Origin of the sequence: Mitsuaria sp. 7, assembly GCF_001653795.1 — a bacterium.
Taxonomy (GTDB): domain Bacteria; phylum Pseudomonadota; class Gammaproteobacteria; order Burkholderiales; family Burkholderiaceae_C; genus Roseateles.
On sequence record NZ_CP011514.1, the window covers coordinates 4,541,666 to 4,597,556 of the forward strand.

Consider the following 55,891-nt stretch of genomic DNA (forward strand, 5'->3'; position numbering starts at 1 on the left):
CGCGCAGCGAGCAGTCCTACGACCACGGCACCGCCGTGCTGCGCACCCGGCTCTACGACACCCACGGCAACGCGATCGAAGTCACCGACTTCATGCCGCGCTTCTTCCTCAACGACCGCCCCTACCGCCCCATGATGCTGGTGCGCCGCATGCGCCCCATCCAGGGCCATCCGCGCATCCGGGTGATCCTGCGGCCCGTCATCCAATGGGGCTCCGCCCATCCGACCCGCACCCGCGGCAGCAACCACCTGCGCTTCGTCGGACCGGAAGGCACCATCCGGCTGACCACCAACGCGCCGCTGACCTACGTGCAGGAAGAGACGCCCTTCGCGCTCGACATGCCGATGAGCTTCATCTTCGGTCCCGATGAGACGCTGGACCGCGCCGTCGAGGACACCGCGCGGCTGCTCGAGGAGAAGACCATCAGCTACTGGCGCGACTGGACGCGCCGGCTCGCCATCCCGCTCGAGTGGCAGGAGGCGGTGATCCGCGCCGCCATCACGCTGAAGATGTGCCTGTTCGAGGAGACCGGCGCCATCGTCGCCGCGATGACCACCAGCGTGCCCGAGGCGCCGCACACGCAGCGCAACTGGGACTACCGCTACTGCTGGCTGCGCGACGCCTTCTTCGTGGTGCGCGCGCTCAACAGCCTGTCCGAGACCGGCACCATGGAGGACTACCTGCGCTGGATGCGCAACATCATCGGCCAGTCCAAGGACGGCCACGTGCAGCCGCTCTACGGCATCGGGCTGGAGGCCAAGCTGACCGAGTACATGGTCCCGCACCTGCGCGGCTACCGCGGCATGGGCCCGGTGCGCGCGGGCAACCAGGCCTACGAGCATTTCCAGCACGACGTCTACGGCAACATCGTGCTGGGCTCGGCGCAGTCCTTCTTCGACCACCGGCTGCACCAGCGCGCCGGCATCGATGAATTCGCGCTGCTGGAGCGCGCCGGCGAACAGGCCTTCGCCATCCATGACAAGCCCGACGCCGGCATGTGGGAGCTGCGCACGCGGGCGCGGGTCCACACCTCGTCGGTGCTGATGAACTGGGCCGCCTGCGACCGCCTGGGCAGGATCGCGAACGTGCTCGCGCTCCCGGAGCGCGCGGCCCTGTGGGCGGAACGCGCCGACCTCATCAAGCGGAAGATTCTCGACAACGCGTGGAGCGAGCAGCGCCAGGCCTTCGTGGAGAGCTTCGGCGGGAAGGACCTCGACGCCAGCGTGCTGCTGATGACCGAGGTCGGCTTCATCGATCCGATGGATCCCCGCTTCGTGAAGACCGTCGACGCGCTGGAGGCGTCGCTCTGCGACGGCCCCTACATGCGCCGCTACGAGGCGCCCGACGACTTCGGCAAGCCCGAGACCTCGTTCAACATCTGCGCGTTCTGGCGCATCGACGCGCTCGCGCGCATCGGCCGCGTCGAGCAGGCGCGGGAGCTGTTCGAATCGCTGCTCGCCTCGCGCAACCACGTGGGCCTGCTGTCCGAGGACACCCACCCGGTCACCGGCGAGCTCTGGGGCAACTTCCCGCAGACCTACTCGATGGTGGGCATCATCAATTGCGCGATGCGGCTGTCGAAGCCGTGGGACTCGGAGATCTGAGCGGGGGCCGCGCCTGCGGCCCCCGTTCGCTCAGGCCTGCACCATGCCGCCGTCGACGAACAGCTCGATGCCGGTGACGAAGGACGAGGCGTCCGAGGCCAGGTAGACCGCCGCCTTCGCGATGTCCTCCGGCTGGCCGATGCGGCCGATCGGCAGCTGCGAGGTCAGGTAGTCCAGCAGGCCTTGCTGGTTGGCCGGGTCGGGGCCGGCCAGTTCCACCAGGCCCGGCGTGTGGATCGGGCCGGGGGACAGCGTGTTGATGCGGATCGCGCGGCCCTTCAGGTCCAGGATCCAGCTGCGCGCCAGGTTGCGCACCGCCGCCTTCGTCGCGCTGTAGATGCTGAAGTTGGCCGTGCCCATCGAGCTCGTCGTCGAGCCGGCCAGGATCACCGAGGCGCCGCTGATCGCCTTGTCCAGCAGCGGCAGCGCCTTCTGCACGGTGAAGATCACGCCCTTGACGTTGCGCTCGAAGGTCTCGTCGACGTGCTGCTCGGTCAGCTCGCCCAGCGCGGCCATCGTGCCGCCGCCGGCATTGGCATAGAGCACGTCCAGATGGCCGTGGCGCTCGCCGACCTCGGCGTACAGGCGGTCGAGATCGGCCAGCTTCGTCGAGTCCGCCTGCACGCCGATCGCGTTCGGGCCGATCGCCGCCACGGCGGCGTCGAGTTCCGGCTTGCGACGGCCGGTGATGTACACGACCGCGCCTTCCGACGCGAAGGCCTTCGCCGCGGCGAGGCCGATGCCCGTGGTGCCGCCGGTGACGACGGCGACCTTGCCTTCAAGTTGCTTGCTCATGATTCGCTCCATTCAGGAAGTGGTGAAGAGGTGAGCGAAGCTTAAGAATTCGTCGAATCCGAATAAAGCCGTCGAACTCGACTTCTTTTTTCCCAATCCTGAATAATCAGGACCTCGACGCCGAGGAGCGTTGCCGACTCAAGGCGCGGGAGATCGATCAATGGACCAGCTGCTAGCCCTTCGCGTCTTCGTGCGCATCGCCGAATCAGGCGCGTTCTCGAAAGCCGCCGACGCGATGAACATCCCGCGCCCGACCGTGACCAAGCTGGTGCAAGACCTGGAGCGCCACCTCGGCACGCGGCTGCTGCAGCGCACGACGCGACGCGTGAGCGTCACGCCCGAAGGCGCCGCGTACTACGAGCGCGCGCGGCGTCTCATCGAGGATCTCGCGGAGATGGATGAACTCGCGGCGCAGACGCGTGCGCAGGCGCGCGGCCGGCTGCGCGTGGACGTCGGCTCGATCCTCGCGAACATGATCCTCATCCCCGCCCTGCCCGACTTCCGCGCGAGGCATCCCGAGTTGCACGTGGACCTGGGCGTCAGCGACCGCCACATCGATCTCATCAGCGAAGGCGTCGACTGCGTGATCCGCGGCGGCGAGCTGGCGGACAACACGCTGGTCGCGCGACGCATCGCGGACCTCGACTGGGTCACCTGCGCCAGCCCGGTCTATCTGAAGGCGCGCGGCGTCCCGAAGCATCCGTCCGAGTTGACCGCACGTGCGCATGGACCTGCTGACCGAGCACGCGTCCCGGGCCATGCAATCGCGGGCTACTTCTCGTCGCTGACGGGCCGGGCGTTTCCACTCGAGTTCCACCGCGGCGACGAGCGCCTCCAGATCGCCGGCGAAGCGGTGATGGCCGTCAACGAGAGCACCGCGCATCTCAGCACGCTGCTGTCCGGCGCGGGGCTGGGCCAGACCTTCCGCTTCGCGGCGACGCCGCATCTGCAGACCGGCGCGCTGCGCACCGTCCTCGACGACTGGACCCGGCCGCGTCATCCGCTGCACGTCGTCTACCCGGCGTCGCGGCACCTCAGCGCGAAGCTGCGGCTGTTCGTCGACTGGGTGGCGGAGGTGTTCGCGCCGTTCGACGACCGCCCGCCACGCTGAGGTCGCTCAACGCTGGGGCATCCCACAAATGTTTGCGTACCTACTTTTGTGAGCGCAAAAAGAAAGAGGCCCCGCACTGCGGGGCCTCTTGGAACTGGGGGCGTGAGCCAGTTGGATTGAGCAGTCAGACTGCGGCTTCCGCTTGGGTCGTGCCCCGCTAGAGGGTGGGTCAAACGTGTTGCCCGAAGAAGAATAATAAGTTGCATGCTTACCTCCGTCAATCCGCTGGAACGGGTCGCAGTGGGCCGCCTGTTGGAGTTCCTTTCTGACCGCATGCCCTGGCATCGATCACTGTGGGGCATCGGCATCGTGCTGGCGATGGATGAACTGTTCGAAGCATGCGAGGCCTTGCGACAGGGCCATCTCAGCGAAGCGTCCATCAAGCGCATTGCATCGTCGCTGCAGCGACGGGTAGGCGTTCACCCGGCGTTCTCCGAGTCGGAAAAAGTCTTTCTCCGCGAACAGGTCCGGCAAGTGCCTCGCGCAGATGGCGCCGCTCACTTTGGCATCCGCGAGCTTTCGTCCCGCGCTTCCAAGGACTATCTGCTGCGCTGGAGTCGAACGATCGCCAGCGGGAGCGGAAGGTTTACCGTTGAGCATTTCGCCCGAAGCGTGGCAGCCCATCTTCTCGATGCGGGATTTGCGGAGCAGTATCTGAACGACTTCATCCGCGCACGACTCGGCGCGGAGTCGCCAATCACACTGGCGCAGTTGTGTGAAGAACTCGCCGGAGAGATGGCCGCGAGCCCGCGACGTCCGTTCCAGGTGTTGCTCGCGTTCACCAGCATTCCAGAGCTGCGCAATGGCGTGCCAGCGAACTGGCTGCGCGGACCGGAGGTTCCTGCGTGGCTACAAGCCCATGACTTCGACACTGCGGACGTGCGAGCGCCCGTTGCGATGGTGCTGGATGTGATGGCCAGGGATGTCGTGGGGGCGGCGAAAGCCGCGCGTGATACTGTCGACCGATATGCCGCGCGGGCATTGATCGCGACCGGCAAGACACTGAACCGCTTTCCCCTGCTTTGGGTGGCCGGAAGCCCAACGCCGGCGCCCATGAGGTAGGCGTCGCGTGGGGTCGGCGTGAAAGAGCTGTTCCGCGAGGACCGGGTGTTCTCCTCGGAGGCGAATCAGAACGTCGATGCGGCACTCGAGTTGCTTGCACATCTTGAGGGGAGTTCACCGCCCGCAGCCGTCGCCGGCGGTTGGGCCGCCATCGAAGGATTGCTGGCGGATCCCAATGATCGGGCTCTCGCAGCGGACAACCTGGCGACGCTAGTCACCTGCTCTTTCCCGCGAGCTGAACTCACCGCCCTGTCGTATCGGGCACAACGCAAGCATCCGGACTCGACTCAAGAGCTGCAAGGGGTCAACGTCAATCGGGAGCGTTCCCGACTGGTCGCCAGGATGATCCTGGAAGGACGCATGCCGCAGTTGCCCTCGCTGGCAGATCAAGCGGCCGTTGCACGGCTCAGCAAGCTGCTCGGCAATCCAGGCCCTGAGCTCCAGACGATCAGGGACTCCATTGGCGATGCATTTCATCGCCTGTATCGCCAGCGCAACCTCATCCTCCATGGCGCGCGCTTGGATAGCGTGGCACTCACGGCAAGCCTGCGCACTGTCTCCAAGCTTGCCGGGGCGGGGATGGATCGGATCACCCATGGACACTACGTCAGCAGTTGAAACCGCTTGAGCTGGTAGCCAAGGCCAACCTGGCCATCGCGCTGGCGAGCCGGGAAGACCCGCTGGGATGCGTCGACTTGCTGGAAATCACCTAAGGGGACGCAAAGCTGTAAAGCCGGTCCATCACGGCGCCACGGGCGCCTTTTGTGCCAGCGCCTGAGTGACAGGCTTCGCCCGCAGCGCCCACACCACCGACGCGATCGACAAGCCGACGATGACCACGTTGCTCATCGCGAAGAGCACCGGCGCGAGCGTCGTGAACACCGGATCGTCGCCGCGTTCGGCGAAGCGCATCGTGCCGGTGGAGATCGCCGTCGCGCCGAAGGTGAAGGCCCAGTACGACAGCGTGAACGGCTGACGGATCCACGGCATCAGCCGCAGCACCATCAAGGCCTGCGCGATCGCGTAGCCCAGCAGCATGCGGGCGAACACGTCCGGCGGACCGACGGTGACCGCGGCGTAGGCCAGCAGCGAGACCGCCGGCGGCGCCATCTGGATGCCGATCGTCGGCCGCAGTGCCAGGGGCATGGGCTCGACGGTCAGCAGGCGGCCCAGGATGATGGACTCCTGGACGATCCAGGCCAGCACGCCGGCGCCGAAGAACAGCTGCCCCCAGCTCGGCCAGCCCAGCGCCGACAGGCCGATCGCGGACACGAGGTTGGTGCCGACCGTCGGCAGGTAGAGGACCGGCGTCGTGGTCTTCTCGTCGCGACCGCCCCGCCATTGGCCGCCGTGGCGCCACAGCCCGAAGAGCAGCGCGGTCACGGCGCCCGCGAGGATCAGCACCATGCCCACGCCGTGCGCATGCGGCAGAACGCCGATGCCCGCGAGCATCGTGGCCACCGGCACCAGGGCGATGAAGCAGCACAGGATGGGATGCGCGGCTTCGGCCTTGGCGGCCTCGCGGACCGCGATCCACTTGATCGCGAATCGGACCAGCAGCACCGCCCACACCGCCACGGCGACGGCCATCACGGACTCGCCGATCCAGGCCGGGAACCCCCACAGGCGCGCCGCCACGCGCCAGCCGTTGCCCAGGCCGGTGAGGCCCAGCACCATGCTGAAGTAGGAGGCGGGGACCGCCCATCGGGAAAGATTCATCGGGATGCTCCTGCGCGCGACCACCGGGCAGCGGTCGGACGAACGCACTGTAGAGTGAGAATCCCTGTCGCTGTGAAAAGGGCCGACGTCCTCTGACTGCGGAGGCTGCTGGCCCTCACCCCTGCCCTCTCCCGCAAGCGGGAGAGGGAGTCATCCGGTCAGCGCGGTGCACTCTCGCTCCCTCTCCCGCTTGCGGGAGAGGGTGGGGGTGAGGGCCAGAGGCGGTGGCAGTGCAACGGACTCCTTGCGCTCAGGTCAGCAGCACGCGCCGCCCGATCGCGGCGAGCGGACGCTCGACGACACGCTGCACGCCGGGGCGCAGCAGCAGCGGCTTCAGCGTCATGCGCACGGCCAGACCCATCGGCACGTTCGAACTGACGAGCTGGATGGCATCCTTCGTCAGCTGCTCGGCGTTGGCGATGGGCGCCGGGCCGCCGTCGACAGCGCCGGTGCGCAGACGCCCGTTCACCGCATGCCTCAACGCGATCGAGGCGTCCTCCTTGCGCAGCTCCAACGCGCGACGCACCAGGGCCGCCAGCACCTGGCCGCGATGCAGCCCTTCGATCTCGCGGTACTTGCGGAAGAAGGCGAAGAAGTTCTTGTAGTGCTGCACCTCGTCGCAGCGGATGCGCCAGAACAGGTCGCGCAGCACCGGCTCGTCCGTGGCCTCGTGCAGCGCCTGGTAGTAGGTCGTCGTGCCCATCTCGACGATGCAGCGCGCCACCATCTCCTGGCCGCGCGTGGGCTCCAGCTCGTCCATCGTGCACAGCCGCGCGTACTCCTCGAAGAAGCCGGCGTAGGCCGACTCCCAGTCGAAGCCCGGCCACACGTGACGCACATAGGCCTTCAACGCGGCGCCGTGCTGCAGCTCCTCCGGCTCCCAGTGATCGCGCAGCCAGGCGGCGACCTCGGGATCGTCGGCGAAGTGCTCGATGAGGTTGCGCGTGTACATGTCGCTGCCGCTCTCGATGAACGAGGCGCTGCACACGAGGAGGAAGAGCGCATCGTGCCCGCGCACGCGGTCGGGCTCGATGCGGGACAGGTCCAGGTCCTCGAGGGACCAGCGCAAAGGCGTAGGGAGAACAACGGTCATGACGCAAGGTCCGGCAATCCGTGTGCGTGTCATTCCAACAGGCCTCGGGTCCACACGGCGTTAAAGCCCCGTATCGTTGTGTCAAACGGTAGGGATCCCTGCGCCGACACGGTCAGGCCTCAGAATGGGGCGGTCCAACGATTTTCTCCATGGTCAGACGTTCGTCCACCGCCGCCCTCCGCAAGGCCTGGAACAAGGGCCTGCGCGCCGTGACGGGTCAGGTCGTGCGTGCCGCGACGAAGGCCGCCCGCGACGCGACGAAGGACGCCGTGCCCGGGCTGAAGAAAACGCCGCCGCATCCGTCGCCCAGCCTCGGGGACTGGCTGTCCGGACTGGCGACCGGGCGCGCGGGCATGCGGCGCTTCAAGCTCTTCCGGCCCACCGGGCTGACTGCGGGTGAGCGCCCGCCGCTGGTCGTGATGCTGCATGGCTGCGGGCAGGAGCCGGCCGGCTTCGCGCGCAGCACGCGGATGAACCGGCTCGCCGCGCGCGAGCGCTTCCTGGTGCTGTATCCGGAGCAGAGCCGGCTCGCCAATCCGCAGCGCTGCTGGAACTGGTTCGACACCGAGTCCGGCCGCGCGCAGGCCGAGGCCGCACTGATCCTCGCCGCGATCGATCAGGTCTGCCTGCTTCACGGCGCCGATCGCGAGCGCGTGGCGATCGTGGGGCTCTCCGCCGGTGCGGGCATGGCCGCGTTGCTCGCGACGATGCATCCGGAGCGCTTCAGCGCGGTCGCGATGCACTCGGGCGTGCCGCCGGGGCTGGCGAGTTCGGCGACGAACGCGCTGCGCGCGATGCGCGGGCGGGCGGAAGCCGCGACCGTGGAAGGCGGCACGGCATGGCCGCCGCTCCTCGTCATCCAGGGCAATCAGGATCGCGTCGTGGCGGCCGCCAATGCGTTCGAGGCGGCACGCCAATGGGCGCTCGCCGCCGGCGCCGCCACGGTCCACGACCGCCGGGTGCAGCGCGGCAAGCGGCTGCCGATGACGATCGTCGACTTCAAGCGGGGCAGCACGGTCGCGGTGTCGCTCGTCGAGATCGACGGCCTCGCGCATGCATGGAGCGGCGGCACCGCGAAGGAGCCGTTCAGCGATCCCACCGGGCCGGATGCGACGGCGATGATCTGGCGCTTCGTGGCGAAGCGCTTCTCGGCGAAGCGCTGAAGCCCTCTTGCTCCCTCTCCCGCTTGCGGGAGAGGGCAGGGGTGAGGGCCAGCGGCCGTGTCAGTACTGAAGCCTTCCCGCCCTCTCGCCGAGCGGTGACCTCAGGCCTGGAGCTCGCTTCCCGCGAGCAGATCGCGCCACTGCTGCTGCTGTTCGAAGAACTGCCGCCAGGCCTCGTCGGCCAGCGCCTGGTGGCGATCCGCATCGTCCGTCTCGCCGAGCATCAGGAAGGTCTGCGCCAGCCGGCTGTGCGTGATCGCGCGGTCATCGAGCTCGCACTCGGGATCGAGCTCGATCTCGGCCTCGCGCGCCTGATGCAGCGCGTGCTCGTGCTGCCCGAGGTTGGCCCGGCACCAGGCCAGGTCCGACAGCAGGCTGCTGCCCAGACGCTCCAGCCCCAGCGACATCGCCTGCGGCAGGTGTTCCTCGTACAGGCGTCTGGCTTCGTCGAAGCCGCCCTGCATCGTCAGCACCTGCGCGCGCAGCACCGGCGTCAGCTCGGTCATCATCTGCGCGCCGACGGCCTCGTCGAAGTGGTGCACGGAGTCCACCGAGAGCATCAGCTCGGACCCGCGCCACGACTGGCCCGACAGGCTCTCGCGCCGCAGCTGCGAGGCGCGCATGCCGGCCATGTTGAACATCAGCGCCGACAGCGAGGCATCGTCGCCTTCCACCGACGCGTGACGGCGCGCGCGGATGTACCAGCGCTGCGCGGACGCGGTGTCGCCGGCGTAATGCCAGGCCAGGCCCAGCGTGATCGCCACGCGCGCCAGCGCCACGTTGTGCTCGGGCGGCGCCTCGTCGAGGCAGCGTTTCGCGTGCTCGACCATCGCCACCGGGTCATGACGGATGAAGGCCAGTTGCGAGAGCCACGCCGATGCCAGCACGCGCACCTCGATGAGCGCCTCCGATGCGCCGGCGATCGCATGCGCGCGCAGGATGCGGTCCCAGGCCTGCTGCGCGACGAAGCCGTTGTAATAGCTCATCAGGCCTTCGGCCATGTGCAGCCAGGCCCCGATCTCCGGATGCGGATGCTGGAAGGACAGCTGATGCAGGGCGGTCAGCGCCTCGCGCGCCTCGGCCACCGCGCCGTGCCGGGCCAGCAGCATCGCGCGCTTGGCCCGCGCCGCCGCCGACGCTGTCGGCGAGGTCGCGGCGGCGATGTCCTTGTCCAGCTGCTTCATCAGCCGGGACTTGATCACCGGGGAAGCCGCGGCGGCGGACGGCGGGGCTGAGGCGTCTTGCATGCCGGCCTCAGCGTGTCAGCCGGTCCAGCGCTTCCTGGTACTTCGCGGACGTGTTGACGATCACGTCCTCGGGCAGCGCCGGCGGCGGCGCGACCTTGCCCCAGGGCTGGCCGTCCACGGTCGCCTGTTCCAGCCAGTCGCGCAGGAACTGCTTGTCGTAGCTCGGCGGGTTGCTGCCGACGGCGTAGCTTTCCGCCGGCCAGTAACGCGAGGAATCGGGCGTCAGCACCTCGTCCATCAGCGTCAGGGTGCCGTCGGCATCGAGGCCGAATTCGAACTTGGTGTCCGCGATGATGATGCCCTTGGTCAGCGCGATGTCCGCGGCGCGCTGGTAGAGCTGGATCGCGATGTCGCGCACGCGCTCGGCCAGCTCGCGGCCGATGATTTCGGCGCAGCGCTCGAAATCGATGTTCTCGTCGTGGTCGCCCATATCCGCCTTGGTCGCCGGCGTGAAGATCGGCTGCGGCAGCTTGCTCGCGTTCTGCAGGCCGGCGGGCAGCTCGACGCCGCAGACCTTGCCGCTGGCCTTGTATTCGGACCAGCCGCTGCCCGCCAGGTAACCGCGCACCACCGCCTCGATCGGCAGCGGCTTCAGGCGCTTGACCAGCATCGCGCGGTCACGGACCTGCGCCTTCTCCGCCTCGGTCACCACCGACAGCGGATCGTCGCCGGTCAGGTGGTTGGGAACGATGCCGTCCAGCTTGTCGAACCAGAACAGCGCCATCTTCGTCAGCAGCGCGCCCTTGCCCGGGATGGGCTCGCTCATGATGACGTCGAAGGCCGAGATGCGGTCCGACGCGATCATCAGGATGCGGTCGTCGCCGACCGCGTAGTTCTCGCGCACCTTGCCGCGTGCGATGAGGGGAAGGGAGGTGATCGACGAGGTATGCAGGGCGGCGGTCATGGGTGTGCGGTCGGACGGAACAGCAAAGCCGGGATTCTAGAGGCGGCTCAGGAAACCTCGCCGACGCCGGACGACCCGTCGATCCGCTTCAGGACGCCTCAGATCGACGTGAAGCCGACGTAGCGCGAGACGAAGCGCGCCTTGCCTTCCCGCTCGAAGCGCGCCTCGTCCCAATCGCCCTCGTCGAGCCGCGGCACAGCGTCCGGCTTGAAGAGATAGGTCCAGGCCCGCCGCCAGCTGCCGTCGGCCAGCGTCACCAGCACCTCGTGGCGCTCGTAGTCCTCGCCCTCGAAGCGGTCCAGCCGCGCCCACGCGGCCTCGGGCACGTCGAGATACAGGCGACCGACGACGTGATGCCCTGTCGCCGGGATCATCGCGGGGTAGTCGTGATCGCGCACCGGATGGCGCGCGTGGTCCGCCAGCGTGGCCGACACCGGCGCCGCGGCCGGTTCGGCGTCAGGCCCGCAGACGCGGGCCATGATGTCCGGCCACATCAGCGTGCCGTAGGTGAACGCATGTGCCATGAGCGGATTCCCAAAGACGAGTGCGGAATTAAGGCAAGCAGAAATGAAAAGACCGGCGCGAGGCCGGTCCGTTCGGGGACGTTCTGACGCGTCCGGAGCTTACTGGACGACTTGCGCCAGCTCGCCGCGCTCATAGGCGGCGGCCACGTCGACCAGGCTGCGCGGCTTGATCTTCGGGGCCTGGCCTTCGCAGCCGAATTCCAGGTAACGCGCCTTGCAGACCAGCTTCGCCGCTTCGCGCGCCGGCTTCAGCCATTCGCGGGCGTCGAACTTGTCCGGGTTCTCGAACAGGAACTTGCGCACCGCGCCGGTCATCGCCAGGCGGATGTCGGTGTCGATGTTGATCTTGCGCACGCCGTGCTTGATCGCTTCCTGGATCTCTTCCACCGGCACGCCGAAGGTCTCCTTCATCTGGCCGCCGTACTGGTTGATGATGGCCAGCAGTTCCTGCGGCACGCTCGACGAGCCGTGCATCACCAGATGCGTGTTGGGGATGCGCTTGTGGATCTCCTTGACCCGCGAGATCGCCAGGATGTCGCCGTCGGGCTTGCGCGAGAACTTGTAGGCGCCGTGGCTGGTGCCGATGGCGATGGCCAGCGCGTCCAGCTGCGTGGCCTTGACGAAGGTGGCGGCCTCTTCCGGATCGGTCAGCATCTGGCTGTGGTCCAGCTTGACGTCGGCGCCGATGCCGTCTTCCTCGCCCGCATCACCGGTTTCCAGGTTGCCCAGGCAGCCCAGTTCGCCCTCGACGGTGACGCCGACCTTGTGGGACATCTGGACGACGCGACGGGTCACGTCCACGTTGTAGTCGAAGCTGGCGGGCGTCTTGCCGTCGTCCATCAGCGAGCCGTCCATCATCACCGAGCCGAAGCCCAGGTTGATCGCGCCCTCGCAGACCTTGGGGCTGGTGCCGTGGTCCTGGTGCATCACCAGCGGGATGTGCGGGTAGGCCTCGACCGCGGCCTGGATCAGGTGCTTGATGAAGGCCTCGCCGGCGTACTTCCGGGCGCCGGCGCTGGCCTGCAGGATCACGGGCGCGCCGACCTCGTCGGCGGCGGCCATCACGGCCTGGACCTGCTCCAGGTTGTTGACGTTGAACGCCGGGATGCCGTAGCCCTGTTCAGCTGCGTGGTCCAGCAGCTGGCGCATCGAGACGAGTGCCATGAGAGTTCTCCGAGATAGTGAAAAATCCTGGGCCGCGGGGCGACGCCAAAGCCTCGCCGTAACCGCGCCGTAACTGTTCGGGATTCTAGCGAGCCGCCATGACGGGCCCTGTAACCAACCTGGGGCTCCCCCCGAACTGGTGCCATACCAATCCCCTGCGGCCCCCGTCCCTTCGGGGCCGCGCCACGTGGCCGGCCCCTCGGTGGAGGTTGTGCATGGGCGTGCACACGGGCGCAGACCGCATCCGCGCGCGCCGGCTCCCCCTGGACAGGGGTCTGTGCGCTTGCGCGGCGGCGGACGCGGCCGGTAGGCTCTCGCCCGGGCGTCCCGCCCCGTCGGAGCAAGCGCCGTGCCTTGTCCCGCCGCCGGTGGCGAGGAGCGCCCGCGCGACCGCCGCTTCCAGGAATTTCATGACCCGCCTCGCGATCGATCAGCTCACGCTCTGGATCACCGCCGCCGCCAACGAGCATTCGCTCGACCTGCCCGCCTTCGTCGAGGAACGCACCGGGGCCAGCCACCGCGCCACGCTGAACGCGCTGCGCCGCCTGGTCGACGCCCACTGGCTGACGCGCTCCGGGACCGCCCGCCGGCCGGTCTTCGGACCGGGCGCGCTGCGACAGGTGGCGCGCAGCTACACGCTGCACGGGCTGATGGAAGACGTGATCTGGCAACGCGACTACGCCCCGCACTTCGCGCTGCCGCGTCACGTCGCGCGGATGATCCAGCACGGCTTCACCGAGCTGGTGAACAACGCCATCGACCACAGCGGCGGCAGCAGCGTGACCGTGTCGCTGCGGCAGACGCCGACGCACGCGCAGCTGCTGGTGTCGGACGACGGCTGCGGCGTCTTCGAGAAGATCCGCGACACCTACGAGCTGACCGATGCGCGCCACGCGATGCTGGAGCTCAGCAAGGGCCGGCTGACCACGCAGCCGCAGGCGCACACCGGGCGCGGGCTGTTCTTCAGCTCGCAGCTGGCGGACGTCTTCGACATCCACGCCAACGGCAAGGCGTTCCAGCGCCGCGCCTGGGAAGGCAACGCGTGGAAGGACGGCAAGGGCCTGCCGCGCCAGGGCAGCTCGATCTACATGGCGATGTCGCTGGACAGCACCCGCACGCTGGAGCAGGTGCTGGAGCAGTGGAGCGTCGACGGCACCGGCATCGCCTTCGACCAGACGCGGGTGATGCTGAACCTGGTGGTGGTCGCGGGGCAGATGCTGGACTCGCGCGCGCAGGCGCGGCGGGTCGCGGTGCGGCTGCCGCAGTTCAAGCGGGCGGAGGTGGACTTCGACGGGGTCACCGATGTCGGCCACGCGTTCGCGGATGAACTGTTCCGTGTCTTCGCGCGGGCGCACCAGGAAGTGGAACTCGTGCCCCTGAACATGACGCCGCGCATCGCCGCGCTGGTGCAGGCCGCGCGCAACGCCTGAGGCAGACCGCTCGCCGCGTCCGCCGCTTGACGGCCACGGCGACGTCGAGTCCGCCGCTCAGGAACCACGGTCAGAGATCGCTGTCGACCAACGCCTGGATGGCGGCACGGCTGCGGGCGATCGCCTCGTCCAGCCGCGGCAGCAGCGAGGCGGGTTCGCTGCCCTTGGCGGCGCCGAACACGATGCCCTCTTCCACCACCGGCCTGGGCAGGACCTGGAACTGCCCGCTGCGCAGCGCGCGCAGGCGCCGCTCCAACGCGGCGGCGCTGCCGCGATGGGTCGCGACCATCGCGTCGCAGCGCCCCACCGCCAGCATGCGCGCGCGGGCGCCGAGGTCGTTGCCGCCGCTCTCGACACGGAACAGCTGCTGGTGCCTGGCCTCTTCGAAAGCGGCGCCGTAGGTCGACCCGCGCGACACGCACAGCGCGCGGCCGCGCAGGTCTTCGAGCTTGTCGAACCGGATCGGTTTCGCCTTGGGCACGACCAGCCAGCCGCGGCTCACGAAGGCCGGGTGGCTGTACGCGAAGAGCTTGTCCCGCGCGGGGCTGCGCGAGAGTCCGAAGACCAGGTGCTGGCCGAGCTGCGCGCCCAGCAGCGCGCGCGGCCAGGGCAGCAGCAGCAGTTCCCACTGCAGGTCGGCCGCTTCGGCGATGCGCTTGAGCAGCGGCAGGACGAAGGGTTTGTGGGTCTGCTCGCTGATCGCGAGCCGGACCGGCTCCCGATCGTCCGCGGCCATGCCCGGGGCGGTGTCGACGCCGACCTCGCCTTGTGCGAGCACGGTCCCGACGGTCATCGCCGCGCCCGCGCCGCCGATCAGCAGATCGCGGCGGCGCAGTGGCTTCACGGAGCAGCTCCGGATGTCGGCCGACCCGTCAACCGACGCGGCAGACCTTCAGCATGTTGGTGCCGCCGGGGTAGCCCATCGGCTCGCCGCAGGTGATCGCGTAGGTGTCGCCCGGCATCAGCACACCGCGTTCGATCAGCAGGTCTTCCGCGGCCTTGAGCGCCTCGTCGCGGTCGTTGAAGTTGGGCATCAGCAGCGGCGTCACGTTGCGGTACAGCGCCATCTTGCGATGCGTCAGCACCTGCGAGGTCAGCGCGTAGATCGGCACGTGGATGCGGTGGCGGCTCATCCACAGCGCGGTGGAGCCGGACTCCGTCAGCGCGACGATCGCCTTGCAGCCCAGGTGGTGCGCGGTGAACAGCGCGCCCATCGCGATCGACTGGTCGATGCGGCCGAACTGGCGGTTGGCGAAGTCGGTGTCCAGCGTCACGAACTCGGCGTTCTCCGCCTCCAGCGCGATGGCGGCCATCTGCTGGATGGTCTCGACCGGGAAGCGGCCGGCCGCGGTCTCGGCGCTCAGCATCACGGCGTCGGTGCCGTCGAGCACGGCGTTGGCGACGTCGGACACCTCGGCGCGGGTCGGCACCGGGTTCACGATCATCGACTCCATCATCTGCGTCGCGGTGATGCAGACCTTGTCGAGCTCCAGCGCCATCTTGATCATGCGCTTCTGCAGCGCGGGCACGGCGGCGTTGCCGACTTCCACGGCCAGGTCGCCGCGGGCGACCATGATGCCGTCGGAGGCCTTCAGGATCGCCTCCAGGTGCGGGATCGCCTCATAGCGCTCGATCTTGGCGATCATCCCCGGCTTGTGGCGGAAGGGCTCGCCGGCGACGTTGGCCAACTGGCGCGCCATCTCCATGTCGGTGGCGTTCTTGGGGAAGCTCACCGCCAGGTACTCGCACTGGAAGGACATCGCGGTCTTGATGTCCTCCATGTCCTTGCCGGTCAGCGCGGGCGCGGTCAGCCCGCCGCCCTGCTTGTTGATGCCCTTGTTGTTGGACAGCTCGCCGCCCTGCTTGACGATGGTGTGCACCTGCGAGCCGCGCACCGACTCCACCGTCAGCACCAGCAGGCCGTCGTTGAGCAGCAGCGTGTCGCCAGGCTTCACGTCGCGCGGCAGTTCCTTGTAGTCCAGGCCCACGACCAGCTCGTTGCCAGGTTCGGTGCGGTCGGCATCGAGCACGAAGGGCGTACCGTTCACCAGCTCGATCTTGCCGTTCTCGAACTTGCCGACACGGATCTTCGGCCCCTGCAGGTCCGCCATGATCGCGACCTGGCGGCCGGCGCGGGCAGCCACCTCGCGCACCATGCGGGCACGGTCGATGTGATCCTGCGCCTTGCCGTGCGAGAAGTTCAGCCGCACCACATCGACGCCGGCCTGGATCATCTTTTCCAGGATCTCGGGGGACGACGACGCGGGACCGAGAGTGGCAACGATCTTGGTGGCACGGGACATGTCTTGTCTCTGTCTGAAATTTAGTTACAGCGGTCGATTATGAGCCGCCAAAACGACATCGGAACAGTTTCCGCGAGTTACGGCGGAGTTTCCAACGGCAACGGTCGATGGGACCGAGCACCGGTGGCATGACCACCCCCGGCGACTCGGCCTTCGCGAGGGGCGCCCAACTCGGTCCGCTCACCTCCGGCTCGCTACCCTCAGACAGTCTGCGCCCAGTCAGTGATGGAAGCGCGCTCCGCGCGCCTCGCGCCGGCCTCCTCGCCGGGGGCGGCCATGCCACCTCCCCGCAAGGATCAGGCCTTCGCCGCCTTGACGTCCGCCACCGCCAGGGCCGTCATGTTCACGATGCGGCGCACCGTCGCCGACGGGGTCAGGATGTGCACCGGGCGCTTGGCGCCCAGCAGGATCGGACCCACCGTCACACCCTGACCACCCACCACTTTCAGCACGTTGAACAGGATGTTCGCGGCATCCAGCGTCGGCAGCACCAGCAGGTTGGCCGAGCCCGACAGCGTCGACTCCGGCAGGAAGTTGTTGCGCACGTCCTCGGACAGCGCCGCGTCACCGTGCATCTCACCGTCGCATTCAATGGTCGGGTAAGCCGCGGCGAAGAGGTCGCGGGCGCGCCGCATCTTGACCGCCGACGCACGCTTGCTGCTGCCGAACATCGAGTGCGACAGGAAGGCCACCTTGGGCGGCAGGCCGAAGCGCTGCAGCTCCTCGGCCGCCTGCCAGGCGATGTCGGCGAGCTGCTCGGCGGTCGGGTCTTCATTGACGAAGGTATCGGCGATGAAGAGCGTACGTTGCTCCAGCATCAACGCGTTCATCGTCGCGAAGTTGGAAACCTCCGGCTTCAGGCCGATCAGGTTCTGGATGTGCTCCAGGTGCGAGTCGAAACGCCCCACCGTGCCGCAGATCATCGCGTCGGCATCGCCGAGCTGGATCGCGAGCGCACCGATCGTGGTGTTGGAGCGGCGCACGGCCGACTTGGCCATCTCCGGCGTGAAGCCGTTGCGGCCCATGACCTGGTGGTAGGCCTCCCAATACTGGCGGAAGCGGTGGTCGTTCTCGGGGTCGATGACGGCGACGTCCTCGCCCAGCTTGATGCGCAGGCCGGCGCGCTTGAGGCGCATCGCGATGACCTCGGGGCGGCCGATCAGCGTGGGCTTGGCCAGGCCTTCGTCGAGCGCCACCTGCACGGCGCGCAGCACGCGCTCATCCTCGCCCTCGGCGTAGATGACGCGGGCCGGATGGGCCTTCGCCTCGGCGAAGACCGGGCGCATGAACATGCCGGTCTGGTAGACGAAGCGCGACAGCTGCTCGCGGTAGGCCGCCATGTCCTGGATCGGACGGGTGGCGACGCCGGACTCCTCGGCGGCCTTGGCCACGGCCGGCGCGATGCGCAGGATCAGGCGGCTGTCGAAGGGCTTGGGGATGATGTAGTCGGGACCGAAGGCCAGGTCTTGCCCGGCATAGGCCGCGGCGACTTCCGGCGGGGTCTCGGCCTTGGCCAGATCGGCGATCTCGCGCACGCAGGCGAGCTTCATCGCCTCGGTGATCTTGGTCGCGCCGCAGTCCAGCGCGCCGCGGAAGATGTACGGGAAGCACAGGACGTTGTTGACCTGGTTCGGATAGTCCGAGCGGCCCGTCGCGACGATGCAGTCGGGGCGCGCTTCCTTCGCGAGCTCCGGGCGGATCTCCGGCTCCGGATTGGCCAGCGCCAGGATGATGGGCTGGCGCGCCATCGTCTTGACCATCTCGGCGGTCAGGACGCCGGCCGCCGAGCAGCCCAGGAACACGTCCGCGTCCTTGACGACGTCGGCCAGCGTGCGCGCCGAGGTGATCTGGCAGTAGCGACGCTTGGACTCGTCGAGCTTGCCGGCATCGGCGCGTTCGCTCTGGATCACGCCCTTGGAGTCGACGGCGAAGACGTTCTCACGCTTCACGCCCAGGCCGACCATCACGTCCAGGCAGGCGATGGCCGCGGCGCCGGCGCCCGACACCGCCACCTTCACCGTGCCGATGTCCTTGCCGACGAGCTCCAGGCCGTTCAGCAGCGCGGCGCTCGAGATGATCGCGGTGCCGTGCTGGTCGTCGTGGAAGACGGGGATGTTCATGCGAGCGCTGAGCTGCTTCTCGATGTAGAAGCACTCGGGGGCCTTGATGTCCTCGAGGTTGACGCCGCCCAGCGTGGGCTCCATCGCCGCGATGATCTCGACGAGCTTGTCGGGATCGCGCTCGGCCAGCTCGATGTCGAAGACGTCGATGCCGGCGAATTTCTTGAACAGGCAGCCCTTGCCTTCCATCACCGGCTTGGCGGCCAGCGGGCCGATGTCGCCCAGGCCCAGCACCGCGGTGCCGTTGGTGATGACGCCCACCAGGTTGCCGCGCGAGGTGTAGTCCGCGGCCAGCGACGGGTCGCGCTCGATGTCCAGGCAGGGATAGGCGACGCCCGGCGAGTAGGCCAGCGACAGGTCGCGCTGGTTGGCGAGCGGCTTGGTCGGCGTGACGGCGATCTTGCCGCGCGTCGGGAAGCGGTGGTAGTCCCGCGCCGCCTCGCGCAGTGCGGCCTCGGCCGGGCTCAGGTCGAGGTCGTCGTTCTTGTCGGTCATGCAAATCTCCGTCGGGGGCGCAAAGCTTAATCCTCCGGCTCCGGCGGCGCGATGAATTCAGCTTTAACTCCCATGCAAAGATGGCAATCGCCGATGCGCGCGATGGAATCCGCATCGGGATTTGCCCGCAAGTTAGAGCAACCTCCCGAGATCCGCCGGCAAGTCCCCCCACACGGGCGTCCATCACGGCGTGCGAAGAACGCGCTCACTAGAATGCGCCCCGCTGTCGTCTACCTCTTCCGAGTCCCGCCGTGCCCACCTCCCCGCCCGCTCCCCTGACTTCGCAGCGCCGTGCGCTGCTTCGCCTGACCGCGGCCCTCCCGGTCACCCTCGCCTTCGGCGCACCTGGCGCCCTCTTCGCGCAGACCGCCGCATTGGCCGGGGCCGGCGCCTCGTTCCCTTCGCTGGTCTACGGTCGCTGGGCCACGGCCTACGAGAAGACCAAGGGTCAGGTCGTGCGCTACAAGCCGACCGGCTCGGGCGACGGCGTCAAGCAGATCACCGCGCGCGACGTGGCCTTCGGCGGCAGCGACTCGCCGCTCGCCGCGGAGGAGCTCACCAAGCGCAAGCTCGTGCAGATCCCGATGCTGGTCGGCGGCATCGTGCCGGTGGTCAACCTGCCGGGCGTGCCGGAAGGCCGTCTGCAACTCACCGGCGACCTGCTCGCCGAGCTGATGATGGGCCGCGTCGCGAAGTGGAACGACGGCCGCATCGCCGCGCTGAACCCGGGCGTCGCGCTGCCGGCGCTGCCGGTGAAGCGCATCGTGCGCGCGGACAAGTCCGGCACGACCGAGGGCTACACGAAGTACCTGAGCGCGGTGTCGCCGTCTTTCGCGAAGGACGTGGGTGCGAACGCGCAGCCGAAGTGGCCCGGCGAGGTCGAGGCGGCCGAAGGCAACGACGGCATGGCCAAGGCGCTGAAGGCGGCGCCGGGCACCATCGCGTACGTCAGCTACGACCGCGTGCAGCGCGACAAGCTCAACGGCGTGCGCCTGCGCAATGCCGCCGGCCAATGGGTGGCGGCGGGCGAGACCGGCTTCAAGTCCGCGATCGCCAACAGCGACCTCTCGCGCAAGGGCGACGACCTGGCCTCGCTGATGGACCGCGACGGCGCGGAGAGCTGGCCCATCACGATGACCAGCTTCATCCTGATCGACGCGACGCCCGCGACCAGCGTCGGCGCCGCGCCGGTGATGAGCTTCCTGTACTGGTGCTTCATGCACGGCGACGACCTGACGCGCGGCACGGGCTTCGCGCCGCTGCCGGTGGCGCTGCAGTCCAAGCTGGCCGCGCGCTTCGCGGCGGTCAAGCCGGCCGACGGGAAGCTGCCGGCCTACCTGGGACTCTGAGTGGGGATCTGAACCCACAAATGAAAACGCGCCCGAGGGCGCGTTTTTCATGGGCGCTGAACGTTCAACCCTGCGCGCGCCTGGCCAGGATCTCGAACGCGGGCAGCGTCTTGCCTTCCAGCACTTCGAGGAAGGCGCCGCCGCCGGTGGAGATGTAGCCGACCTGCTCCTCGATGCCGTACTTGGCGATCGCCGCGAGCGTGTCGCCGCCGCCGGCGATCGAGAACGCGTCCGACGCCGCGATGGCGCGCGCGATGGTCTCGGTGCCGTGGGCGAAGGCGTCGAATTCGAACACGCCGACCGGACCGTTCCACACGATCGTGCCGGCCGCCTTCAGCTGCTCCGCCAGCAGCGCCGCCGTCTTCGGGCCGATGTCCAGGATCAGGTCGTCATCGGCCACGTCGGTCGCGGCCTTCACCGTGGCCGTCGCATCGGCGGCGAAGGTCTTGGCCGTCACCACGTCCACCGGGATGGGCACCGCGGCGCCGCGCGCCTTCATGGCCTCGATCACGGCCTTGGCTTCGCCGACCAGGTCGGGCTCGGCCAGCGACTTGCCGATCTTCAGACCCGCCGCCAGCAGGAAGGTGTTGGCGATGCCGCCGCCGACGATCAGGCCGTCGACGTTGGCCGACAGCGACTTCAGGATGGTCAGCTTGGTCGAGACCTTGGAGCCCGCCACGATCGCCACCAGCGGGCGCTTCGGGTTGGCCAGGGCCTTGGTGATCGCGTCGATCTCGGCGGCCAGCAGCGGGCCGGCGCAGGCGATCTTCGCGAACTGCGCGATGCCGTAGGTCGAGGCCTCCGCGCGGTGCGCGGTACCGAAGGCGTCGTGCACGAAGATGTCGCACAGCGCGGCCATCTTCTTCGACAGCGCCTCGTCGTTCTTCTTCTCGCCCTTGTTGACGCGGCAGTTCTCGAGCAGCACGACCTGGCCCGGCTTCACGTCGACGCCGTCGACCCAGTGCGCGACCAGCGGCACCTCGCGGCCGAGCAACTCGCCCATCCGCTTGGCGACCGGCGCCAGCGAATCCTCGGGCTTGAACTCGCCTTCGGTCGGACGGCCCAGGTGCGAGGTGACCATCACCGCGGCACCGGCCTTCAGTGCCATCTCGATCGCGGGGATCGAGGCGCGGACGCGGGTGTCTTCGGTGATCTCGCCCGCATCGTTGAGCGGCACGTTCAGGTCGGCGCGGATGAAGACGCGCTGGTCGGCCACCTTGCCGGCGGCGATCAGATCGGCGAATCGCAGGACGTTCATGGGATGAGCTTCGAGTAGTTGGAAAGCGGGGCGCCGGGGGCGCCCGCGAGTCTCGAAGACGCGGCGCGCAAAGCCCGGCAAATCGGGCCGCAGCTTAACAGCCGCGTGACGGCGGCCTGTGTCCGAGCGGGTTACGGAACGCCGCTGAAACCTGCGACCGCCCGCTTCGCGCGCCCGCTCTCCGGCCGTTCGCGGCCGGGCTCACCAGCCCAGGCCGATCCTCAGCGTCAGCATCACCGCGGTCCCGCTGAGGATGGTCCCGAGGATGCCGCGCTTCCAGAAGAAGTAGGCCGTGCCGACGGCCGCCGCATAGAGCCGCGCGTCCTTCCACGTGTGGATCAGCTCGCCTTGCGTCATGACGATCTCCGGCACGATCACCGCCGCGAGCGCCGCCAGCGGCGCGTAGCGCAGACCGTCGCGCACCCACTGCGGCAGCGGGATCTCGCGGTCCGGGATCATGAAGAAACTGCGCGTGACCATCGTGATCACCGCCATGCCGAGGATGCCGAGCACCGCTTCCCACACGCTCATGCGGACCTCCCGGAGGAAGAGCCGGACGGCCCCGGCGTCGGCCCGGACGTCGGTGACGCCGGAGGAAGCCACTTCTCCATCATCAGACCGACGGCCACCGCCGCGGCGATGGCCACGAGGATGTTGAGCCGCAGCGGCAACGCATACGCCGCCACCGCCGCGCAGCCGGCCACCACGCCCGAGATCCAGGTGTTGCGGTCCTTCAGCAGCGAGTAGCTCAACCCGAGCAATGCCAGCACGCCGGCGAAGCCCAGGCCCCAGTTCGTCGGGATGCGGTCGGCGAGCAGGATGCCGGCGATGGCCGGGATCTGCCACGCGAACCAGTTGGTCGCCACGCCGCCCCAGAAGTAGGGGAGCTGGTTGTCGGGATCCGGCTTCAGGTCGGGGAAGCGCTTGAGGAAGGCGACGTAGTTGAGGTCGGCCGCGAAGTAGCCGATGAACAGCCGCTGCGCGCGCGGCAGCGGTCCGAAGTACAGGCGCCACTGGGCGCTGAAGATCACGAAGCGCAGGTTGACGCAGAAGGCCGTGGCCCACAGCACCCACAGCGGGGCGCCGCTGGCCAGCAGCGGCAGCGCCGCCAGCTGCGAGCTGCCGGCGAAGACCGCCAGGCTCATCAGCAGCGACAGGCCGACGCCCAGGCCGCTCTTGACCATGGCCACGCCGGTGACCAGCCCCCAGGCCGAGATGCCCAGCGTGATGCCGAGCATCTCCTTCGCGCCACGCTTGAATTCCGGGTGGCGCACCAGCGCCGAGAGTCCTTCCGCCATGGGCGCGATTGTCGTCTGCGCCGTCCACAAACGAATCGCCCCTCGCCCGCTCGCGCGGTGAGGGGCGTCCACACAGCGCCCGGGGGCGCCGCGTCAGGGACTCACTTCAGCTTGCGCACCGAGCCCGAGCCGGCGTTGGACATGCTGATCTCCGGGCTGCCGACGTAACCGACGTCGCCCGAACCGGCGATGCGCACGTCCAGCTTGCGGGTGGGCGCCACGGTGACATCGCCGCTGCCGGAGATGCTGACCTTGGCCTCGTCGACGACCAGCTCGCGCGTCTTGACGTCGCCGCTGCCGGCCACGGTCACCGACAGCGCGTTGGCCTTGCCGTTGAACAGCATGTCGCCGCTGCCGGCGACGCGCAGCGTCACGTGGTCGGCGTCCAGGCCCTGCACGCGCAGGTCGCCGCTGCCGGCAATGCTGGCGTCCAGGTTGCCGGTCTTCATCGCCTCGACGCGGATGTCGCCGGAGCCGGAGATCGTCAGGCCGCGCAACTGGCGCATGTCCAGGGTGACGATCGGCGTGCCCCGGGCGTTCAGGCTGAAGCCGCGCTTGGGCGAGATCTCCAGCGTGCGGCCCTTGCTGCCGTCGACGACCTTGGTCTCGATGTAGCTGAGCAGGTTGCGGTCGGTCTTGACCTCGACCTTGTCGGCCGAGGCCTGGCGCACCAGGACCTTGAAGTCGCCCGACAGCGAGACCGCGTCGAAGGCGCCGAGGTCGCGGGCCTCGGCGGCGACCTCGCCGTTGCCCTCGATGCGCTGCGAACTGCCGAAGCTCAGCGACCAGGCGTGGGCCGTGCCGACGGCGCCCACGGACGCCAGGCTCAGTGCGGTGATGGCGAACAGTCGGCGGGTGGCGCGCAAGGACGTGGTGGTCATGGACGATCTCCTGATCTTTCGGATGATCGTATCTTCGCCGTGACGTCCCCGCTCCGCGACCGGGCGATGACGAACTGCACCAACCACGGGATCAACTGCACGGCGGACCGATGCGCCGGACGCTCCGGCGGCCGCTCAGTGACCGCTCAATGCCCGCCCTTGCCCTTGTCCGACGTCTTGTCGGCGGACTTGTCCGCGGCCTTCTCGCCCACCTGCCCCTTGGCGGAGCGCGGCGAGTCCTCCTCGTCGTCGGAGGCCGCGGCGCCGGGTCGGCTGGCCTGCGGGTTCGCGACCTGCGGACGGGTGCCCTCGAGCTTGTTCTCTCGCATGTACTCGTCCATCTCCCGCCAACCGTCGTAGACCGCGGCCTTCTGGGCCTTGGGGTTCAGGGCGTAGCAGTCCTCGATGGCGCGCAGGGCGTTGCGGCAGGCGCCGCCTATGGCCTTGCCTTCCGCCTGCTTGGACGCCGCCACCTTGGCGGGATCCTCGATGCCGAGCTGATCGCAGCCGGCCAGCAGCGCGGCGGCGCCGAGCAGCGCCGTCATGACGGTCAGGGAGCGGAAAGAGGCCTTCATGCTGTCCTTTTCGGCCGCCGGGGACAGGCGCTTGAATGAGGCGCACCGGCGGTATCGGGCCATTGTGCCGTCGACCCCGCCACCCTCGATCCAATGAAAAACACCGCCCGGAGGCGGTGTTTCGAGCTTCCGGCGCCTGGGATCACCCGGGGGCGTCCGGGCGTCGCGGGCCTGGTGGGCTTCAGCGACGGGCCATCGCCATCAGGCGCTCGACGCGCTCCTCGGTCGACGGGTGGGTGCTGAACAGCCCCTTGAGGCCGCCGCCCGACAGCGGGTTCATGATCATCATCTGCGCCGTTTCCGGATGACGCTCGGCGGTCTCCAGCGGGATGCCCTGGGCATAGCGGTGGATCTTGTCCAGCGCGCTCGCCAAGGCCTGCGGGTCGCCGGAGATCTCGGCGCCGCCGCGGTCCGCTTCGAACTCGCGGGCACGGCTGATCGCCATCTGGATCAGCGAGGCCGCGATCGGCGCCAGGATGGCCACCAGGATGCCGACGATCGGGTTGGCCGGACGGCCTTCGCTGTCGCGCGGGCTGAAGAACATGGCGAAGTTGGCCAGCATCGAGATCGCACCGGCCATCGTCGCGCTGACCGTCGAGATGAGGATGTCGCGGTGCTTCACGTGCGCCAGTTCGTGCGCCATCACGCCGCGCAGCTCGCGCTCGGACAGCACGCGCACGATGCCGGTGGTCGCGGCGACGGCGGCGTGCTCCGGATTGCGGCCGGTGGCGAACGCGTTCGGCGCGTTCTCCTCGATCAGGTAGACCTTGGGCATGGGCAGCTGGGCGCGCTCGGCCAGTTCCTTGACCATGTTGTAGAACTGCGGCGCGCTGCGCTCATCGACCTCCTGGGCGTTGTACATCTTCAGCACCAGCTTGTCGGAGAACCAGTAGCTGAAGAAATTCATGCCCACGGCGACGACCAGCGCGATCAGCATGCCCGTCTGGCCACCCAGCAGGGAGCCGATCACCATGAACAGCGCGGTGATGGCGGCCATCAGGATGGCGGTCTTCATCAGGTTGAACATCGCAATCACTCCTCGAAAACAGCGGCCGGAGCCGCGAAGGGAAATCCACCGGAACGGTACACCGTCCCGATCTCCCACGTGACGGCAAGCTGGCAAGCTTCAAGCCGGCACCGGGCCGGTTTCCCCGACGGTTCAGTCAGGGTTAAGCGAAGCGGGCACCGGCCTGGAGCGGCCGGGCCTGCAGGAAGGCCGCCGCGGGCAGGCGCTTGCCGCCGGCGCGCTGGAGCTCCGTGAGCCGAACGCTGCCGGCGCCGCAGGCGACGATCGGGCCTTCGGGCGAGACCGACAGCACCTGGCCCGGCTCGCCGAGCGAGCCTTCGGCCTCGACGACCTCGGCACGCCAGATCTTCACCGCCTCGCCGTCGAGCTGCGCGACGCCGCCCGGGAAGGGATCGAAGGCGCGCGAGCGGCGCACGATCTGCGCGGCGTTGTCGTCCCACAGGATCTGGCTCTCGGCCTTCTCGATCTTGTGGGCGTAGGTGACGCCCGCTTCGGGCTGCTTCACCGGATGGAAGCCGCCGCAGGCGGCGAGTTCCAACGCCTCGACGATCAACCGGCCGCCGAGCGTCGCCAGCTTGTCGTGCAGCGTCGCGGTCGTGTCCGCCGCGGCGATCGGCAGGCGCTCGAGCAGCAGCATGTCGCCGGTGTCCAGGCCCTCGTCCATCTGCATGATGGTGATGCCGGTCTCTGCGTCGCCCGCCTCGATGGCACGGTGGATGGGCGCGGCGCCGCGCCAGCGCGGCAGGATAGAGCCGTGGATGTTCAGGCAGCCCAGCCGCGGAAGCTCCAGCACCCACTTCGGCAGGATCAATCCGTAGGCGGCGACGATGAGCACGTCCGGGCGCGCATCGGCCAGCGCCTGCCGGCCCATCTCGGCTTCGTCGGGGAACTTGCCGTCGAGCCGCAGGCTGCGCGGCTGCGCCACGGCGATGCCGCGCGCCACCGCCAGCTGCTTCACCGGCGAGGCCTGCAGCTTCATGCCGCGACCGGCGGGACGGTCCGGCTGGCTCAGCACCAGCGGGACGTCGAACCCGGCGTCCAGCAGCGCCTGCAGCGCCACGGCGGCGAACTCGGGCGTACCCGCGAAGGCGACGCGCAGACCGGCGGTCGAGCCGGCAGCCAGATCGGCCGCCATCAGTGCTTCGCGTCCTCGCGGGCCTTCTTCACCAGCTTGGTCTTGATGCGCTCGCGCTTGAGCGGGCTCAGGTATTCCACGAACACCTTGCCGGTCAGGTGGTCCATCTCATGCTGCACGCAGACGGCCAGCAGGCCTTCGGCGTCGAACTGGAAGGTGTGGCCGTCCCGGTCCAGCGCCTGGACGGTCACCTTCTTGTGGCGCATGACCTTGTCGTAGATGGTCGGCACGGAGAGGCAGCCCTCCTCGCCTTCCACCATCTCCTCGCTGCGCGCGACGAGCTCCGGATTGATCAGCACCAGCGGCTGGTCGCGCTCCTCGGAGACGTCCATCACCAGCAGGCGCTCGTGCACGTCCACCTGCGTGGCGGCCAGGCCGACGCCGTCGGCGTCGTACATCGTCTCCAGCATGTCGTCGGCCAGCTTGCGCAGGCGGTCGTCGACCGCGGCGATGGGCTTGGCCACCGTGTGCAGACGCGGATCGGGGTATCGAAGAATGGAAAGTTTCGCCATGGTAAGGACGCGGGGCGCGGTGAGCCGCTGTGGACAGCGCACAACGCCGGTTTGTAAGGGCTTGCAAGGGAGGGCGGGCCGGTTCATTGCCGGGCCCCCTGAACCGGGGCAGAATCGCCGCCAGCGAGACGGTTGATTTTCGCCGATTTGGCGGTCAGTCTGGCCCTCGTCACAAAAGCGCCACTGGCCACGAGGGGCCTTCGATCTCGGCGCGCGGAGAACAAGTAATGACGCAAAGGCGGCCGCTGGGCTTGACGATGATTTCTGCAGCCCTGCTGGCGGGCACCTTTGCCGCCGCGCCGTCGTTCGCGGCGGGGGACTTCCCCATCACCCAGGGACAGCGCCAGACGGCGCAGCAAGTGGCCCAGGCCGGTGTGCCGCTGTCGGAGCTGGCGCCCAACGCCCCCGACTCGTACACCGTCAAGGCGGGCGACACGCTGTGGGCCATCTCGGGCATCTTCCTGAAGAGCCCGTGGCGCTGGCCCGAGCTCTGGGGCATGAACACGGAACAGATCCGCAATCCCCACCTGATCTACCCGGGTCAGGTCCTGATGCTGATCAAGGCCGACGGCCGCGCCCGCCTCCAGCTGGGCCGGGACGTTGGCGCCGGCGGGCCTGGCGGCACAGTGAAGCTGTCGCCGCGCGTGCGCTCCGAATCGCTCTATGACGGCTCCATCGCCGCCATCCCGCAGCACCTGATCGAGCCCTTCCTCAACGAGGCGGTGGTCCTCAACAGCAACGACCTGGACGCCGCCCCACGAATCTTCTCGGCGCAGGAGAACCGCGTCTGGATCAGCAAGGGCGATCTGGCTTACGCCCGCGGCAACCTGCCGGCCAACGTCGAGAACTTCCGCGTGTTCCGCGAGCCGCGCCCGCTGCGCGATCCGCTGACCAAGGAAGTGCTGGGTTACGAAGCCGTCTACGTCGGCACCGCCGATCTGACCCGTCCGGGCAGCGGCAGTGGGACGAAGGACGAAGTGCCGTCCACGCTGACGATGACGCTCAACCGCATCGAGGCGCAGCCGGGCGACCGCCTGGCCCCGGTGCCGGAACGCGGCTACACCAGCTACGTGCCGCATGCGCCGCAAGGTCCCATCGACGGCGTCATCGTCTCGATGTACGGCGACGCGATCACCGCCGGCCAGAACCAGATCGTGGCGCTGAACAAGGGCAAGCGCGACGGTCTTGAGCGCGGCCACGTGCTGGCGCTGTGGCACAAGGGTCGGGTCGTGCGCGACTCGACGACGCCTCGCCGCGAAGAGATCAAGCTGCCGGACGAGCGTCACGGCCAGCTGTTCGTCTTCCAGGTCTTCGACCGCGTCTCCTACGCGTTGATCCTGACGGTGCAGGAACCGGTCGTCGCAGGCGACCGCTTCACCCAGCCGTAAGCGCGACGGCTCTCCGGAACAGGTCGCTCTCGGGACCGAACGGATGAGCCCGGACGAACTCCGCGCCTGGCTGCACCTGCTCTCCTGCGTCTCACGCGGGGGAGCCCGGCGACTGCTCGCGCGACACGGCTCCCCGGGCGCCGTCCTGATGGCCGGTCGCGGCGGTTGGGGCGGTGTGCTCTCTCCCGAAAACGCCGCGCTGCTGGCGAAGGGCCCGGATCAGCTCGACCGGCTGGTCCGCCGGACCGAAGACTGGCTGTCCAGCGGCGAGCGCCGCTCCATCCTGCTGCTCGGCGCCCCCGACTATCCCCTCCCGCTCCTGCACACGGCGGATCCGCCGCTGATGCTCTATCTCGACGGCCGGCGCGAGTTGCTCGCCGAGCGCTGCGTCGCCGTGGTCGGCAGTCGCCGTCCGAGCCCGCAGGGCGACGAGAACGCGCGGTATTTCGCCGCCGGCCTGGGCGAAGCAGGCTTCTGCGTCGTGTCCGGACTGGCGCAGGGCATCGATGGCGCCGCCCATGAGGCCGCGCTGAACACGCGAGGCGGCACGATCGCGGTCCTGGGCACCGGGCCGGACCAGGTGTATCCGCTGGACCATGCGGACCTCTCCCGCCACGTCGCGCGACATGGGCTGCTGGTGAGCGAGTACTTTGTCGGCACGCCCCCGATGGCGCCGAATTTCCCGCAGCGCAACCGCATCATCGCGGGGCTGTCGGAAGGGTGCCTGGTCGTCGAGGCCGCCATGAAGTCCGGATCCCTGATCACAGCCCGGCAAGCCTCCGAGGCAGGTCGCGAGGTTTTCGCCGTCCCGGGCCCCATCCATGCGCCGCAGTCCAAGGGCTGTCATCACCTGCTCAAGCAGGGCGCCTGTCTGGTCCAGGCGCTGGACGACCTGCTCAATGAACTGCCGGTCGGCGGCCTGCCGCGCACGACGCCGCTCGATCTCGAGTCGGATCATGAGCCCGACAGCGGACCGCAGCGCGGGCCCATACCGGCGGAGGCCGACGACGACCACCCGCTCCTGCGTGCGATCGGTCGCGACACGGTCTCGCTCGAACAGCTGTCGCAGCGCAGCGGTTGGCCGCAGGACGAACTCAACGCGACCCTGCTCGATCTGGAATTGGACGGGCGCGTCGCACGACTGCCAGGCGCCCTCTTCCAACGCCGACGCACGGCGTGAGCCACCCCTCCTTGAACAACGCGTTCGAGCCCGTCAGAAGGGGAAAATCGATGCGCCAGACCGTTCATTTCGGCGGGAAGGGCTTTCGGGGCGTCGGTTATAGTTCCCGCCATGTTTGACGTCCTCGTCTACCTGTACGAAACCTATTGGCGGCCCGACGCCTGCCCGGATCACGCACAACTGACCCGGAAACTGTCGGCGGTCGGGTTCGAGGACGACGAGATCCGCGACGCCCTGTCGTGGCTGGACGGTTTGGCCGGTGCGGCCGAGTCCCATCACGGCGAGCCCGGCGAACGCAGCATGCGCGTCTACACGCGCGATGAGCAGGAACATCTGGGCGAAAGCTCGATGGGCTTCATCAGCTTCCTGGCGTCGGCCGGCGTGCTGCCCACCGCCATGCGCGAGATGGTGATCGACCGCGCGATGGCCATCCCCGGCGGACCGCTCGACCTTGAGGACCTGAAGATCATCGTGCTGATGGTGTTCTGGAGCCTGGGCGAGGAACCCGATGCGCTGATCCTCGACGAATTGTTCGTCGCGCCGGAAGAGCGCCTGATCCACTGATCCGCCGGCTTCCAAGCTGGCGCACAAGGCAGAACCGGCCCCGCAATGCGGCGCCGGTTTTTTCATGGGCGGACGGAGGAAGGTCGGCCGGCCTCAGCCGCTGCCGCTGCCGCTGCGATCGCAGCAGTCGCGTCAGGCAAGCAGGCGACTGGGATCGACTTCGAGCTTGGCGAGCGCGTTGCGCGTCGCCTTCACGGTGAGCGACTCGTCCTGCGCCGGCAGCATCAGCCCCGCCTGCAGGAACGCGGCCAGACGGCTCAGCTGGAACAGCACGCCCCGCCCTTGCGGCGAGACGAACAGGATCAGGTGGTGCCGCAGTCCGCGCCAGACCAGCTGGACCGGCTCGACCCGTCCCCGGTAGTCCAGCATGTACCAGCTGCCGACCTGCAGCTCGCGCGCCCACGCCAGCATCGCCGTCGACGGGGCGGCGCCGCCTTCGGCGACCACTTCCAGGCCTTCGCACTCGTGGCTGGACAGGTCGCGCACCAGCGTCTCGTTGATCTCGCCGGAATCGGGCGACGGCAGCATCGCTTCCAGCGTCTCGAGCTGGCTCATCAGGTCGTCCAGCCGCTCGCGCGGGATCGCCGCGGTCTTGGCCGTGAACGCAGCGGCCAGCGCGTTGTTCAGCGACCGGATGTGCTCGTCCTGGCGCTCATGCGTCAGGCCCGCGTGGCCCATGCCGTCGCGCAGCGTCTTCAACAAGGGCGGCAGGCGACGGATCACCTCGGCACGGTCCTCGCGCGAGACCTTCGCGCTCGCCGACCAGATCAGGTCGGCCGCGGCACGTTTCATCGCCTTGGTCTGCTCGGCCTGGGGACCATAGCGCACGCCCGTCACCGCCAGCACGTCCGCCCAGACCTGGAAGAGGAAGTCGCGTACGCCGTCCTGCACGGGGACCTCGGACAACATCTTGCGCAGCTCGATCGTGTACTGGATCGCCAGCGTCTCGCGCTGCTCGACCTGCTGCGCGAGCGACACGCCCTTCTTCGAGACCTCGTTCTCCTGCTCGAAGTAGTGGTCGAGGAACTTCTCGAACTCGGTCAGCACCGTCTGGAACACGCGTCTGCCGGTGTCGGGGTAGGCCTCGACGACCTGCACCACGCGCTTGATCTCGCGCTCGAGCGCGTCGCCGATCTCGGCGGTCGAGGTGCTGAAGCCCATCACGCACGAACCCATCCGGTCGATCAGGCGGCGTGCGGGGTGGTCGTCGGTGGCGAAGAAATCAGGCTCGCTGACCGCCACGCGCAGCACCGGCATCTGCAGCCGCGCGAACCAGACCCGGATCGCCGGCGGAATGCGTTCTTCCTGCAGGATGGCCTGGAACAGCAGCGCGACCAGCTCGATCGTGGCGCGCTCGGCCGGCGTGTCGGCGGCGTTCTTCAGGACCTGCTTCAGCGCCTGGTTGCGGTGGCGGATCTCGTCGAGCGCCTGCGGCGCCGTCAGTTGCTGATCGATCGTCGCGACCTTGTCCGCGCGGCGCTGCACCGCTTCCTGCGCGTGATTGATCGCGGCGCTCAGCCGCGGCGAACCGGCCCGTGTCGGAGGACCGCCCGCATGTCCGTTCGGATGCCCGGACATCGTCCCCGGACCGCCTGGCGCCGCGGGCAGTCCGCTGCGCGTCGCCGGCCCCGCCGCCGGCATGCCGGAACGTGTCGCGGTCGGCATGGGCGCCTGGGGTTGCGGCTGCGCCAGTTCCGGCACATGCCGCGCGAGCACGCGCTGCAACTGCGCCATCACCTGCTGGGCCGACTGGCTGGCTGGCGTCCCCGCCGGACCGGCCGGCTGGACGCCCACCTGCCCAGCCTGCGGCGCGATGCCGCCATGCGCATGACCTGACCCCTGGGCGGGACCCAGCGGCGCGGCCTGCGTCATCCCCCCCGCCGGCGCATTGCGGCGGATGAAGGGACGCAGGTCCACCTCGGGCATCACGCCCTGCTGGATCAGCCAGTGGTTGGCCTCGTGATAGGCCTCGTTCAGCAGTTGGGAGAACTCGTGGTGCAGCCAGCGCTGCAGCATCTGCCAGACCGAGCTGCTCAGTCCGGCCTCGAACCAGGCGTCGAGCACCAGCCGCGCCAGCACCTGCGCGCGCAGCAGGTCCTGCTGCGGGAGGTCCTCGACGCGCTCCAACGACTGCATCCGGTTGCGCAGGTCGCTGAACTCCCAGCTGGCCTTGTCCATCATCGCCAGCGCCAGACGCGAGGCGATGATCTCGCGCTCGATCGTGTCGTCGCTGACGAGGGTCAGGTTCTGCGGGCGCGACGACAGCGAGGCCGACCGCGAATCGCCCGCCCCATGGTGGTACGCGTGCCGCAGCGACTTGCCCAGCCGCGCATGCCAGGGGGTCGAGGACCGCTGCCAGGCCTCGAAGGCGTCGCGCCGGGCCATCTGCAGCGAGTGCTCGGCCGGTTGCATGAGCTGGTCCTGCACCGCCGTGGTCAGCACCGCCACCATGGCGGGCAGACCTCGCAGCAGCACCTCCGTGTGGACGCGCCGCGCTTGCGAAGCCAGGGCCTGGGATCTTGCGTCGGCGGCGGTCATCGAACTCGAGTGTGAGGAGTGCGGATGACTCTACTACACCACCGCGCCTGCGTTGGGGTCATCCGGGTCCCCGGCCTTGGCGGGCCCCGCCTTGACCAGGTCCTCGCGCTTCACGCCCAGCCACATCGCGATCGCGGCGGCCACGAAGACCGACGAGTAGATGCCGAACAGGATGCCGATCGTCAGCGCCACCGCGAAGTAGTGCAGCGTCGGGCCGCCGAACAGCAGCATCGACAGCACCATCATCTGCGTCGAGCCGTGCGTGATGATCGTGCGGCTGATCGTGGAGGTGATCGCGTGGTCGATGACCTCGTGGGTGTTGAGCTTGCGGTACTTCCGGAAGGCCTCGCGGATCCGGTCGAAGATGACCACCGACTCGTTCACGGAGTAGCCCAGCACCGCCAGGATCGCCGCCAGCACCGCCAGCGAGAACTCCCACTGGAAGTAGGCGAAGAAGCCCAGGATGATCACCACGTCGTGCAGGTTGGCGATGATGCCGGCCACGGCGAACTTCCACTCGAAGCGGAACGCCAGGTACAGCATGATGCCGATGACGGTGAAGCCCAGCGCGTAGGCGGCGTCGTGCGCCAGCTCGGCGCCGACCGACGGACCGACCACCTCGCTGCGGGTCAGCTTCAGCGGCTCGGCGGTGCCGACCGCGCAGGCCTGACGCGTCACGGCCTCACCCTGCGGCGTGACCTCCTGATGCGAGACGACCTGGCCGTTCTCGGACTTGCACAGCTCGGTGAACACACGGCTGACCAGCACGTCCTGCTTGACGTCGGGCTTGACCGGCAGCCGGATCATGACGTCGCGCGAGGTGCCGAAGTTGGTCACCTGGATCTCGCCGAAGCCCATCTGCTCGACGATATGCCGCGTCTTGTTGACGTCGGCGGCCTGGGCGTACTGCACCTCGACCACCGTGCCGCCGGTGAATTCGATCGAGAAGTGCAGGCCCTTCGTCAGCAGGAAGAACACTGCGGCGACGAAGGTGAGGAAGGACACGGCGTTGAGGATCAACGCGTGCTTCATGAACGGGATGTCCCGTTTGATTCGGAAGAATTCCATGGCGGGGTGCGCTCGCTAAGGGGGCCGCAGCCGTTGTTACTTGGCCTCGACGGCGTCCGCCGTCGATTCGGTCGGGAGCGCGGTCGTGCCGGGCTTCCAGACGGTGCCGATGGACACGGACTTCAGCCGCTTGCGCCCGCCGTACCAGAGGTTGACCAGCGCGCGAGAGAACATCACCGACGAGATCATCGAGGTGATGATGCCCAGGCAGTGCACCACGGCGAAGCCCTTGATCGGACCCGAGCCGAAGGCCAGCAGCGCCAGGCCCGCGATCAGCGTCGTCACGTTGGAGTCCAGGATGGTCGCCCAGGCGCGTTCGTAGCCGGCGTGGATCGCCTGCTGCGGCGCGAGCCCGGCGCGCAGTTCCTCGCGCACCCGCTCGTTGATCAGCACGTTGGCGTCGATGGCCATGCCCAGCACCAGCGCGATCGCGGCGATGCCCGGCAGGCTCAGCGTGGCCTGCAGCATCGACAGCACCGCCAGCAGCAGCAGCAGGTTGAAGCCCAGCGCCACCGCGGAGAACACGCCGAACATCATGTAGTACAGGCACATGAAGATCGCCACCGCGACGAAGCCCCAGGTCACCGACGCGATGCCCTTGTCGATGTTGTCCTTGCCCAGCGACGGGCCGATGGTGCGTTCCTCGATGATCTCCATCGGCGCGGCCAGCGAGCCGGCGCGCAGCAGCAGCGCGGTGTCGCTGGCTTCCTGCGTGGACATGGCGCCGCCGGTGATGGAGAAGCTGTTGCCCAGTTCGCCGCGGATGACCGGCGCGGTCACGACCTGACCCTTGCCCTTCTCGAACAGCAGGATCGCCAGACGCTTGCCGATGTTCTCGCGCGAGACGTCCTTGATGACGCGGGCGCCCTTGGCGTCCATCTTCAAGGTCACGGAGGGCTGGTGGTTCTCGTCGAAGCTCGGCTGCGCGTCGTTCAGGTTGTCGCCGGTGACGACGACCTGGCGCTTGACGATGATCGGCGTGACGCCGTCCTTCTCGGTGAAGCGCTCGGTGCCGAAGGGCACGGGACCGGTGCCCGCCAGCGCGGCCTGGGCCTCGGCGCTGTCGTCCACCATGCGCATCTCCAGCGTCGCGGTGCGGCCGATGATGTCCTTGGCCTTGGCCGTGTCCTGCACGCCCGGCAGCTGGACGACGACGCGGTCGCGGCCCTGCTGCAGGATCACCGGCTCGGCCACGCCCAGCTCGTTGACGCGGTTGTGCAGCGTGGTGATGTTCTGCTTGATCGCGGCGTCCTGGACGGCGATCACCGCCTTGGGCGTCAGCGAGCCGGTCAGGCGCAGCTCGGTGCCCGCGCCGGAAGGCGTCCACGCGAAGTCGGGCACCTGGTCGCGCAGCAGGTTCTGCGCCTGCGTGCGGGTGGCTTCGTCGCGGAAGCCGATGGCGACGTCGTTGCCCTCGCGGGTGACGCCGGCATGGCGGATCGTCTTGTCGCGCAGCATCGTGCGGACGTCGGACGCCATGGATTCGGCCTTCTTCGTCAGCGCCGACTTCATGTCGACCTGCATCAGGAAGTGCACGCCGCCGCGCAGGTCCAGGCCCAGGTACATCGGGAACGCGTGCAGCGCGGTCAGCCAGGCCGGCGAGCGCGACACCAGGTTCAACGCGACGATGTAGGTCGGATCGTTGGTCTCGTTGCCGTTCAGGGCCTTCGCGATCGCGTCCTTGGCCTTGATCTGGGCGTCGGTGTCATGGAAGCGGGCACGGATGGAGCCGCCTTCCAGATGCACGAAGTCCGGCGTGACGCCGACCTGCGTGATCGCCTGCTCGACGCGTTGGCGGACGGTGTCGTCGATCTTGACGACGACCTTGGCGCTGGACACCTGCACCGCCGGCGCTTCGCCGAACAGGTTGGGCAGCGTGTAGATCAGGCCGACCAGCAGTGCCACGACGAGCAGCACGTACTTCCACAGCGGGTAACGGTTCATGAGGACATCCTCTGCAAACCAGGCGCCGTGGCGACCGATGCGGGGCATCGGGCGGGCGGGCGCCTCTGAAAACCGACCCGGCGCGTGCGTCGCACGGGCCGGGTCGTCAGGGAGCGGTCACGCCGGACGCGGCCGCCCCGGGTCGGGGTTTCGAATTATTTCGAGACGGTGCCCTTGGGCAGGACCTGCACGACGGACGTGCGCTGGACCTGGATCTCGACGCCGGAGGCGATCTCGACGGTCAGGTACTGCTCGCCGATCTTGACGACCTTGCCGAGCATGCCGCCGCCGGTGATGACCTCGTCGCCCTTGGCCAGGGCCTCGACCATCGTCTTGTGCTCCTTCTGGCGCTTCATCTGGGGACGGATCATCACGAAATACATGACGACGAAGACGGCCACCAGGGGCAGCATCTGCAGGAAGCCGCCCGTGGGGTCGGACGAGGCAGCAGGCGCGGCCTGGGCGAAAGCGTTGGAAATAAACACGTCGATATCCCTCAGGAATTGCGTTGGCGCCGGCCAGGGGCCGGAGCGCCGCCGGACACGAGGTCCTGGCGTACGGAAGAACCGGTGATTGTATGCGGCCCATCCGGCCGGCCCGGCACCCGCCGGACGCGGATTTAACTGGGGTTGACCTGCGCAAACTCAATCCGATACCGCCCCGGAGTTACCCGCACGCCGGACCTGCGATGATGCGCGCCCATGACTTCAGACACCCTTGAGTTGCAGGACGTCGACAAACGTCGCCAGGCGGACCAGGCCTACGACGCGATCGAGACGCTGATCGCGACCTTGCAGCTGCGCCCGGGCGCGCCGGTGGTGGAGACGGAACTGATCGCGCGGATCGGCCTGGGCCGGACACCGACGCGCGAAGCGCTGATGCGGCTGGTCGCCAGCGGCCTGATCGCGCAGCAGCCGCGGCGCGGCCTGCTGGTCAGCGACATGCCGCTGGCGGAACACCTGGATCTGCTGGAAGCGCGCCGGCCGCTGGAGCGGCTGATCGCCTGCTGCTCCGCCCGCCGGGCGTCGCCGGCGCAGCGCTCGGAGCTGCTGGCCTGCGCGGCCCTCATGGCGGAGGCGGCCGAGCAGCAGGACCTGGAGGCCTACATGCGGGTGGACCAGGCGCTGGACCGGGTCAACCACACGGCCTGCCGCAACCGCTACGCGGTGGCGGCGGTGCTGCCCATGATCATCCAGTGCCGGCGCTTCTGGTACGCGTACCGGCATCTGGGCGACGTCGCCGTCGGCGCGCGCGCGCATCAGCGCCTGGCGGAGGCGATCGCGGGCGGGGACGGCGAAGCGGCCGCAGCGGCCTCGGACCTGTTGATGGATCACTTGCGCGCCTTCACGCAGCAGGTGATCGCCTGAGTCTCGCGGCGCATCTGCGGCGACCGACCGCGTCCTGGGACGGACAGACCGCATCGATCGCGGAGCGACCGCTTCCTCAGGCGCGACGGCGCAAGGTCCACAGCGCGACGGTGATCAGGCCGACGCCGATCATCTGCGAGAGGCTCAACGCGCGACCGTAGACCGCCCAGTCGACCAGCACGGCCGTGCCGGGATAGACGAACTGCAGCACCGCGATGCGCCCGGTGCCGAGCCGTGCCATGCCGGCGTACAGCACGACATAGGCCAATCCGGTGTGCAGGACGCCAAGTCCCGCCAACCACCCCCAGGACGCACCGAACGCCGGCAACCCGTGCATCAGCGGCCATGGCAGCAGCACGACGGCGCCCACGATGCACTGCCCCGCCGACAACGCGAACGATCCGGCGCGTTCGGCCTCGAGCTTGGCGATGAAGCTCGCCGCGGCGTAACTCACCGATCCGATCAGGCACAGGGCCACCCCGAGCGCATACCCCGGCAGTTGCAGGGCCCCGCCCGCCCCTCCCGCAGGCGCGAACACCTCATCCGCGATGCCCGTGGCCAACGTGAGGCCACACAACGCAATGGCGGCGGCCAGCCACTGCGCGCGCGTCACGCGTTCGCGCAGCCAGAACGCACCCATCGCCATCAGCCAGAAGGGTTGCACATGAAAGACGACCGTCGACACCGCGATCGAGCAACGCGGGATCGCCGCGAAGAACAGTCCCCAGTTCAGGACGGTGAGCAGCCCCACGGCGAGCACCGCGCCCAGCGCGCGGCCGCGCAGCCGCAGGAGTTCGCCGAGCTGGCCGCGCACCGCGCCCCACACCAGCAGCGCCGCGAGCCCGAACACGCAGCGGAACCACACCGTCGTGGCGGGGTCCTGCGCGGCCTCCTCGACGAACACGCCGATCGTGCCGAGCAGCAGCCCGCCGCCGACCATGAGCGCCTGGCCTTCGCGCAGGCGCCGGTCCTGCGCGGAGGAGGACAAGGCAGAGGAGACGTAGGACGTGGACATGCGACAAGTCTGGGCTTACGTCCGCATCCGGCAAAGCGAATCCTCTTCACGCTTAGCATCAGGGAATCGAATGGATGCCCTCGACGGGCGGAGGACCCGATGCCCTCGACCGACCTTCAACTGGATTGGCTGCGCGCCTTCGTCGCGGCGGTGGATGCCGGCTCGCTGACGGCGGCGGGCGTGCTGGTGCATCGCTCGCAGTCGGCGCTGAGCATGCAGATCGCCAAGCTGGAACAGGCGGTCGGTCAGCCGGTGCTCGTGCGCTCGCCGCGACGGTTGGACCTCACGCCGGCGGGACACGAGCTGCTCGGCCACGCGCGTCGTCTGATCGCGCAGCATGACGAGGCGGTCCAGGCCCTCTGGCGCGAGACGCTGCACGGCCGGCTCACCATCGGCGTGCCGGAGGACTACGCCCTGCCCTACCTCACCCCGGTGCTGCGCGACTTCGCGGGCCGGCACTCGGCGGTGGAACTGACCCTCGTCTGCCAGCAGTCGACGGTGCTGATCCCGCGGGTGTTGCGCGGCGAGGTCGACGTGGCCGTCGTGACGCGTGATCGCGCGGGGCGCGGACAGCCGCTGTTCGACGAACCGCTGGCCTGGTTCGGCGCGCCGCGCTTCGAGGTGTGGCGGCAGACGCCGCTGCCCGTCGCGGTCTACGAGTCCGGCAGCCTCGCGCGCAAGGCGGCGCTGTCGGCGCTGACGGCGTTGAAACGGCCTCACCGCATCGTCTGCGACAGCGCCAGTCCGGCCGGCATGCTGGCCGCCGTCGAGAGCGGCCTGGCGATCGCGCTGTTCACGCGCTGCAGCGTGCCGGAGGGCATGGCGCTGCTCGACGAACGCCACGGCATGCCGCCGGCGACCTCGCTGCCGGCCATGTCGGTGGTGCTGATGCGGAGCAAGGCATCGGCCGGTTCCGCGGCCGCCGATGCCTTCGCGGGCCAGGTCTTGCGCACGCTGGCACGCACGCGGACGGGCTCGACTATGCTGCGCCGATGATGCTGCTCCGCCGGCTGCGGCCGCTCCTTCTCCTGCTGGTCTGCGCGGCGCTCACGGGCGCCTCGGGTGCCTGGGCGGCGGAGCCGCTGCGCATCGGCTCGAAGCGCTTCACGGAAAGCTACATCCTCGCCGAGGTGCTCGCGCAGACGGTGCGTGCCGACGATCCGGCCGCCGAGGTCGAGATCCGCCAGGGACTGGGCAACACCGCCATCGTCCACGCGGCGCTGAAGGCCGGCAGCATCGACGTCTACCCGGAATACCTCGGCACGATCGAGCGTGAGATCCTCGGTCACGCGGCCACCGGCGCGCCGCTCGAGCAACTGCAGGCGGAACTGCGCCCGCTGGGTCTGGCGATCGGCGTGCCGCTCGGCTTCAACAACGGCTACGCGCTGGCGATGCGCTCGGCGCAGGCGCGTGAGCTCGGTCTCACTGCGCTGTCGCAGTTGAAGGGGCAACCAGCGCTGAAGCTCGGACTCAGCAACGAGTTCCTGGGCCGCGCGGACGGCTGGCCGGGGTTGTCGAAGCGATACGCGCTGCCGCAGATGCCGACGGGACTCGATCACGGGCTCGCGTACCGCGCGCTCGCCGATGCCCAGATCGATGTCACCGACGTGTACACGACCGACGCGCAGATCGCGGCGCTCGACCTGACCGTGTTGACCGACGACGCGCGGTTCTTCCCGAGGTATGACGCCGTGCTGCTGTATCGCATCGACCTGCCGCAACGCCATCCGCGCGCGTGGGCCGCGCTGGAAACGCTGCGCGGCCGGATCGACGAGACCGCGATGATCGCGATGAACGCGCAGGCCGAGGTCAAGCGGCAGCCGTTCGATGCGATCGCCCGCGAGTTCCTGGCAAGTCGCAGTCGGGCCTCGGCGCCTTCCTCCGCGACGGTCAAGCCGGCCAACCCGGCCGGACCGGACAGGTCCGGCTTGTGGGCGCGATTGGCCGGACCGGACCTGGGGCGCCTCACGCTGCAGCATCTGGCGCTGGTCCTGGGCGCCGTCGCGCTGGCCACCTTGATCGGCGTTCCGCTCGCAGTCGCGCTGCACCCCTGGCCGCGCTGGCGAGAGGCGCTGCTGGCCGTCTGCGCGCTGCTGCAGACCGTGCCTTCGCTGGCCATGCTGGCGCTGCTGATCTGGGCGATGGACCGGATCGGGCCGGTGCCGGCGCTGGTCGCGCTCACGCTCTATGCGCTGTTGCCGGTGCTGCGCAACTGCACGGTCGGCCTCAGCGAGGTGTCCGAAGGCCTGACCACCGCCGCGAAGGCCCTGGGCCTCACGCGGGGTCAGGTGCTGCGATCGGTGCAACTGCCGCTGGCCTTGCCGGTCATGCTCGCGGGCCTGCGCACCGCCACCAGCCTGTCCGTCGGCACCGCCACGATGGCGGCGTTCATCGGCGCCGGAGGCTATGGGGAACGCATCGTCACCGGACTCGCGTTGAACGATCAGACCTTGCTGCTCGCGGGCGCATTGCCGGCCGCGGGACTGGCCCTTCTCTTCGAGGGCGTGTTCGGCCTGGTGGCCTGGAGACTGGCGAAAAGCCGTGGCGCCTGAGGTGTCGTCGCGGATGCCCGCGACGTCGGGAAGCTCAGGGCTCGCCAGCGGAGAACTCGTGCTCCAGGTCCGCGTAGCAGCGCTGCTGCGCGGCGGACCAGTCACCCAGTTGCGCGGGCTGCAGCCCGGGTTGCATCAGCTGACGCAACGCGACCGCCTGCGCCTGCCGCACCAGATGCGCGAGCACGACGGACTCGGCGCCGCGGCCCGGGCGCGGCGCCAGCGCTTCGGCGACCTGGGGCGGGAAGCCCCAATGCTCGACGATCTGCGCGGACCACGCGGCCGTCAGCGGCAGCAGTTGGCGATGCAGGCCTTCGCGGTCCAGCGGCGGCACCGAGGGCGCGGACATCCCGTCCAGCGCGCGCAGCAGCGCCATCAGCCCGAGTTGTGAACTGAGGCCGGCGAGATAGGCGGAGAACTCGTCGTCGCCCGCATTGGCCAGACGCGCCGTGGCGAAGGCGGTGCGCTCGCTGAGGTCCCACAGCAGCGTGCCGGAGCGGCTGCCGTAGCGCCCCTTGCCGTGATGGAAGATGGGGCGCATCGCGACGCTCATCACCAGCTGGTCCAGGCCCTGCTGGCCGAGCACCATCACCGCGCCGGCGAGATCCGTGATCTCGCGCTCGGTGCGATAACGCGGCGAGTTGGCCAGGCGCATCAGCTCGCCGACCAGGCTGGGATCCCGCGACATCAGCTGCACCAGCTCCGTCGAGGACACGTTGCTGCGTCGCACGAGGCGCATCAGCTGCGGCAGCACGGCGGGCAGGCGCGGCAGATGATCGGCCCACTGCGAACCGCGCTGCGCCTGCAGGCGCTGCATCAGCCCCTGCTCGCCGGCGGACGGCGGCACGTCCTTCAGCCGCGACAGCCCGAACAGCCGGGTGCTGAAGTGCAGCCATTCCGGCGAGGCATCGAGCGTGGGGAAGACGATGTCGCCGCCGCTGTAGACCGCCGTCTGGGTCGAGATCATGCCGGGGCCCTGCGAGTGCGAGGACGCCGACGACAGCATGGGCGGGAGGGGGATGTCGACCGGTCGGACCGGCGGCGCGGACGGCGATCCCTTCGATGCCCCGCCCGAGGCGGAGGCTCCGCCTGTCGACTTGGAGTCGGCGGAACCGGTGAGCAGTTTGCGGAGGGAGGACAGCAGAGCCATGGCGCGAGTTCGACGAATTATGGTCGGCCGATCCCGTGCGGGTGTTTCGTGGGCGTCACGCTTCTCCCCCCGATTCGGGGTGTGAAAGGCGGCCGGCGGCGTTTCCTCACGCCGCGGAGGGCCTCACTGAGGCTGTCGACTCGCTCCGAGATAGGTCTCGATCACCCGGGGATCCTTCGCCAGATCGGCCGCCTGGCCTTCGAGCGCGATCTCGCCCGTCTCGAGCACGTAGCCGTAGTCGGCGACTTCCAGCGCGGCGCGGGCGTTCTGCTCGATCAGCAGGATGGAGACGCCCGCCTCGCGCAGCTGCGAGACGATGCGGAACACCTCCTTCACGATCAGCGGCGCCAGGCCCAGGCTGGGTTCGTCGAGCATCAGCAGCTTGGGGCGGGCCATCAGCGCGCGGCCGACGGCCAGCATCTGGCGTTCGCCGCCGGACAGCGTGCCGGCGAGCTGCGTGCGCCGCTCCTTCAGGCGGGGGAACAGCGCATAGACGCGCTCCAGCTCGTCGCGCCAGCCCTTCACGCCCAGTCGCATCGGCCGGAATCCGCCGAGCACCAGGTTGTCCTCGACCGACATCGTGGTGAACAGCTCGCGCTTCTCCGGCACCAGCGCGAGGCCCTTCATCACCCGCTCCTCGAGGCTCAGGCCCTGGAGGTCCTCGCCGTCGAAGACGATCTGCCCGCGCGCCGGCAGCACGCCCATCAGCGCGTTCAGCGTCGTGCTCTTGCCGGCGCCGTTCGGACCGATGACGGTGACGACCTCGCCCTCGCGCAATCGCAGGTCCAGGCCCGTCAATACCTCGGCGCGGCCATAGCCGGCGTGCAATCCGCTGACCTTCAGCAATTCGCTCATGTCAGTGTTCCGTTCCCAGGTAGGCCGCGCGCACCTCGGGGCTGGCCTGCACCTCGGCGGGCGTGCCCTCGATCAGCTTGGTGCCGAACTCCATCACGACGATGCGGTCCGTCAGTCCCATGACGAAGTCCATGTCGTGCTCGACCAGCAGGATGCTCATGCCCTCGGCGCGCAACTGGCGCAGCACCGCGGCCAGCGCCTGCTTCTCCTTGTGGCGCAGGCCCGCGGCGGGCTCGTCGAGCAGCAGCAGCGTCGGGTCGCTGCACAGCGCCCGCGCGATCTCCATCAGCCGCTGCGGTCCGAGCGCCAGGTTGCCCGCGAGCTCGTGCACGTGGTCCTGCATGCCGATGCGGCGCAGCTGGTTCTCCGCCTCGGCGAAGAGGCGCTTCTCCTCCGCGCGATCGAGACGCAGCATCGCCCGCGCCGTGCCGCTGTGCGAGCGGAGGTAGCCGCCCAGCGCCACGTTCTCCAGCACCGTCATGTCCGCGATCATCTTCACGTGCTGGAAGGTCCGCGACATGCCGAGACGCGCGATCTGCCGCGCCGGCAGGCCGGTGATGGGCTCGCCGGCGAAACGCAGTTCACCCGCGGTTGCGGACAGCACGCCCGAGACGAGGTTGAAGGTCGTCGACTTGCCGGCACCGTTCGGGCCGATGAGGCTCATGATCTCGCCCGCGCGCAGCTCGAAGCTGACGTCGTTCACCGCGACCAGTCCGCCGAACTGCTTGCGCAGTTTCTCGACCTTCAGCAGCACCGACCCGGGCTGCGGCTTCGCACGGGATTCGAGCGCGGGCGCGCCCTCCCAGTTCCGCTCGCGCGGCCGCGCCGGCCACCAGCGCGACAGCGCCGTCTGCAGCGTCGGCCACAAGCCCCTGGGCGCGTACTTCAGCATCAGCACCAGCACGACGCCGAGCACGATGATCTCGAAGTTGCCGTTGCTGCCGAGCAGCGCGGGCAGCAGCTCCTTGAGCTGGTCCTCGATGATCTTGAACACGCCCGCGCCGACGAAGGCGCCCCACACGCTGCCCACGCCGCCGACGACGGCCATGAAGAGGTACTCGATGCCCATCTTCAGGCCGAAGGGACTCGGGTTCACCGTGCGCTGGACATGCGCGAAGAGCCAGCCCGAGATGGCCGCCAGCAGCGCGGCGATCAGGAAGACCACGACCTTGTAGCGGAAGGTCGACACGCCCATCGACTCGGCCATCACCGTCGCGCCGCCGAGCGCCCGGATGGCCCGGCCCGGTCGCGAGTCCAGCAGGTTGCGCACGGCGATCGCCCCGAGGATCGCGAACAGCCAGATCAGGTAGTAGATCGCGCGGCCGTCGGCCAGGCTGACGCCGAACAGCGAGATCGCCGGCACACCGAGCAGACCGTCGTACTTGCCGAGCGACTCCATGTTGGCGATCGTGAAGTTCAGGCTGAGCGCCCAGGCGATCGTCGCCAGCGGCAGGTAGTGCCCCGACATCCGCAGCGTGATCAGCGCCAGCACGAGCGCGATGACCAGCGTGATCGCGACGCCCGCGGCGAGGCCGATCCACGGCGACAGTCCGTAGCGCGCGCTCAGCAATGCCGTCGTGTACGCGCCGACGCCGACGAAGGCGGCCTGCCCGAACGAGGTCAGTCCGCCGACACCGGTCAGCAGCACCAGCCCCAGCGCCACGAGCGCAAACATGCCGATGTAGTTCAGCTGGGTGATCCAGAACTCAGGCACCGGCAGCAGCGGCAGCACCGCGAGCACAGCCAGCAGCAGCGCGGGGACGATGCGCCGCGTCCACGGGCTGGACACCGCAGTCGGGGTTCCGATGGCGTCTGGAGCGGCGGTGGCCTTCATGGCATGGGATCGATCGGAGGCCACGTCAATGCTCCTCATGGTGCGGATCGCGCCAGCTGCGCCACAGGAGCACCGGCAGGATGGAGGTGAAGACGATGACTTCCTTGAAGGCGCTGGCCCAGAAGGAGCTGAACGACTCGATCAGGCCGACCAGGAGCGCGCCCAGCGCGGCGCCCGGGTAGCTCGACAGACCCGCGAAGACCGCGGCCACGAAGCCCTTCAGGCCGATGAGGAAGCCGCTGTCGTAGAAGATCGTCGTGGTCGGGCTGATCAGGATGCCCGACAGTGCGCCGATGAAGGCGGCCAGCGTGAACGACAGCCGACCCGCCGAGGTACTGGAGATGCCCATCAGCCGGGCACCGAGTCGGTTCACCGCGGTCGCGCGCAACGCCTTGCCGTAGAGGCTTTTCTCGAAGAACAGCCACAGCGCGACGATGAGCGCCGCCGACGCCATCACGATGATGAGCGTCTGGCCCGAGAACATCAGCGGCCCGGCCGAATAGCTCGCATCCCAGAAGCTCGGATTGCGCGAGCCCTCGGCGCCGAAGAACACCAGACCCAGTCCCGTCAGCGCGAAGTGCACGCCGACCGAGACGATCAGCAGCACCAGCACCGAGGCGTCGGCCAGCGACTGGTACGCGAGCCGGTAGAGCAGCCCGCCCATCGGCGTCACGACCGCCAGGGTCAGCAGCGCCTGCGCCACCAGCGGCAGCTTCATCGGTGCGAGCCACAGGGCGCAGAGCCCGATGGCGACGCCGGGCAGCGCTCGCAGCGCGATGGGCACCCATTCCGCCTTGAGCCGTCCGGTGCGCGCGGCCGCGATCAGGTCCAGCACCGCGGCCAGCAGCGCCATCGCGATCAGGAAGTGGATCGTCAGCGGCGTATGACCGAGCTGCAGGCCCGCCAGCGTCAGCGCGCCGAAAGCCACGAACTCCCCCTGAGGGATGAAGATCACCCGCGTGACTGCGAAGATGAGGACCAGGGCCAGTGCCAGCAGCGCGTAGATCGCGCCGTTGGTCACCCCGTCCAGCACCAGGATGCTTGCAATCGCCCCGTCCACCTTGTCTCCTGTCGTGGTACCGGGCAAGGCCGTTGACCGCGCGTCGCCGATGCGTGCCGGCGCCGTCGCGACCGCTCCGAAGGCCGTCGCCCGGGGGTTGGTCGTCCATGGGACGTGTGGCGACCGACTCTAGCGGGAAGCCTTCGGCCCTCCGTCAGTGGATGCCGCATTGACATTTCGCAAGAAATTAATCCGACCGGTCGGTCGAAGTTTCATGCCTGCCTGCCGAGACCCGGCGGACTCAGGCTCAGACCATCTCGGCTTCGTTCCGCAGTGCGTGCAGGTGCAGGCAGGCCTTCGCAGTGGCTCGGCGCAGGTCCAGTTCCTCGCGCTTTGTCCACACACGGGCCGTGTCACGCTGCCCGAGCGCGATCACGCCAAAGGTCTTGCCGTTGATCTGGCCGGACACGTCCAGCATCGCGCGCCACGTGGGCGGCGGCTGCAACGCGTTCAACCGGGGATCGGCCTGCGCGTCGGCGCAGTTGTAGACCCCTTCGGACAGCAAGGCGTCGAAGTACCCCGGATAGGCGCGCTGCTCACAGAGCGGGCGCTGATGGCTCACGCCGTCGATCGCGTGCGCGCCGAGGCATCGCAGGCGGTGCTCTCCAGGCCCTCCGTCCAGCAACCAGAGGCTCGCGTGCGAGCTGCGAAAGTAGCCGCACAAGGCCTCGCTGACAGCCTGCGCGTAGCGTTCGGCCCGTTCGCCGGCGGTGTCCAGACCGCTGTCGCGGGCCTCGGTCGCCGGCCATTCCATGTCCTGTCTGGCCGCCCGCATGGCGGCAAACAGCCCTTCGATCCTTTCCATCGTCGCGCTCGCTCCCTGTGTGTCCTTGTTGTTGACGCCACGGTGAAACGGCGCGGCGGCATTCTAGGTGTTTTCCCTAGAGCGCGCCAAGCACCTTCCGGCGGTCGTTCGCCAGAGAGGGGAAGACCTCGCCGCCAGGGGCGATGAATGTCTCTTGGAACCGATTCGGGCGACCTTCGCGCGAGGTCATTAGCGATGCCCCGGTACGGAGAGGCTCCGGCTTATAGGAAAATACGGGTTTCGCCGTTTGTCCCTGGGGGGAACTTGGGACGGTCGGCGCCGCATTTCAAACTCTCATCAAATTCAGGAACAGCGTGGCCAAGGATACGACCAAGACGACCATCGAAGCCGATGGTCTGCGCTATCGCTCTAAAGCGCCAGGTTCGCCGTTCGCGGCGACCTCTTCGTTTGGCGCGGCAACCATGTCGTGCTTTCTCTGCGGCAAGCATCGCCCCCGGGCGTTGCTGAAGTCCCGCAAGCTGCTGGGCAAGTCCCAGCCAGTCTGCGCCCCTTCCTGCAAGGAACTGGAAGAGCAGCTGACGAAGAAGTAAGCCCAGGCTTACCCGGCGGCCTCAGGACGCCATGTCCTCAGGACGCCCTGAAGCAGCGTCCACACACCGCGCGGTAACGGGAGTTGCCGCCGATCTCGACCTGCGCGCCTTCGGTCTGCTTGCGGCCGGTGGCGTCGACACGCATGTTCATCGTCGCCTTGCGGCCACAGTCGCAGATGGTCTTCATCTCGTCCATCTCGTCGGCGAGCGCCAGCAGTGCGGCCGAGCCGGTGAACAGCTCGCCGCGGAAGTCCGTCCGCAGGCCGTAGCAGATGACGGGGACGTGACGCATGTGCGCGACCTCGTGCAGCGACCACACCTGGTCCTTCGACAGGAACTGCGCCTCGTCGACGAGGATGCAAGCGATGCCCGGCGACTGCGTGATCAACGCGCGGAAATCCGTCTCGCCGTTGAACACCTCCGCCACCCGTTGCGGCCCCAGCCGCGACGTGACCATCCCCTTGCCGTAGCGGTCGTCGACACCGGCGGTGAACAGGCGCACCGCATGGCCGCGCTCTTCGTAGTTGTGCGCCACCTGCAGCAGGGCGGTGGATTTGCCGGCATTCATCGCGGCGTAGCGGAAAAACAGTTTGGCCATGGTTCTCGAACGCCCGGCCCGCCGGGCAAGCGGGCGATTGTCGGCGCAAAGAGCGCCGTTCGTCGGGCGGTGCTTTTACCCCCGGGCAAGCGATGTAGCGGCGCGTCACACGCCCCACCTACTATCGATCTTGAGGGAATCGATGCGCCGACGGGACACGAACCCGCCGGTGCGAACAAGAGCGCCAAGCGAAGCGAGACCATGAGCAAAGACACCTGCACCGCCGTTCGGGATGACGGCCTGCGCTATGCCTCCAAGCTGGGGGGGTCGCCGTTCCAGGGTAGCGGTCAAACCCGCTCCTGCTTCAAATGCGGGCGTCATCGTCCGCCGAGCAGCCTCCAGTCCAAGCGGATCCTGGGTCGGACCGAGCTGGTCTGCAAGCCCGCCTGCGAACCGAAGACCTGATTCCCGTCTCCGGCTGGCGTCCTCAGGCAGGACGGGCGCCTTCCGTCGATCGACGCGAATTGCCACGCCCGCGCGGCTATGGGCACAATCCCCCCTTTTCCCGAAGGCCGGCCCCGCGCCGCTTGATGCATGTCCTCCAGCACCCCGCCGCAAGGCGAAGTGACCTCCTCCGAGTTCCCCGATCAGAAGGCCCCCGCCACCGAAACGACTGAGGCCGCCCTGACGGCACCAGCGCCGGAGGCCGCAGCGCCCGTGCAGGAAGTTGACGAATCCTCCAGCGAGGCCACCACAGACGTCGAATCCGGCGAGGTCGCGTCCAGCGACGCCACGCCTGGCCAGCCGAAGTCGGCCGAGGGCGGTCGCGTCGATGTCCAGGCCGTCGCGGCCAAGCTCAAGGAGTTGTTCCCTGCGCTGTTCGCCGGCGGCGCCAAGCCGTTGAAGCTGCGCGTGCAATCCGACATCCAGCAGCGTGCGCCGGGACAGTTCACCAAGGCACAGCTGTCCGCATTCCTGCGCCGCTACACCGGCGGCACCGGTTACCTGATCGCGCTGACCCGTGCGAAGACGCGCTTCGACCTCGACGGCCAACCCGCTGGTGAACTCAGCGACGAACACAGAGTTGCGGCGCAGGAAGAACTGACCCGTCGCCGCGGCATCTCCGACGCACGTCGCGCCGAGGAGGATCGAGGCCGCCAGGAACGCGCCCAGTTGCTGCGCGACTTCTCGCGCACGACGCTGACGCCGGCGAACTTCTGCGCGCTGAAGGGCCTGAGCCAGGAGCAACTGGACGCCCAACTCAAGCTGGCGCGCGAAGAAGAAGCGCAACAGCCGCCACGCCCGGAGCGCAACGACCGCCCCCCTCGCGGCGGTGAGCATCGTCGTGGCGGCGGTCCGCGCGGCGAAGGCCATCCGGGAGGTCCGGGCCAAGGCCCGCGTGGCGACCGCCCGCGCCGTGACGGCCCGGGCCGTCCGAACGACGGACGCAAACCCCCGCGCCAACCGCGCTGATCGCCGATGCCCGCCACCCCAGGTGGCCTGAGCGGCCGACGCGCCCTCTGCGAGGGGTGCGGACGGCCGCTCGTCGCTTGCTGGTGCGGCTGCGTACGCCTTGTTGAGAATCTCACTGCGGTGCTTATCCTCCAGCAGTCCGACGAGGCTGGGCACGCAAAAGGGACCGCCAGGCTGTTGGCGCGATGCCTGTCCCGCGTCGAGGTGCGTGTCGGGGAACGCTTCGATCCACCGCGCTCCCTCGATGGCCTTGTGCTGCTCTACCCCCGGGCAACCGGCGAGGCCCCGACCAGTCCGTCGATCCATCAAGCAGCATCAATGGCCACGGGCGTCGCAGCGACAACGCTGGTGGCGCTCGACGGCACTTGGCGCGGCAGTCGCCGACTGCTCGCGCTGAACCCCTGGCTGCAGGCGCTGCCGCGACTCGCCCTCGATACGCCGCCGCCGTCGCGCTACACCATCCGCCGCGCCCATGCGCACACACAGCGCAGCACACTGGAAGCCTGCGCGTTGGCGCTGGCAGCGCTCGATGGCGACAAGCTTCGTTATCGGCCGCTCTGGCAGGCCATGGAGGCCTTTGTCGATCTGCAGCGGCGGCTGGCGGGTCACCCCACACCCTCGCTGGTTTGAAGCACCAGAGGTAAGCTGCGGCGCCATGACGCCCCACGACGCATCCCCCGCCCCGGTCTCCGAGCCGCGATTGACTTCGCTGTCCCACGGCGGCGGGTGCGGATGCAAGATCGCGCCAGGCGTGCTCTCGGAGATTCTCAAGAGCACGAATGCCCTGCCGGTGCCCAAGGAGTTGCTGGTCGGCATCGAAACCTCGGACGACGCGGCGGTCTATCGACTCAACGATGAGCAGGCCCTGGTGGCGACGACCGATTTCTTCATGCCGATCGTCGACGACCCGCACGACTTTGGCCGCATTGCCGCGACCAATGCGATCAGCGACGTCTACGCAATGGGAGGGCGGCCCATCATGGCGCTGGCACTCGTCGGCATGCCGATCGCGGTGCTGAGCGCAGCGACGATCGGACGCATCCTTGAAGGCGGCGCTTCCGTCTGCCGTCAGGCGGGGATCCCCATCGCCGGTGGACACACGATCGACTCCGTCGAGCCGATCTATGGACTGGTCGCGCTGGGACTCGTCCATCCTTCGCGCGTGAAACGCAACGCGGACGCCAAGGTCGGCGATGTGCTCGTGCTGGGCAAAGCGCTTGGCGTGGGCGTGATGTCGGCCGCGTTGAAGAAGGGCAGACTCGACGACGCGTCCTATCAACGGATGCTGGAGACGACCACCCTCTTGAACACGCCCGGGCCCGAGCTGGCGGCACTCGACGGCGTGCATGCGCTGACCGACGTGACCGGCTTCGGCCTGGCCGGGCATGCGCTCGAGATCGCACGTGGATCGCGCTGCGGGATCGAACTCGATTGGGCGGCGGTGCCCTTGCTCGAGGGCGTCCGATCGCTGGCCGCCGACGGCCTGATCACCGGGGCGTCGGGACGCAACTGGTCCGCCTATGGCACCGAGATCGCACTCTCCGCCTCGTTGCCGACGGAGACGCAAGCACTGCTCAGCGATCCGCAGACCAGTGGTGGCCTGCTCGTCTCGTGCACCCCAGCGGCCGTTGGTCATGTGCTGGACGTCTTTGCGCGACATGGCTTCGGCGCCGCCTCCGTCATCGGGCGCCTGGTCGCATCTGACGACGGCGCACGACTGAAAGTCAGCTGACACCATGGGCCGCAACCAAGCCTGACTCGCACAGCACGTCGACGGGATCGCCACCGGAAAAAACGAAGGGCCCTCGCATGAGGGCCCTTGTTCGATTGGTTGCGGGGGCAGGATTTGAACCTACGACCTTTGGGTTATGAGCCCAACGAGCTACCAGACTGCTCCACCCCGCGGCTGTACCGATTGGCGACCAGCGACGACGCTGATCTGCCGATTCGTTGAGAGGACATCAATGCCGTTCCGGCTTTCGTTCCATTCAACAACGCTGTCTTGCGACAACGTTCAATGTTCTGGTTGCGGGGGCAGGATTTGAACCTACGACCTTTGGGTTATGAGCCCAACGAGCTACCAGACTGCTCCACCCCGCGACTGAAGAATGAGAGTGTAGCACGAAAAGGACTGCCGCCTCAACTTTCGACGACAGTCTTTCCAGAATCAAAGCCCGGCGGCCTGCAGCGACTGCAGGAAGCGATCGGCGTCCTGGAATCCGATCACGCGCACGCCGGTCAGTTCCTCGCCCTTGGCGTCAAAGAAAATCGTCCCCGGCGGGCCGAAGAGCTTGAAGCGCTTCAGCAGTTCCCGGTCGCCGGCGTTGTTCGCGGTGACGTCGGCCTTCAGCAGCAAGGCGCCGTTCAACTTCGCTTGCACGCGCGCGTCGGTGAAGGTGAAGCGCTCCATCTCCTTGCACGACACGCACCAGTCCGCATAGAAATCCAGCATCACCGGCCTGCCAGCGCTGCGCAACGCCTCGTCCAATTCGGCGACCGTTGCGATCTTGCGGAAGCTTGCCGCAGAGGATTCTGCAATGGAGGCCGCACCCGTCACCTTGCTCGCGCCGACCACTCCGGCCAGCGGCTTCAACGTATCGGTCCCGCCTGCGGCGACGCCAATGAACTGCGCCACCCCGAACACCATCGCCGCCACCGCCGCGCTCTTTCGCAGCCACACGCGTGGCGTGCTGCCCTCTGTGCGTTGGAAGAGTCCCAGGAGGGCCGCTACGGCCACCAGCAGCGCGCCCCAGAGGAGCTGAGCAATCACCGGCGGCAGCACCGGTTGCACGATCCACAGCGCCACCGAGAGGAGGAGCAGGCCGAAGAAGTGCTTGACCGTTTCCATCCACGCGCCTGCGCGCGGCAGCAGCGTGCCGGCCGAGAGCCCCAGAAGCAGCAGCGGCACGCTCATGCCCCAGGCGAGCGCGAACAGCGCCAGGCCGCCGATTGCCACGTTGCCGGTCTGGCTGATGTAGAGCAACGCGCCGGCCAAGGGCGCGGCCACGCAGGGGCTGACGATCAATGCAGACAAGCCGCCCATGACGAACACGCTGACGAACTTGCCGGCAGGCAGGCGCTGCGTGGCGTCCGAGACACCGCCGGTGAAGCGGCTGGGCAACTGGATCTCGTAGACGCCGAACATCGATAGCGAGAACCCGACCAGCAGCAGCGCAAACAGAGCCAGCACCCAGGGCTTCTGCAGGTAGGCCGCCAGGCCACCGCCAGCGAGCCCAGCCGCCACGCCCAACGCCGTGTAAAGCAGCGCCATGCCGAGCGAATAGCTGAACGCCAGGAAGAACCCGCGGGCGCGCGACGGAGCCTCACCCTGACCGACGATGATCGAGGACAGGATCGGGAGCATCGGCAGCACGCAGGGCGTGAGCGACAGCAGGACGCCGGCGGCGAAGAACGCACCGATGACCAGCCACAACCGGCCGGACGCGAGCACATCGTCGAGCGGGGATCCGCCCGACGACTTCGCTGTGGGCGCCTGCGCATCCTCCGCCGCCTTCAACGGAGACGCGTCGGCAGGTGTGGCCGCCACCGCATTGGCAACGCCAAAGCCGCTGAGCGCATCCGGCGCCGCGCCGATCTTCACGGCCCCATCGCCACCGAAGCCCTTCAGGCCCAGGGTCAACTGGCTCTTCATCGGCGGATAGCACAGGCCCTTGTCCGCGCAGCCCTGCCCCGTCAGCACCAGCTTCAGCGGACCGGCGGCCATCGCCTCCACCGGCACCTTGATGCTCAGGTGATCGCGATAGGTCTCGACCTCCTTCTGGAAGGTCTCGTCGAACTTGCGCTTCGGGGTCGGCCAGGCGATGTCGCCGAACTTCGCGTCGGTCGCGTCCAGCTTGAACTGGTCGCGGTACATGTAATAGCCGGGCGCGATCGCGAAGTTCACCTGGAACTCGCGATCGCCGGTCAGTTGCACATCGATCTTGAAGGCCTGCTCAGGATCAAGGAAATCATCGGCGCGCGCCGGCCCGGCGAGCAAGGTCGAGGCCAGCGCCAGCAGCAAAGCCGGCAGCAGGCGTCGCATCAGGGCAATGAGAGTCATGAACGCGGGGCGCATGCGGGCCGGGTGAGCGCGCATCGCCGTGAGGTCGGAAAGGCGCGAAGCTTAGCGCCAAGCGGGGCCACATGACGTTGGACAGACGCCATGCCCTGCCCGCGTTGCGCGTATCGCGGACACACAAGAAAAAAGGCCAGCATTGCTGCTGGCCTTCTGAGCGGACGCGAGTCGCTGCTTATTCAGCAGAGCCTTCGCCTTCGGCGGCATCAGGACGGTCCACGAGTTCGACATACGCCATCGGCGCGTTGTCGCCGACGCGGAAGCCCATCTTCAGGATGCGGGTGTAGCCGCCCGGACGGGTCGCGAAACGCGGGCCCAGTTCGTTGAACAGCTTCACGACGATGTCGCGGTCGCGCAGGCGGTCGAAGGCCAGACGGCGGTTCGCGACAGTCGCTTCCTTGGCCAGGGTGATCAGCGGCTCGACGATGCGGCGCAGTTCCTTCGCCTTGGGCAGCGTGGTCTTGATGGCTTCGTGCTTCAGCAGCGAGACCGCCATGTTGCGGAACATCGCGGCGCGGTGTTCGCTGGTGCGGTTCAGTTTACGGAGGCCGTTACGGTGGCGCATGGTGCTTTCCTTCCTTCAGTTATTGCCAGCAGCCGGATCAGGTACTGCCGGGGGCACCGGACGGATCGTCAGATCCGTCCTCATTCAAAAATCAACGCTTGTCGAGACCTTGGGGCGGCCAGTTCTCGAGACGCGAACCCAGGGTCAGGCCGCGCGAGGCGAGCACTTCCTTGATTTCGTTCAGCGACTTGCGACCCAGGTTCGGGGTCTTCAGCAGCTCGGTCTCGGTACGCTGGATCAGGTCACCGATGTAATAGATGTTCTCGGCCTTCAGGCAGTTGGCCGAGCGCACGGTCAACTCAAGCTCATCGACCGGACGCAGCAGGATCGGATCGAAGCTGCTGGAACGAGCGGCCGGGGCCTGGTCGAACACGTCGACCAGATCGGTACCCTGCAGCTGCGCGAAGACGGCCATCTGCTCGACCAGGATCTTGGCCGAAGCGCGGATCGCTTCCTCCGGCGAGATCGCGCCGTTGGTCTCGATCTCCATGACCAGCTTGTCCAGGTCGGTACGCTGCTCGACGCGGGCGTTCTCGACGGCGTAGCTGACGCGCTTCACCGGGCTGAACGAAGCGTCCAGCACGATGCGGCCGATGGCCTTGGTCGGCTCGTCGCCGTAGCGGCGCATGTTGCCGGGCACGTAGCCGCGACCCTTCTCGACCTTGATCTGCATGTCCAGCTTGCCGCCTTGCGACAGGTGGGCGATGACATGATCCGGGTTGATGATCTCGACGTCGTGCGGGGTCTGGATGTCGGCGGCCGTGACCGGGCCTTCGCCTTCCTTGCGCAGGACCAGCGTCACTTCCTCACGGTTGTGCAGGCGGAACACCACGCCCTTCAGGTTCAGCATGATGTGGACCACATCTTCCTGAACGCCGTCGATGGCGGAGTACTCGTGCAGCACGCCCGCGATCGTCACTTCCGTCGGCGCATAACCCACCATCGAGGACAGCAGCACGCGACGCAGGGCGTTGCCCAGCGTGTGGCCATAGCCGCGTTCGAACGGCTCCAGGATCACCTTGGCGCGATGACCGCCCAGGGGCTCCACAGTGATGGATTTGGGTTTGAGCAAATTCGTTTGCATGAGGTCTTTCTTTCAATACCCTCGGTTCGTTACACCGATAAGGCTGAGGGACCAACCAGGCACGCCCACAACTGCTGGCGATGCCCGGACGAGGAAAAGCCGAGCAGGCCCTTGCAGGGCCGCTCGGCAGGCACGAAAGAATTAACGCGAGTACAACTCAACGATCAGCGACTCGTTGATCTCGGCGCCGAACTCGTCGCGATCCGGCGTCTTCTTGAAGATGCCTTCCAGCTTCGTGGCGTCCACGGCCACCCAGGCCGGCAGACCGATCGACTCGGCCAGCTTCAGGCTGTCGACGATGCGCAGCTGCTTCTTGGACTTCTCACGCACAGCGACAACGTCACCGGCCTTCACCAGGTAGGAAGCGATGTTCACAACTTCGCCGTTCACGGTGATGCTCTTGTGCGAGACCAGCTGACGGGCTTCCGCGCGGGTCGAGCCGAAGCCCATGCGATAGACGACGTTGTCCAGGCGCGATTCCAGCAGCACCAGCAGGTTGACACCGGTCGAGCCCTTGCGGCGCTCGGCTTCAGCAAAGTAGCGGCGGAACTGACGCTCCAGCACGCCATACATGCGCTTGACCTTCTGCTTCTCGCGCAGCTGCAGGCCGAAGTCGGACGTGCGCTGACCCGAGGTGCGGCCATGTTGGCCAGGCTTGGTGTCGAACTTGGCCTTGTCGCTGATGGCGCGGCGGGCGCTCTTCAGGAACAGGTCGGTGCCTTCACGGCGGGAAAGTTTGGCCTTCGGGCCGAGGTAACGTGCCACTTTGCGTGTCCTTCATCAATCTGACGCGAGCTCGGAAACATTCCGTGCAACGCGCGAGTCCGGCCAGTGTTTTTGTAGGCTCGGACGGTGGGCTTCAAGAAGTCGGAGACTTCAACCGGGTCGGCGTCTCCGCCGATACCCGCCGAGGTGGCGGTTCAGCCCCCTCAGCAAAACGGCCGGCTGGTGCTTTCGCACCAGCCGGCGTGTTCTTAACGAACCGGAGATTATCGCACTAGTTGCGACCGTTCAGCGGCACCGCTTAGATGCGGCGGCGCTTCTGCGGACGGCAACCGTTGTGCGGCACCGGCGTCACGTCAGAGATCGAGTTGATGCGAATGCCGAGCGCAGCCAGAGCACGCACCGACGATTCGCGACCCGGGCCTGGGCCCTTGATCCGGACGTCCAGATTCTTGATGCCTTGCTCTTGAGCAGCGCGGCCCGCCACTTCGGCAGCCACCTGGGCCGCGAAGGGGGTCGACTTGCGCGAGCCCTTGAAGCCCTGGCCGCCCGACGACGCCCAAGACAACGCACCACCTTGCCGATCAGTGATCGTGATGATGGTGTTGTTGAACGACGCGTGAACGTGAGCAATACCGTCGGCGACGTTCTTGCGAACCTTCTTGCGAACGCGCTGGGCAGCCTGGTTATTGGGTGCTTTTGCCATGGTTAGCTTTCTTCAGATGCCGCGGATTACTTCTTGCCAGTCGCCGCCGACTTGCGCGGACCCTTGCGGGTACGGGCATTCGTGCGG

53 protein-coding genes and 2 tRNA genes (2 of these 55 cut by a window edge) are annotated in these 55,891 nt (G+C 68.3%); 18 read left to right on the forward strand and 37 right to left on the reverse strand.

What is annotated here, in order from left to right; genetic code table 11:
- On the forward strand, positions 1-1,604 hold the 3' portion of the coding sequence (locus tag ABE85_RS19895) for a glycoside hydrolase family 15 protein (RefSeq protein ID WP_067278656.1). It extends 190 nt beyond the left edge of the window; the window shows 1,604 of its 1,794 coding nt (coding positions 191-1,794); the start codon falls outside the window, past its left edge; the stop codon is at positions 1,602-1,604.
- 30 nt (positions 1,605-1,634) lie between these two features.
- On the opposite strand, the gene ABE85_RS19900 is transcribed toward ABE85_RS19895, so the two are convergent.
- The gene (locus ABE85_RS19900; protein WP_067278664.1) at positions 1,635-2,399 is read right to left on the reverse strand and encodes an SDR family NAD(P)-dependent oxidoreductase; all 765 of its coding nucleotides are present in this window, start codon (positions 2,397-2,399) and stop codon (positions 1,635-1,637) included.
- A 160-nt stretch (positions 2,400-2,559) separates the two neighbouring features.
- Here ABE85_RS19900 and ABE85_RS19905 point away from each other — a divergent pair, with 160 nt between their 5' ends.
- The 3 genes from ABE85_RS19905 to ABE85_RS28100 all read left to right on the forward strand — a co-directional run bounded on the left by ABE85_RS19905 (position 2,560) and on the right by ABE85_RS28100 (position 5,190).
- On the forward strand, positions 2,560-3,510 hold the full coding sequence (locus tag ABE85_RS19905) for a LysR substrate-binding domain-containing protein (protein WP_067278667.1): 951 nt from the start codon (positions 2,560-2,562) through the stop codon (positions 3,508-3,510).
- A gap of 204 nt (positions 3,511-3,714) precedes the next feature.
- On the forward strand, positions 3,715-4,572 hold the full coding sequence (locus tag ABE85_RS28095) for a hypothetical protein (RefSeq protein ID WP_067278671.1): 858 nt from the start codon (positions 3,715-3,717) through the stop codon (positions 4,570-4,572).
- Positions 4,573-4,590: 18 nt separating this feature from the next.
- Positions 4,591-5,190 (forward strand): hypothetical protein, encoded by a 600-nt coding sequence (locus ABE85_RS28100; protein WP_067278673.1) that lies wholly within the window; start codon positions 4,591-4,593, stop codon positions 5,188-5,190.
- A gap of 123 nt (positions 5,191-5,313) precedes the next feature.
- On the opposite strand, the gene tehA is transcribed toward ABE85_RS28100, so the two are convergent.
- Together tehA and ABE85_RS19925 are read right to left on the reverse strand one after the other, a co-directional pair.
- On the reverse strand, positions 5,314-6,291 hold the full coding sequence (gene tehA / locus ABE85_RS19920; RefSeq protein ID WP_067278676.1) for a dicarboxylate transporter/tellurite-resistance protein TehA: 978 nt from the start codon (positions 6,289-6,291) through the stop codon (positions 5,314-5,316).
- A 250-nt stretch (positions 6,292-6,541) separates the two neighbouring features.
- On the reverse strand, positions 6,542-7,384 hold the full coding sequence (locus ABE85_RS19925; protein ID WP_067278679.1) for a ferritin-like domain-containing protein: 843 nt from the start codon (positions 7,382-7,384) through the stop codon (positions 6,542-6,544).
- Between the two features lie 149 nt (positions 7,385-7,533).
- Between ABE85_RS19925 and ABE85_RS19930 the strand changes: the two genes are divergently transcribed.
- Positions 7,534-8,547 (forward strand): PHB depolymerase family esterase, encoded by a 1,014-nt coding sequence (locus ABE85_RS19930; RefSeq protein WP_067278683.1) that lies wholly within the window; start codon positions 7,534-7,536, stop codon positions 8,545-8,547.
- A gap of 101 nt (positions 8,548-8,648) precedes the next feature.
- Here ABE85_RS19930 and ABE85_RS19935 read toward each other — a convergent pair whose 3' ends face one another.
- The 4 genes from ABE85_RS19935 to fba form a co-directional block, all read right to left on the reverse strand.
- Positions 8,649-9,794 (reverse strand): hypothetical protein, encoded by a 1,146-nt coding sequence (locus ABE85_RS19935; RefSeq protein WP_067278687.1) that lies wholly within the window; start codon positions 9,792-9,794, stop codon positions 8,649-8,651.
- Between the two features lie 7 nt (positions 9,795-9,801).
- Positions 9,802-10,698 carry a phosphoribosylaminoimidazolesuccinocarboxamide synthase gene (locus ABE85_RS19940; RefSeq protein WP_067278690.1) on the reverse strand — a complete coding sequence of 299 codons (897 nt, stop codon included), beginning with the start codon at positions 10,696-10,698 and terminating at the stop codon, positions 9,802-9,804.
- A gap of 98 nt (positions 10,699-10,796) precedes the next feature.
- Positions 10,797-11,222 carry a gamma-glutamylcyclotransferase family protein gene (locus ABE85_RS19945; RefSeq protein WP_067278693.1) on the reverse strand — a complete coding sequence of 142 codons (426 nt, stop codon included), beginning with the start codon at positions 11,220-11,222 and terminating at the stop codon, positions 10,797-10,799.
- A 99-nt stretch (positions 11,223-11,321) separates the two neighbouring features.
- A complete protein-coding gene (fba, locus tag ABE85_RS19950; RefSeq protein ID WP_067278696.1) occupies positions 11,322-12,386 on the reverse strand; it encodes a class II fructose-bisphosphate aldolase in 1,065 nt (354 codons plus the stop codon).
- A gap of 410 nt (positions 12,387-12,796) precedes the next feature.
- Between fba and ABE85_RS19955 the strand changes: the two genes are divergently transcribed.
- Complete coding sequence (locus tag ABE85_RS19955) at positions 12,797-13,816, forward strand: STAS-like domain-containing protein (RefSeq protein ID WP_067278699.1); 1,020 nt, start codon at positions 12,797-12,799, stop codon at positions 13,814-13,816.
- A gap of 70 nt (positions 13,817-13,886) precedes the next feature.
- Here ABE85_RS19955 and ABE85_RS19960 read toward each other — a convergent pair whose 3' ends face one another.
- The 3 genes from ABE85_RS19960 to ABE85_RS19970 form a co-directional block, all read right to left on the reverse strand.
- Positions 13,887-14,660, reverse strand: a complete 774-nt coding sequence (locus tag ABE85_RS19960; RefSeq protein WP_067278703.1) for an ABC transporter substrate-binding protein — start codon at positions 14,658-14,660, stop codon at positions 13,887-13,889.
- Between the two features lie 28 nt (positions 14,661-14,688).
- Positions 14,689-16,119, reverse strand: coding sequence for a pyruvate kinase (gene pyk / locus ABE85_RS19965; RefSeq protein WP_067278706.1), 1,431 nt, complete (start codon positions 16,117-16,119; stop codon positions 14,689-14,691).
- Positions 16,120-16,415: 296 nt separating this feature from the next.
- On the reverse strand, positions 16,416-18,734 hold the full coding sequence (locus tag ABE85_RS19970) for an NADP-dependent malic enzyme (RefSeq protein WP_067278709.1): 2,319 nt from the start codon (positions 18,732-18,734) through the stop codon (positions 16,416-16,418).
- A 251-nt stretch (positions 18,735-18,985) separates the two neighbouring features.
- Here ABE85_RS19970 and pstS point away from each other — a divergent pair, with 251 nt between their 5' ends.
- The gene (pstS, locus tag ABE85_RS19975) at positions 18,986-20,083 is read left to right on the forward strand and encodes a phosphate ABC transporter substrate-binding protein PstS (RefSeq protein ID WP_082938788.1); all 1,098 of its coding nucleotides are present in this window, start codon (positions 18,986-18,988) and stop codon (positions 20,081-20,083) included.
- Between the two features lie 64 nt (positions 20,084-20,147).
- Here the strand turns inward: pstS and ABE85_RS19980 are convergent, their stop codons facing one another.
- The 8 genes from ABE85_RS19980 to def all read right to left on the reverse strand — a co-directional run bounded on the left by ABE85_RS19980 (position 20,148) and on the right by def (position 26,769).
- Positions 20,148-21,341, reverse strand: a complete 1,194-nt coding sequence (locus ABE85_RS19980) for a phosphoglycerate kinase (protein ID WP_067278712.1) — start codon at positions 21,339-21,341, stop codon at positions 20,148-20,150.
- A 201-nt stretch (positions 21,342-21,542) separates the two neighbouring features.
- Positions 21,543-21,872, reverse strand: coding sequence for an AzlD domain-containing protein (locus tag ABE85_RS19985; RefSeq protein ID WP_067278715.1), 330 nt, complete (start codon positions 21,870-21,872; stop codon positions 21,543-21,545).
- Positions 21,869-22,639: an AzlC family ABC transporter permease gene (locus ABE85_RS19990; RefSeq protein WP_067278718.1), complete on the reverse strand. Its 771-nt coding sequence runs from the start codon at positions 22,637-22,639 to the stop codon at positions 21,869-21,871. Before ABE85_RS19990 ends, ABE85_RS19985 begins: the two co-directional genes overlap by 4 nt.
- 101 nt (positions 22,640-22,740) lie before the next feature.
- Entirely contained in the window at positions 22,741-23,520 is a 780-nt protein-coding gene (locus tag ABE85_RS19995) for a head GIN domain-containing protein (RefSeq protein WP_082938789.1), read from the reverse strand.
- Between the two features lie 146 nt (positions 23,521-23,666).
- Positions 23,667-24,095, reverse strand: coding sequence for a hypothetical protein (locus tag ABE85_RS28540; RefSeq protein ID WP_067278722.1), 429 nt, complete (start codon positions 24,093-24,095; stop codon positions 23,667-23,669).
- Between the two features lie 181 nt (positions 24,096-24,276).
- Complete coding sequence (gene htpX, locus ABE85_RS20005; RefSeq protein ID WP_067278726.1) at positions 24,277-25,122, reverse strand: zinc metalloprotease HtpX; 846 nt, start codon at positions 25,120-25,122, stop codon at positions 24,277-24,279.
- Positions 25,123-25,264: 142 nt separating this feature from the next.
- Positions 25,265-26,221, reverse strand: coding sequence for a methionyl-tRNA formyltransferase (gene fmt, locus ABE85_RS20010; protein WP_067283202.1), 957 nt, complete (start codon positions 26,219-26,221; stop codon positions 25,265-25,267).
- Between the two features lie 35 nt (positions 26,222-26,256).
- Positions 26,257-26,769, reverse strand: coding sequence for a peptide deformylase (gene def / locus ABE85_RS20015; RefSeq protein ID WP_067278729.1), 513 nt, complete (start codon positions 26,767-26,769; stop codon positions 26,257-26,259).
- A 227-nt stretch (positions 26,770-26,996) separates the two neighbouring features.
- Here def and ABE85_RS20020 point away from each other — a divergent pair, with 227 nt between their 5' ends.
- The 3 genes from ABE85_RS20020 to ABE85_RS20030 all read left to right on the forward strand — a co-directional run bounded on the left by ABE85_RS20020 (position 26,997) and on the right by ABE85_RS20030 (position 29,901).
- Entirely contained in the window at positions 26,997-28,157 is a 1,161-nt protein-coding gene (locus tag ABE85_RS20020; protein ID WP_067278732.1) for a LysM peptidoglycan-binding domain-containing protein, read from the forward strand.
- A gap of 43 nt (positions 28,158-28,200) precedes the next feature.
- Positions 28,201-29,337: a DNA-processing protein DprA gene (dprA, locus tag ABE85_RS20025; protein ID WP_067278734.1), complete on the forward strand. Its 1,137-nt coding sequence runs from the start codon at positions 28,201-28,203 to the stop codon at positions 29,335-29,337.
- A gap of 111 nt (positions 29,338-29,448) precedes the next feature.
- The gene (locus ABE85_RS20030; protein WP_067278738.1) at positions 29,449-29,901 is read left to right on the forward strand and encodes a DUF494 family protein; all 453 of its coding nucleotides are present in this window, start codon (positions 29,449-29,451) and stop codon (positions 29,899-29,901) included.
- 132 nt (positions 29,902-30,033) lie between these two features.
- Here ABE85_RS20030 and ABE85_RS20035 read toward each other — a convergent pair whose 3' ends face one another.
- The 4 genes from ABE85_RS20035 to yajC form a co-directional block, all read right to left on the reverse strand.
- Positions 30,034-32,439, reverse strand: coding sequence for a DUF1631 family protein (locus ABE85_RS20035; protein WP_067278741.1), 2,406 nt, complete (start codon positions 32,437-32,439; stop codon positions 30,034-30,036).
- Between the two features lie 33 nt (positions 32,440-32,472).
- Positions 32,473-33,507 carry a protein translocase subunit SecF gene (gene secF / locus ABE85_RS20040; protein ID WP_067278744.1) on the reverse strand — a complete coding sequence of 345 codons (1,035 nt, stop codon included), beginning with the start codon at positions 33,505-33,507 and terminating at the stop codon, positions 32,473-32,475.
- 36 nt (positions 33,508-33,543) lie between these two features.
- A complete protein-coding gene (gene secD, locus ABE85_RS20045) occupies positions 33,544-35,451 on the reverse strand; it encodes a protein translocase subunit SecD (protein WP_067278748.1) in 1,908 nt (635 codons plus the stop codon).
- A gap of 155 nt (positions 35,452-35,606) precedes the next feature.
- A complete protein-coding gene (gene yajC, locus ABE85_RS20050; protein WP_067278751.1) occupies positions 35,607-35,936 on the reverse strand; it encodes a preprotein translocase subunit YajC in 330 nt (109 codons plus the stop codon).
- A 216-nt stretch (positions 35,937-36,152) separates the two neighbouring features.
- Here yajC and ABE85_RS20055 point away from each other — a divergent pair, with 216 nt between their 5' ends.
- Complete coding sequence (locus tag ABE85_RS20055; protein WP_067278755.1) at positions 36,153-36,818, forward strand: GntR family transcriptional regulator; 666 nt, start codon at positions 36,153-36,155, stop codon at positions 36,816-36,818.
- A gap of 76 nt (positions 36,819-36,894) precedes the next feature.
- On the opposite strand, the gene ABE85_RS20060 is transcribed toward ABE85_RS20055, so the two are convergent.
- On the reverse strand, positions 36,895-37,833 hold the full coding sequence (locus ABE85_RS20060; RefSeq protein ID WP_067278758.1) for a DMT family transporter: 939 nt from the start codon (positions 37,831-37,833) through the stop codon (positions 36,895-36,897).
- A 99-nt stretch (positions 37,834-37,932) separates the two neighbouring features.
- Here ABE85_RS20060 and ABE85_RS20065 point away from each other — a divergent pair, with 99 nt between their 5' ends.
- Both ABE85_RS20065 and ABE85_RS20070 read left to right on the forward strand, forming a co-directional pair.
- Positions 37,933-38,829, forward strand: coding sequence for a LysR family transcriptional regulator (locus tag ABE85_RS20065; protein ID WP_067278770.1), 897 nt, complete (start codon positions 37,933-37,935; stop codon positions 38,827-38,829).
- Positions 38,826-40,385, forward strand: a complete 1,560-nt coding sequence (locus ABE85_RS20070) for a glycine betaine ABC transporter substrate-binding protein (protein ID WP_082938790.1) — start codon at positions 38,826-38,828, stop codon at positions 40,383-40,385. The genes ABE85_RS20065 and ABE85_RS20070 overlap by 4 nt, the downstream gene beginning before the upstream one ends.
- Positions 40,386-40,419: 34 nt before the next feature.
- Here ABE85_RS20070 and ABE85_RS20075 read toward each other — a convergent pair whose 3' ends face one another.
- The 5 genes from ABE85_RS20075 to ABE85_RS20095 form a co-directional block, all read right to left on the reverse strand.
- Positions 40,420-41,535 (reverse strand): HDOD domain-containing protein, encoded by a 1,116-nt coding sequence (locus tag ABE85_RS20075; protein WP_067278774.1) that lies wholly within the window; start codon positions 41,533-41,535, stop codon positions 40,420-40,422.
- 123 nt (positions 41,536-41,658) lie between these two features.
- On the reverse strand, positions 41,659-42,390 hold the full coding sequence (locus ABE85_RS20080; protein WP_067278778.1) for an ABC transporter ATP-binding protein: 732 nt from the start codon (positions 42,388-42,390) through the stop codon (positions 41,659-41,661).
- A 1-nt stretch (position 42,391) separates the two neighbouring features.
- A complete protein-coding gene (locus ABE85_RS20085; RefSeq protein WP_082938791.1) occupies positions 42,392-44,224 on the reverse strand; it encodes an ABC transporter permease subunit in 1,833 nt (610 codons plus the stop codon).
- Positions 44,225-44,249: 25 nt separating this feature from the next.
- Positions 44,250-45,284 carry a branched-chain amino acid ABC transporter permease gene (locus ABE85_RS20090; RefSeq protein WP_067278782.1) on the reverse strand — a complete coding sequence of 345 codons (1,035 nt, stop codon included), beginning with the start codon at positions 45,282-45,284 and terminating at the stop codon, positions 44,250-44,252.
- 247 nt (positions 45,285-45,531) lie between these two features.
- Positions 45,532-46,089: a GAF domain-containing protein gene (locus ABE85_RS20095; RefSeq protein ID WP_067278786.1), complete on the reverse strand. Its 558-nt coding sequence runs from the start codon at positions 46,087-46,089 to the stop codon at positions 45,532-45,534.
- Between the two features lie 314 nt (positions 46,090-46,403).
- Between ABE85_RS20095 and ABE85_RS20100 the strand changes: the two genes are divergently transcribed.
- Positions 46,404-46,640, forward strand: a complete 237-nt coding sequence (locus ABE85_RS20100) for a hypothetical protein (RefSeq protein ID WP_067278790.1) — start codon at positions 46,404-46,406, stop codon at positions 46,638-46,640.
- Positions 46,641-46,677: 37 nt separating this feature from the next.
- Here the strand turns inward: ABE85_RS20100 and ABE85_RS20105 are convergent, their stop codons facing one another.
- Positions 46,678-47,238, reverse strand: coding sequence for a thymidine kinase (locus ABE85_RS20105; RefSeq protein ID WP_067278796.1), 561 nt, complete (start codon positions 47,236-47,238; stop codon positions 46,678-46,680).
- 201 nt (positions 47,239-47,439) lie between these two features.
- Between ABE85_RS20105 and ABE85_RS27105 the strand changes: the two genes are divergently transcribed.
- The 4 genes from ABE85_RS27105 (at position 47,440) to selD (ending at position 50,383) form a co-directional block, all read left to right on the forward strand.
- Positions 47,440-47,643, forward strand: coding sequence for a hypothetical protein (locus ABE85_RS27105; protein ID WP_082938792.1), 204 nt, complete (start codon positions 47,440-47,442; stop codon positions 47,641-47,643).
- A 129-nt stretch (positions 47,644-47,772) separates the two neighbouring features.
- On the forward strand, positions 47,773-48,651 hold the full coding sequence (locus tag ABE85_RS20110; protein WP_067278798.1) for a ProQ/FINO family protein: 879 nt from the start codon (positions 47,773-47,775) through the stop codon (positions 48,649-48,651).
- 6 nt (positions 48,652-48,657) lie between these two features.
- A complete protein-coding gene (locus tag ABE85_RS20115; RefSeq protein WP_067278802.1) occupies positions 48,658-49,281 on the forward strand; it encodes a tRNA-uridine aminocarboxypropyltransferase in 624 nt (207 codons plus the stop codon).
- 25 nt (positions 49,282-49,306) lie between these two features.
- Positions 49,307-50,383: a selenide, water dikinase SelD gene (gene selD / locus ABE85_RS20120; RefSeq protein WP_067278805.1), complete on the forward strand. Its 1,077-nt coding sequence runs from the start codon at positions 49,307-49,309 to the stop codon at positions 50,381-50,383.
- A 96-nt stretch (positions 50,384-50,479) separates the two neighbouring features.
- Here the strand turns inward: selD and ABE85_RS20125 are convergent.
- The 8 genes from ABE85_RS20125 to rpsM form a co-directional block, all read right to left on the reverse strand.
- A tRNA-Met gene (locus ABE85_RS20125) sits at positions 50,480-50,556 on the reverse strand.
- Between the two features lie 118 nt (positions 50,557-50,674).
- Positions 50,675-50,751: transfer RNA gene (locus tag ABE85_RS20130), tRNA-Met, on the reverse strand.
- A 67-nt stretch (positions 50,752-50,818) separates the two neighbouring features.
- Positions 50,819-52,711 (reverse strand): protein-disulfide reductase DsbD, encoded by a 1,893-nt coding sequence (gene dsbD, locus ABE85_RS20135; RefSeq protein ID WP_067283210.1) that lies wholly within the window; start codon positions 52,709-52,711, stop codon positions 50,819-50,821.
- Positions 52,712-52,901: 190 nt separating this feature from the next.
- Positions 52,902-53,291: a 50S ribosomal protein L17 gene (gene rplQ / locus ABE85_RS20140; protein WP_067278807.1), complete on the reverse strand. Its 390-nt coding sequence runs from the start codon at positions 53,289-53,291 to the stop codon at positions 52,902-52,904.
- A 91-nt stretch (positions 53,292-53,382) separates the two neighbouring features.
- Positions 53,383-54,375 (reverse strand): DNA-directed RNA polymerase subunit alpha, encoded by a 993-nt coding sequence (locus ABE85_RS20145; RefSeq protein ID WP_067278809.1) that lies wholly within the window; start codon positions 54,373-54,375, stop codon positions 53,383-53,385.
- Positions 54,376-54,516: 141 nt separating this feature from the next.
- A complete protein-coding gene (rpsD, locus tag ABE85_RS20150) occupies positions 54,517-55,140 on the reverse strand; it encodes a 30S ribosomal protein S4 (protein WP_067278811.1) in 624 nt (207 codons plus the stop codon).
- Positions 55,141-55,399: 259 nt separating this feature from the next.
- On the reverse strand, positions 55,400-55,804 hold the full coding sequence (rpsK, locus tag ABE85_RS20155; RefSeq protein WP_067278814.1) for a 30S ribosomal protein S11: 405 nt from the start codon (positions 55,802-55,804) through the stop codon (positions 55,400-55,402).
- Positions 55,805-55,830: 26 nt separating this feature from the next.
- On the reverse strand, positions 55,831-55,891 hold the 3' end of the coding sequence (gene rpsM, locus ABE85_RS20160; protein ID WP_067278817.1) for a 30S ribosomal protein S13. The gene runs 305 nt beyond the window's last position; the window shows 61 of its 366 coding nt (coding positions 306-366); its start codon lies beyond the right edge, outside the window; it ends in the stop codon at positions 55,831-55,833.

Bases quoted from the DNA above. Each gene is read 5' to 3' on its own strand.
- ABE85_RS19900 (WP_067278664.1), bottom strand. From the start codon at position 2,399: ATGAGCAAGCAACTTGAAGGCAAGGTCGCCGTCGTCACCGGCGGCACC.
- ABE85_RS19905 (WP_067278667.1), top strand. From the start codon at position 2,560: ATGGACCAGCTGCTAGCCCTTCGCGTCTTCGTGCGCATCGCCGAATCA.
- ABE85_RS28095 (WP_067278671.1), top strand. From the start codon at position 3,715: ATGCTTACCTCCGTCAATCCGCTGGAACGGGTCGCAGTGGGCCGCCTG.
- tehA (WP_067278676.1), bottom strand. From the start codon at position 6,291: ATGAATCTTTCCCGATGGGCGGTCCCCGCCTCCTACTTCAGCATGGTG.
- ABE85_RS19925 (WP_067278679.1), bottom strand. From the start codon at position 7,384: ATGACCGTTGTTCTCCCTACGCCTTTGCGCTGGTCCCTCGAGGACCTG.
- ABE85_RS19930 (WP_067278683.1), top strand. From the start codon at position 7,534: ATGGTCAGACGTTCGTCCACCGCCGCCCTCCGCAAGGCCTGGAACAAG.
- ABE85_RS19935 (WP_067278687.1), bottom strand. From the start codon at position 9,794: ATGCAAGACGCCTCAGCCCCGCCGTCCGCCGCCGCGGCTTCCCCGGTG.
- ABE85_RS19940 (WP_067278690.1), bottom strand. From the start codon at position 10,698: ATGACCGCCGCCCTGCATACCTCGTCGATCACCTCCCTTCCCCTCATC.
- ABE85_RS19945 (WP_067278693.1), bottom strand. From the start codon at position 11,222: ATGGCACATGCGTTCACCTACGGCACGCTGATGTGGCCGGACATCATG.
- fba (WP_067278696.1), bottom strand. From the start codon at position 12,386: ATGGCACTCGTCTCGATGCGCCAGCTGCTGGACCACGCAGCTGAACAG.
- ABE85_RS19955 (WP_067278699.1), top strand. From the start codon at position 12,797: ATGACCCGCCTCGCGATCGATCAGCTCACGCTCTGGATCACCGCCGCC.
- pyk (WP_067278706.1), bottom strand. From the start codon at position 16,119: ATGTCCCGTGCCACCAAGATCGTTGCCACTCTCGGTCCCGCGTCGTCG.
- ABE85_RS19970 (WP_067278709.1), bottom strand. From the start codon at position 18,734: ATGACCGACAAGAACGACGACCTCGACCTGAGCCCGGCCGAGGCCGCA.
- ABE85_RS19980 (WP_067278712.1), bottom strand. From the start codon at position 21,341: ATGAACGTCCTGCGATTCGCCGATCTGATCGCCGCCGGCAAGGTGGCC.
- ABE85_RS19985 (WP_067278715.1), bottom strand. From the start codon at position 21,872: ATGAGCGTGTGGGAAGCGGTGCTCGGCATCCTCGGCATGGCGGTGATC.
- ABE85_RS19990 (WP_067278718.1), bottom strand. From the start codon at position 22,639: ATGGCGGAAGGACTCTCGGCGCTGGTGCGCCACCCGGAATTCAAGCGT.
- ABE85_RS19995 (WP_082938789.1), bottom strand. From the start codon at position 23,520: ATGACCACCACGTCCTTGCGCGCCACCCGCCGACTGTTCGCCATCACC.
- ABE85_RS28540 (WP_067278722.1), bottom strand. From the start codon at position 24,095: ATGAAGGCCTCTTTCCGCTCCCTGACCGTCATGACGGCGCTGCTCGGC.
- htpX (WP_067278726.1), bottom strand. From the start codon at position 25,122: ATGTTCAACCTGATGAAGACCGCCATCCTGATGGCCGCCATCACCGCG.
- def (WP_067278729.1), bottom strand. From the start codon at position 26,769: ATGGCGAAACTTTCCATTCTTCGATACCCCGATCCGCGTCTGCACACG.
- ABE85_RS20020 (WP_067278732.1), top strand. From the start codon at position 26,997: ATGACGCAAAGGCGGCCGCTGGGCTTGACGATGATTTCTGCAGCCCTG.
- dprA (WP_067278734.1), top strand. From the start codon at position 28,201: ATGAGCCCGGACGAACTCCGCGCCTGGCTGCACCTGCTCTCCTGCGTC.
- ABE85_RS20030 (WP_067278738.1), top strand. From the start codon at position 29,449: ATGTTTGACGTCCTCGTCTACCTGTACGAAACCTATTGGCGGCCCGAC.
- ABE85_RS20035 (WP_067278741.1), bottom strand. From the start codon at position 32,439: ATGACCGCCGCCGACGCAAGATCCCAGGCCCTGGCTTCGCAAGCGCGG.
- secF (WP_067278744.1), bottom strand. From the start codon at position 33,507: ATGGAATTCTTCCGAATCAAACGGGACATCCCGTTCATGAAGCACGCG.
- secD (WP_067278748.1), bottom strand. From the start codon at position 35,451: ATGAACCGTTACCCGCTGTGGAAGTACGTGCTGCTCGTCGTGGCACTG.
- ABE85_RS20055 (WP_067278755.1), top strand. From the start codon at position 36,153: ATGACTTCAGACACCCTTGAGTTGCAGGACGTCGACAAACGTCGCCAG.
- ABE85_RS20060 (WP_067278758.1), bottom strand. From the start codon at position 37,833: ATGTCCACGTCCTACGTCTCCTCTGCCTTGTCCTCCTCCGCGCAGGAC.
- ABE85_RS20065 (WP_067278770.1), top strand. From the start codon at position 37,933: ATGCCCTCGACCGACCTTCAACTGGATTGGCTGCGCGCCTTCGTCGCG.
- ABE85_RS20070 (WP_082938790.1), top strand. From the start codon at position 38,826: ATGATGCTGCTCCGCCGGCTGCGGCCGCTCCTTCTCCTGCTGGTCTGC.
- ABE85_RS20075 (WP_067278774.1), bottom strand. From the start codon at position 41,535: ATGGCTCTGCTGTCCTCCCTCCGCAAACTGCTCACCGGTTCCGCCGAC.
- ABE85_RS20080 (WP_067278778.1), bottom strand. From the start codon at position 42,390: ATGAGCGAATTGCTGAAGGTCAGCGGATTGCACGCCGGCTATGGCCGC.
- ABE85_RS20085 (WP_082938791.1), bottom strand. From the start codon at position 44,224: ATGAAGGCCACCGCCGCTCCAGACGCCATCGGAACCCCGACTGCGGTG.
- ABE85_RS20095 (WP_067278786.1), bottom strand. From the start codon at position 46,089: ATGGAAAGGATCGAAGGGCTGTTTGCCGCCATGCGGGCGGCCAGACAG.
- ABE85_RS20105 (WP_067278796.1), bottom strand. From the start codon at position 47,238: ATGGCCAAACTGTTTTTCCGCTACGCCGCGATGAATGCCGGCAAATCC.
- ABE85_RS27105 (WP_082938792.1), top strand. From the start codon at position 47,440: ATGAGCAAAGACACCTGCACCGCCGTTCGGGATGACGGCCTGCGCTAT.
- ABE85_RS20110 (WP_067278798.1), top strand. From the start codon at position 47,773: ATGTCCTCCAGCACCCCGCCGCAAGGCGAAGTGACCTCCTCCGAGTTC.
- ABE85_RS20115 (WP_067278802.1), top strand. From the start codon at position 48,658: ATGCCCGCCACCCCAGGTGGCCTGAGCGGCCGACGCGCCCTCTGCGAG.
- selD (WP_067278805.1), top strand. From the start codon at position 49,307: ATGACGCCCCACGACGCATCCCCCGCCCCGGTCTCCGAGCCGCGATTG.
- dsbD (WP_067283210.1), bottom strand. From the start codon at position 52,711: ATGACTCTCATTGCCCTGATGCGACGCCTGCTGCCGGCTTTGCTGCTG.
- rplQ (WP_067278807.1), bottom strand. From the start codon at position 53,291: ATGCGCCACCGTAACGGCCTCCGTAAACTGAACCGCACCAGCGAACAC.
- ABE85_RS20145 (WP_067278809.1), bottom strand. From the start codon at position 54,375: ATGCAAACGAATTTGCTCAAACCCAAATCCATCACTGTGGAGCCCCTG.
- rpsK (WP_067278814.1), bottom strand. From the start codon at position 55,804: ATGGCAAAAGCACCCAATAACCAGGCTGCCCAGCGCGTTCGCAAGAAG.